Origin of the sequence: Streptomyces sp. NPDC019443 (assembly GCF_044389785.1) — a bacterium.
In the GTDB taxonomy this organism is placed as follows: Bacteria; Actinomycetota; Actinomycetes; order Streptomycetales; family Streptomycetaceae; genus Streptomyces.
Genome location: NZ_JBIRYJ010000001.1, coordinates 512494 through 568835, shown reverse-complemented (window position 1 = coordinate 568835; position 56342 = coordinate 512494). Strand labels below are relative to the sequence as shown.

Below are 56342 nucleotides of genomic sequence, written 5' to 3'. Positions count from 1 at the left end.
CGCGGATGTCGGACGCGGTACGGCCGGGAGTGCGGCACACCGCCGCGTACCGCGAGACGTAGTCCTTCACCGCGACCTTGCGGGCCTGCGGCGCATAGCCGTCGGCGTCCATACAGGTGAGATCGTCACCGGTCACCAGCACCACCGGCACGCCGTACTCCGCGACCACATGGGCGTTGAGCAGGCCCTCGCTCGCCCGCGCGCCGTCGAGCCAGACCCCCGTGATCGAGTTGGCGAGGTAGGTGTGGGCGAGCACCCCCTCCGCGCCGGCACCCGTGTGGTATCCGACGAACGCGATGCCGTCCACGTCGCCGTGCTGCACGCCCTCCACCATCGACAGCGACTTGTGCTTGCCGGTGAGCATCTCCACCCGCTCGTCGAGCCGCTCCAGCAGCACATTGCGCATGGTCCAGTGCGCTTCATTGATGAGCACCTCATCGGCGCCGCCGTCGAAGAAGCCGAGAGCGGCTGCGTTCACATCGGAGGTGAACATGGTCCGGCAGCGCTCCCACTGGGGAGTGCCGGGCAGCACGTCGGCCGGCCAGGTCACACCGGTGGCGCCTTCCATGTCGGCGCTGATGAGGATCTTCATGCCCGGAACGTTACGCGGCGCCTCCCACCCCCACCAGGCCTGTGGATAAGTGGCGGGAGTGCCCGGAACACCGCTCAGGACCGCCCGGCCACGAACCACCGCGCCGGCAGCTCGATCCGGGTGCCGTCCGCCAGATACTCCGTCTGCGCGAGTGCCGTGTCACCGCTCGTGAAGATGTCCAGGCCCGCCTCCGCCAGCAGGGCGGGCACCTCCTCGTCCGAGGCGTCCGCGGGTTTCAGCCCGTGTGCGAAGACCCTGCGCAGTTTGGGGGGCGGCCCGTCGGGTCCCTCGGCCGCCTGGCGCAGTACCTCCCTGGACGCCGAGACCAGCTCGACGACGAAGGCGCGCCCGCGCGTGCCCACGAGTTCGGCGACCGCATCGGCGACCGCCGCCCGGTTCTCCGGTCTGCTCTGGTGGATCACCGCACGCATGTAGATGTGGCAGTCCCCGAGGCGCCGGTGCAGTTCCCTGACCGCCGCCCCATCCACCAGATCGAGCTGCTCGAACTCGGCGACTCCCGCGGCGTCGGCGCGGCGTGCGTGCTCGATCGCCGCATGCGAGAGGTCCACGCCGACCGCCTTCGCGAACCGGCCGGCCAGATGGCGGGTCTGCGTCCCGTTGCCGCAGCCCAGATCCACTATGGGCAGCGCGGTGTCCACGTAGGGCAGCAGCAGTTCGGTGTGCGGCTCGGCGGTCAGCGACGGGTCGGAGTCCCAGATGGCCTCGCCCGGCGCGTCGGTCGTCTCGCGCCAGTAGCTTTCCCACGCGTTCCTGTAGTCCTCCGGCACATTCATGCGTGCGCTCCCCGGGTCCGGCACGGATGACGACGACGTACGGATACGACGGCGGCGTACCGATGTACGCCGGTACATCACGTTAAGATCGTTCTACCGTCCGGAAGTTGACCGTACAAGGGACCGCGCGCGTTCCCTTTCACCCTCGGCGTCCGCCCCGCGGCGGACGCGGGAGCGCCTGCTCGAACCACACGGCCTTGCCGGCCGCCGTGCGGCTGCTTCCCCACTCCGTCGCCAGACTGCTCACCACCCGTAGCCCGCGCCCGAACTCGTCCCCGGGGCTCGCACTGAGCAGTGTCGGCAAGGCGTGATCGTCGTCGGAGACCTCGCACAGCAGGCTGTCGGAACGCACCAGACGCAGCTCCACGTTGCCCTCGTGCGCATGCCGCACCGCGTTCGTCACCAGCTCGCTCACCATGAGCTCGACGTTCCAGGACAGTTCCGCCAGACCCCAGTCGGCGAGCTGTTCGCAAATCAGCCGCCGGGCCCGCCCCACCTCGTGCGGCTCGGGCGACAGCCGCCACTCGGCGACGTCCTCGGCGGCGATGCCGTTGAGCCGCGACATCAGCAGGGCCACGTCGTCCTTGCGCCCGCCCCGGGTGTTCAGCGCCCGGATGATGGTGTCGCAGGCGTCGTCCATGGAGGCGGCGGGGTGAGCGGCGGACTCGCACAGCGTGGCGAGGCCGACTCCGATGTCCTCGCCGCGCACCTCGACCAGTCCGTCGGTGCACATCACGAGGCGGTCGCCGGGCGCCACCTGGACTCGGACCGTCTCGAAGGGGACCCCGCCGACGCCGATGGGCGCGCCGGTGGGCAGCTCGAGCAACTCGCTGCGGCCGTCCTCGGCCCGGACCAGCACGGGCGGGATATGGCCCGCGTTGGCGATCCGAAGCTCGGAACGGATCGGGTCGTAGACGGCGTACAGACAGGTCGCCAGATACTGCTCGCCGAGCCGACGTGCCAGGTCGTCGAGGTTGCGGAGCAGTTGCGCGGGCGGCAGCTCCATGGCGGCCATGGTCTGTACGGCGGTGCGCAACTGACCCATCATCGCGGCCGAGTTGAGGCCGTGACCCATGACGTCGCCGACGACGAGCGCGGTGCGCGAGCCGGACAGTTTGATGGTGTCGAACCAGTCGCCGCCGACCCGGCCGAGCCGGGTGCCCGGCAGATAGCGGGTGGCGGCGTCGCAGCCCGCCATGCGCGGTGCGACCTGCGGCAGCATGCTGTCCTGCAGCGTCTCGGCGACATTCTCCTGGTACGTGTACATGCGGGCGTTGTCGAGTACGAGACCGGCGCGGGCGGCGAGTTCGGCGCCGGTCGTCCGGTCCATCTCGTTGAACGCCTCCCGGCCGGGCCGCCGCATCAGCACCATGAAGCCGAGGACGACATTGCGCGCCTTGAGCGGCACGATCAGCATCGAGCGGTGGTTGATGAGGGGCCGCAGATCCCGCTTCTCGAACTGCCCCGAGATGCGGTTGCCCATCTCCTCGCTGATGAGCGGAATGAGCACCGGCTCTCCGGTGACCATGCACTGGAAGAACGGCGTGTGCTCGGGGAAGGCGATGGCTTCGCCAACCGGAACGGTGTCGTCCCAGCGGTTCGGTTCGTCGTTGTGCTCGACCCACACGCGGTGCCAGATGGTCCTCACGCCCGGCGGACCGTCCGGGAACCCCTCGCCCGCCAGCACGGCCGCACGCAGATGCGTCCCGGCGAAGTCCGCGAAGCGCGGCACGGCGGCGCTGGTGACCTCGCGGATGGTCCGGGCCAGGTCGAGCGACGTACCAATGCGTCCGCTGACCTCGTTGAGGAATTCGAGCCGCTCGCGCACCGCGGCATACTCGAGATCCTGTTCGAGATCGGCGGTGTTCACCGGCTGCCCAGCCGCTGCGACCGCTTCGGCGTCGCGCTGTCGCGCCTCGCGCGCCGTGGCACACCCCAGTCGGGGGTCACAGGCACCCGGTCGTGATGGCTGAACTCCAGCACCGGATAGCCCAGATCGAGGACCTGGGAGACGATCCGCGTCGACTCCTGGACGCTCATGTTGGGCAGGATCTCGGGGAGCTTGCGCGCCAGCTCGTCGAAGCCGGGAAACTCCGTGAATTCAGTGTGCAGGGCGAATCCGGGCGCGATGCGCTCGATGCTCTCGTCCTCGCCCCTGAACTGCACGGCGTCCGCGGCCAGTACGAGCAGGCGCTCGGGGCCGGGTCCGACCATGGGGTACGCCCACCACAGCACGTCGACCTGGTCGCGCCCCGGCTCGGAGAGGCGGGCCCGGCCGGCCGCCGGGTAGGCGGTGAGGCCGTTCAGCGAGGCGTCGAGTCCGGGGCCCAGACCGCCGTAGGCGTCATACCCCTCGTACTCGCCGTCCTTCGCCAGCGCGCCGGAGATGGGGAGTAACTCGATGACGGGCTCTCCCACCGCCTCCTCCCGGGTGGGGCCGAAGAGCCGCCGCGCGCCCGTCGACCAGTGCGACACCAGGCCGTCACCGTCCACGACGACCACGGCAAGCGGAATTCGGCCGACCACGGCGTACTGCTGTGGCGGTGTCGGCGGAACACCACTGTCCATGGGTGTCAGGCTCCTTCCCCGCCGCCAGGATCCGCGGCATTGTCACCACGGTACGGCGCTGTGCACGCCGTGCGCGGGGCAACGGCGGAATAGGCGGAACAGGTCGTGCGCCCGCGCCAACTGACCAGTAATCAGTCCTCGTGCCCCAGCTGGAGGTCGCGTTCGGTGCGCCCGCCCCCGGCGACCTGCAGGACTGTCGCCACCGGCGGGTAGCCGGCCGCGATCACCGTGTATTCCCCCGATGACAGGTCGACGAACCGGAAGGTGCCGTCGGGGCCCGTGGTGAGGGTGTCCATCACATTGCCGGCCGCGTCGAGCAGCGTGACGCGCGCCTCCTCGACCGGGCGGCCGTCGCCGGCCCGCACCGTGCCCCGCAGCACGGCTCCGCCCGCCAGCTCGACGTCCTGCCGGGTCTCGCGGGCCGCCTGCACGCTCACGGGGAGCGCGGCGGGCCTGAAGGCGGGGGCGCTCGCGGCGAGGGTGTACTCCCCCGCCACCAACTCCGTGATCACATAGCCGCCTTCACGGCCGCTGCGGGCGGTGGCGACGACATCGCCGCGTACGTCGGTGAGAGTCACCGCCGCGTCCCGCACGGGCGCGCCGTCCGCCGTCACAACGGTCCCGGCGAGCCGGCCCGCGCCGCCGAGGACCACATCGAGCTCGACCGGCCGCTCTCCGACGGTGACGGTGACTGCCTGTGGCTGGTGCCCGCCGGCCGCCGCGATCATGACGTACGAGCCGGCTCCGGGCACGCTCAGCGCATACCGTCCGTCCTCGCCGCTCGCGCCGCGTCCGATCTGGTGGCCCTGTACGTCGATGAGGGTGAGGGCTGCGCGCGGGACTGTGCTGCCGTCGTGGTGCTGGACGATGCCGCAGACCGGGACGCCCGAGGTGTACGCCGGTGCGCTGCGGGCCTGCGGCACGGATGCGGTCTCGGTGACGGATGCGTTGTAGGACACCAGCGGTTTCTCCTTGAGGAAGAAGGCGATGAAGAGGCCGAGCGCGAGCACCGGCACCAGATGGAGGAAGATCCGCGGCATCGCGTCTGCGTACGCCTGGATGTAGCCGTCGCGCAGGGCGGGCGGCATGGCGTGAACCAGTTGCGGAGTGATGGACTGCGGGTCGGGCAGGCCGGCGCCGGCCGGGAGGCGGTCGGCAAGCGCGTCGGTGAGGCGGTCGGCGAAGAGCGTGCCGAAGACGGCGGCGCCGACGCTGCCGCCGACCTGCCGGAAGTAATTACTGGCGCTGGTGGCGGCACCGAGGTCGGCCTGCGGCACGGCGTTCTGCACGGCGAGGATGAGGACTGGCAGCACCAGTCCGATGCCGACGCCGAGCACGGCCTGCCAGATGCTGTGTTCGAGCCGGGGCGTGTCGGCCTCGAGCCGCGAAAGCAGCCACATACCGGCCACCGAGATCGCGCTGCCGAGTACGGGATAGATCTTGTAGCGGCCGGTACGGCTGATGAGCCGGCCGGAGACGATCGAGGCGACGACGATGCCGCCCATCATCGGGAGCATCAGCAGCCCGGACTCGGTGGCGCTGACGCCGTCGACCATCTGCAGGAAGGTCGGCAGATAGCCGGCCGTGCCGAAGAGCGCGACGCCGACGACCGCGCCGACGAGGCTGGTGATGTTGAAGATCGAGTCGCGGAACAGCCGCAGCGGGATGATCGGTTCGGGCGCGTAGTGCTCAACGACCGTGAAGAGCAGGATGGTTCCTGCCGCGCCGGCCGCCAGCCCCAGGATGACGCGCGAGCCCCAGGCGTACTCCGTACCGCCCCAACTGGTCAGCAGCACCAGACAGGTGGAGGCGGCGGCGAGGAACAGCGCGCCGAGAACGTCGAGCCGGGCGCGCGCGGCGGGCTTGGGGAGCTTCAGCACCACGGTGACGACGAGCAGGGTCACCACGCCGAAGGGGACATTGAAGTAGAAGCACCAGCGCCAGGAGACATGGTCGGTGAAGAAGCCGCCGAGCAGCGGGCCCGCGACGGACGCGAGTCCGAAGGCCGCACCGATGAGTCCCATGAACCGGCCGCGCTCCCGGGCCGGGACGATGTCCGCGATGATCGCCTGCACACCGATCAGCAGACCGCCGGCGCCAATGCCCTGGATGGCGCGGAACGCGATGAGTTCGTCCATGCTTCGTGACCAGCCCGCAAGAGCGGAGCCGATGACGAAGACGACGATCGCGAACTGGAAGACGCCCTTGCGGCCGAAGAGGTCGCCGAGTTTGCCGTAGATCGGCAGGCCGATGGTGGCGGTGAGGAGATAGGCGGTGATCGTCCAGGGCATCCGGTCCAGGCCCTGGAGCTCGCCGACGATCTTCGGGAGGGCGGTGGCGACGATCATCTGCTCGAGCGCGGCCAGCAGCAGCGCGAGCATCAGGCCGAAGAAGACGAGGCGTACGCGGCGCGGGCTGAGCGCGGTGACCTCTGCCGGATCGGTATACGGAGGCGGTGCGGCCGCGGCCGGAGCCGCCCGCTCGTCCTTCACCAGAGTGATCCCGCCCACGTCCCTGCTCCCCTCGTCGCGCCTGCGCGGGCCCATTTCTCGCATTACGCGACAACTGCGGGCAAGCGCGACGAGCTGCTGCGGGAGACAAGAGTGAGCGGCTTATGCGCCGGTCGGAGCCCCTACGGCGTACAACAAGCCCCGCACGGAAAACCACTCGAAACGGTGAGCGGGAGAATAATCCCGACGGGCTACTTCTCGACCTCGGCGGCCAGCTTGGCGAGCACCTCGTCGTAGATCCGCCCAAGCCCCTTGGGGGCGAAGGTCTTCTCGAAGAATCCGCCGATGCCGCCGGCGCCGTTCCAGACGGTGCTGACGACGGCTTTGGACTTCCCCTCGCCGGCCGGGGTGACGGTCCAGGTGGTGACCATCGAGGAGTTGCGGTCCTTCTCGACCAGCCGGCCTTCGGTCGGCTCGGCCACTTCGAGCAGGCAGTCGCGGATGCGCTTGCTGGTGGCCTGGAGCTTCCAGTGGACGAGGGTGCCCTCGCCGTCGCCGCCCTCCCGGACCTCGTACTCGCTGAAGTGCTCGGACAGGAGCTTCGCGCGGGTGTTCTCGTAGTCGGCCAGCGCGTCGAACACCTTCTCCGCGTCCGCCGAGATGATCCGTTCCGTGGTGGCCTCGACCTGCGCCATTCCTGTTCCTCCAGCACTCGGTTCTTCGGGGGGTGCGGCTAGCCAACCACCTCGGGTGCGGCCGACAGAAATTGGGGTTGCAGCGATCAAGGGAACAGGTGTTCTATTCTGGGGCCACTGCTACCCAGGAGGCGCCATGCGCTGGGACAATCTGGTCGAAAACCCCACCACGGCCGGGGACACCGCGCTTTTCGGTACGTCAGCGGTGACGACCCGGACCTTCGACACGCCCGAATTCCGCGGCATCACCTTCCACGAGGTCCGCGCCCGCTCGATCCTGAACCGGGTACCGGGCGCCTCACGGATGCCGTTCGAGTGGACCGTCAACCCCTACCGGGGCTGTACGCACGCGTGTGTGTACTGCTTCGCCCGCAAGACACACAGCTATCTGGACCTCGATACCGGGCTCGGTTTCGACTCCCAGATCGTCGTGAAGATCAACGCGCCGGAGCTGCTACGCCGGCAGCTGGCGTCGCGGCAGTGGCAGGGCGCGCATATCGCGATGGGGACGAACGTCGACTGCTATCAGCGGGCGGAGGGACGCTACCGACTGATGCCGGGCATCATCTCGGCCCTGCGCGACCACGCGAATCCGTTCTCGATCCTCACCAAGGGCACGTTGATCCTGCGCGATCTGGATCTGCTGCGGCAGGCGGCACAGGTGACGGAAGTCGGGATCTCGGTCTCGGTCGGCTTCACGGACCCCGAGTTGTGGCGCACGGTCGAGCCTGGCACGCCGTCGCCCGAGCGCCGTCTCGATGTCGTACGCACTCTCACCGATCACGGCATCGGCTGCGGGGTGCTGATGGCGCCGGTCATCCCCTTCCTCGGCGACCATCCTGACCAGCTGCGCGCGACCGTACGCGCGATCGCCGCGTCCGGGGCGACGTCGGTGACCCCATTGGTGCTGCATCTGCGGCCCGGCGCGCGTGAGTGGTTCATGGCATGGGTGGCGGAGCACCATCCGCATCTGGTGCGGCGGTACGAGCGGCTGTACGCGGAGGGGGCGTACGCGCCGAAGTGGTACCAGCGCCGGATCACGCGCCATGTCCACGAACTGGCCGCGGAGTTCGGAATAGGCCCGGCGGACCGGGGTGTGCCGCGGCGTATCCCGATGCCGCCGGAGCCGGATCCGGTTGGGGCGGAACCGACCCAGCTCACCCTGCTCTGAGCCCGGCGGTCTGAGCCTGGCGGTCTGAGCCCGGCGGTCTGAGCCCGGCGGTCTGAGCCCGGCGGCCGGATTGTCAGTGGCGTGCGCAAGGATGGCCGCATGACTGTTCAGCTCACCCATGTGAGGGCCCCCGAAGGCGTCGCCCCCGGCACCGGCTACAGCCATGTCGTCTGGGGGACCGGGCGGTTCGTCGCGATATCGGGGCAGTGCGCCTTCGACGAGGACGGCAAGGTGGTGGGCGAGGGCGACCCGGCGGCGCAGGCGCGGCAGGTCTTCGAGAACCTCCGCCGCTGTCTGGCGGCGGCAGGCGCGACCTTTGACGACGTGGTCAAGCTGACGTACTTCGTCACCGATGTGGCACACCTCCCGGCGATCCGGGCAGCGCGCGACGAGGTGATCGACGCCGGACGGCTCCCGGCGAGCTCGGCGGTCCAGGTCGCCGCGCTGTTCCGGCCCGAACTGCTCGTCGAGATCGAGGCGTTCGCGCTGCTCGGGGAGGAGGGCTAGTGGGTCACCGAGAGGCGAGCCAGCGGGTCGTCTAGAGGCGGGCCAGCGACGCCTCCGCCGCTGCCGTCAGTCTGGGGTGTGCGCTTGCCAGTCTCAGCACGTCCCCCGCTCGCTTGTCGCCCAGGGCGCCGAGACCCTCGACGCAGGCCAGGGCCAGGCGCCAGTGGGGGTCGCCCGGGGTCAGGCGGCGGCGGAGGACCGTGATCAGCGCTGGGACCGACTCCGGGGCCCGCAGGCGGGTGAGCAGCCGGACCGGGACCAGGGCGTAGGCGACGCGCAGCTCATTCGTGGCAAGCGCCGCCGCCGCGCGGGGGGTGCGGGGGTCCGCCAGGCGGGACAGGGCGTGGGCCGCCGAGACACAGCGTTCCGGGTCTCGGTGGTTCAGGAGCAGCACCAGCGCTTCGAAGGCCCGCCGGTCCCCCGCGCAACCCAGCCGGAAGGCGGCGATCTCCCGTGCCCACAGGGGCCGTTCATGTTCGGTGAGGACTCCCGCGAGCTCCTCCCGGTCCTCCGTGGCCAACAGCCGTTCGTACGCAACCGAGCCGCCCGATTCGCCCCGCAGCCGCCGCGCCACCGACCGTAACTCCTCATCCATGGTGGCCAGCGTATCGGCGACGCCGCGGCGATCCAGATCACACCGCCCAGGTCTGGCGCGCTCGTTACTCGCGGGTTAACCTCAATTGAGCGGGTAACCCCCGCACAGCTCACGGTGGCCTGGTGACGCAGCCGCCGCGAGCGCGCCGCGAGTGTTTGTCGGTTCGGTAGTTCTGCACACGCGTGGGTACGACGCGACTCCGGGACAGAGTCGGTCGGCCCCGCACCACGACACGCCATTGGCGTGCGCCTCGGCGTTCTCGCCCGCGCCCCTCATCAGTCGTCACTCATCCCTGGAGTCCCCCGATGGACACCCCTCTGCACACCATTGCCGTCGTCGGCCTTGGCACCATGGGCACCGGCATCGCCGAAGTGCTCGCCCGCGCCGGCCGTGAGGTCATCGGCATCGACATCAGCGACGCCGCCGCCCACCAGGCCGTCACCGCGCTCGAAGCCTCCACCGCCCGCGCCGTGGAGCGCGAGCGGATCACCGAGGAGGAGCGGCGCAACACCCTCGCCCGCTTCCGCACCTTCTCCGATCTGCAGGCCGCCGCCGACGCCGATCTCGTGATCGAGGTCGTGTCCGAGTCGTACGAGGCCAAGCAGCAGGTCTTTCGCGCCCTGGACTCCATCGTGCGCCCCGGCACCATCGTCGCCACCGGCACCAACGCCCTGTCGGTGACCCGGCTGGCCGCGGACTCCGCCCACCCCGAGCGCGTGCTCGGCCTGCACTTCTTCAACCCGGCACCGGCGATGAAGCTGGTCGAGGTCGTCTCCTCGGTGCTGACCTCGCCGAACGCCGTCGAGGCCGTCACCGCGCTCGCCCGCGAGCTCGGCAAGGAGCCGGTCGCGGTCGGCGACCGGCCCGGTTTCGTCGCGGACGGGCTGCTGTTCGGCTATCTCAACCAGGCCGCCGCGATGTACGAGGCGAAGTACGCCTCCCGCGAGGACATCGACGCGGCGATGAAACTGGGCTGCGGGCTGCCGATGGGCCCGCTCGCGCTGCTCGACCTGATCGGCATCGACACCGCGCGTACCGTCCTGGAAGCGATGTACGCGGAGTCCCGCGACCGGCTGCACGCCCCTGCCCCCATCCTCAAGCAGCTCAGCGAGGCGGGCCTGACCGGCCGCAAGTCGGGCCGCGGCTTCTACACCTACGCCGCCCCCGGCACCTCGGACCAGGTCCCGGACGCCCTCACCCCGCAGCCGGCTGCCGAGGCGGCGGCCGGCCTCGAGGTCAGCTCGGTCGGCGTCGCCGGCTCCGGCACGATGGCGAGCGGCATCGCGGAGGTCTTCGCCAAGGCCGGTTACGAGGTGGTGCTCGCCGCACGCGGCCTGGAGAAGGCTGAGACGGCGAAGTCCCGTATCGCCAAGTCCCTCTCCCGCTCGGTCGACAAGGGCCGGATGACGGCCGAGGCCCGCGATGCGACGCTGGCCCGCATCTCCCCGGCCGGCTCGCTCGACGCGTTCGCCGAGGTCGACCTCGCGGTGGAGGCGGTGGCCGAGGATCTGGAGGTCAAGCAGCAGCTCTTCGCCACCCTCGACAAGGTCTGCAAGCCGGGCGCGGTGCTCGCCACCACTACCTCCTCGCTGCCCGTCGTCGCCTGCGCCCGCGCCACCTCGCGCCCGCAGGACGTCATCGGCATGCACTTCTTCAACCCTGCGCCGGCGATGAAGCTGGTCGAGGTGGTCCGTACGGTCCTGACCTCCGACGAGGTCCACGCCACCGTCCGCGCGGTGACCACGAAGATCAAGAAGCACCCGGTGGACTGCGGCGACCGGGCCGGTTTCATCGTGAACGCCCTGCTCTTCCCGTACCTCAACAACGCGATCAAGATGGTCCAGGAGCACTACGCCACGCTGGACGACATCGACGCCGCGATGAAGCTGGGCGGCGGCTATCCGATGGGCCCCTTCGAGCTCCTCGACGTGGTCGGGCTCGACGTCTCGCTCGCCATCGAGAAGGTTCTGCACCGCGAGTTCCGCGACCCGGGCCTGGCTCCCGCGCCGCTGCTCGAGCACCTGGTGGCCGCGGGCTGCCTCGGCCGGAAGACGGGGCGTGGCTTCCGCGAATATGCCCGGCGCTGATCACACCGCGGGCTGGGGCGGGCTGCTCGATCCTTCGGACGGCCCGCCCCCCGCCCCGGGCGGGGACGTCCCCAGCCCGCAGGCGCGCTCGGCTGCACGAATGCAGTACGTTCAGCTCATGCCCCAGCCCGCCAAGCCCACCCGTGCCAAAGCCACGTCAGACGCTCCGGAAAGTGCCGCAGGCAGTCGCGCCGCCGCGCAGCGCCTCAAGATGCGGCGCGAGCTGGCGGCCGCGGCGATGGAACTGTTCGCGACGAAGGGGTACGAGGCGACGACCGTCGACGAGATCGCCGCCGCGGCCGGGGTCGCCCGCCGGACCTTCTTCCGCCACTTCCGCTCCAAGGAAGAGGCGATCTTCCCGGACCACGACGACACGCTCGTACGCGCCGAGGCGGTGCTGAACGCGGCACCGGCCCACGAGCACCCGCTGGACACCGTATGCCGGGGCATCAAGGAGGTCATGCGGATGTACGCGGCCTCCCCGGCGGTCTCCGTGGAGCGCTACCGCCTCACCCGTGAGGTGCCCACCCTGCGGGAGCGGGAGATCGCCTCGGTGGCCCGCTACGAGCGGCTGTTCACGCGCTATCTGCTGGGCCATTTCGACGAGCGGGACCACCACGACGGCAACGACGACCCGCTGCTGGCGGAGGTGGCGGCGTCCGCGGTCGTCACCGCGCACAACCATGTGCTGCGCCGCTGGCTGCGGGCGGGCGGGCAGGGGGATGTGGAGTCGCAGCTGGACCATGCGTTCGCGATCGTCCGCGACACGTTCGGCACGGGCATCGGCGCGGGCCGCGCCCCGCAGAGCGAGCGGACCGAGCGGACCGGTCCGGCGGCGGTGTCGACGCGGACCAGCGGCGACGTGCTGGTCACGGTGGCGCGTACCGACGCACCGCTCGACGAGGTCATGCGCACCATCGAGCGGGCGCTGGGCGACAGCAGGGGCTGACCCCGGGGGCTCCGCCCCGGACCCCCGCGCCCAACCTCCCCCGGACTTCGCCCGGGGGACCCCCACGGGGCTTGATCAGCCCGGGCGGCCTTCGAGTTCCGGACGGGCGGAAAATCAAGCCCGTCCGGCGATTGAGGACACGGCCGAAGGCCGTACCGGGGCGGAGCGGCTCGGGGTGCACCGCAACACGCCGATGTACCGGCTGGACAAGATCGATCAGCTGTCGGGGCAGCGGGTGCGCGAGCCCGGCGATCGCGCTCTGTCTGGCGTGCCTGGGGGATCTGCTGGACATCCGGCCCGAGAAAATCTGAGCGCGCACAAACAGCACACGGAACGTAACAGTCACCCCTCCAGAGACGGCCATTGTTGCTCATACGTGCCCGCCAGATGACAGCTGAGAGAAATTCCTGGCACCCAGTGTCTTGCGAGCTGGCACAGCGTGCCATACGTTGAAGGGGTCCGGGCGGCCGGCGTGCAGAGACCACTCGTACGCCGGCTGTCCCCGCAAACCATCGTGTATGCGCGCCCGGACGCCTGCGTCACAGGCAACCTCCCGCGCCCACCAGCGCTGCCACAGCACCACCCGCCGAACCGACGGCACACCTCCACAGCAGCAGCACCCCGACGTTCCCCTCAAGCGTTCCCGCAACGCGCTTCGCCGGAGGCACCCCGTGAAGGAAATCCTGGACGCGATCCAGTCGACGGACAGCACGCCCGCCGACTTCGCCGCATTGCCCATCCCCGACTCGTACCGCGCGGTGACCGTGCACAAGGACGAGGTCGAGATGTTCGCCGGCCTCGAATCCCGCGAGAAGGACCCCCGCAAGTCCCTCCATGTGGAGGACGTGCCGGTGCCCGAGCTCGGCCCGGGCGAGGCCCTGGTGGCAGTCATGGCCAGTTCGGTGAACTACAACTCCGTCTGGACGTCGATCTTCGAGCCGATGTCCACCTTCGGCTTCCTGGAGCGGTACGGAAGGCTCTCCGAGCTCACCAAGCGGCACGATCTGCCGTACCACGTCATAGGCTCCGACCTCTCGGGCGTCGTACTGCGCACCGGCCCTGGCGTGAACGCCTGGAAGCCCGGCGACGAGGTTGTCGCGCACTGTCTCTCCGTCGAGCTCGAGTCGTCCGACGGCCACAACGACACGATGCTCGACCCCGAGCAGCGCATCTGGGGCTTCGAGACGAACTTCGGCGGTCTGGCCGAGGTCGCGCTCGTCAAGTCCAACCAGCTGATGCCCAAGCCCCAGCACCTGAGCTGGGAGGAGGCCGCGGCTCCGGGCCTGGTCAACTCCACCGCGTACCGCCAGCTCGTCTCGCGCAACGGCGCGGGCATGAAGCAGGGCGACAACGTCCTGATCTGGGGCGCAAGCGGCGGCCTCGGCTCGTACGCCACCCAGTTCGCACTGGCGGGCGGCGCCAACCCGATCTGTGTGGTCTCCAGCCCGCAGAAGGCGGACATCTGCCGCGCGATGGGCGCCGAGGCGATCATCGACCGCAACGCAGAGGACTACAAGTTCTGGAAGGACGAGCACAACCAGGACCCGCGCGAGTGGAAGCGCTTCGGCAAGCGCATCCGTGAACTCACCGGCGGCGAGGACGTGGACATCGTCTTCGAGCACCCGGGCCGCGAGACCTTCGGCGCCAGCGTGTACGTGACCCGCAAGGGCGGCACGATCGTCACCTGCGCCTCCACCTCCGGCTACAACCACGAGTACGACAACCGCTATCTGTGGATGTCGCTGAAGAAGATCGTGGGCTCGCACTTCGCGAACTACCGCGAGGCGTGGGAGGCCAACCGGCTGGTCGCCAAGGGCAAGATCCACCCGACGCTGTCGAAGGTCTACTCGCTCGACGACACCGGCCAGGCGGCCTACGACGTGCACCGCAACCTCCACCAGGGCAAGGTCGGCGTGCTCGCCCTCGCTCCGCGCGAGGGTCTGGGCGTGCGCGACGAGGAGCTCCGCGAGAAGCACATCGACGCCATCAACCGCTTCAGGAATGTCTGAGGTTTCATAGATGACTGAGCGTCAGAAGGACCGGCCCTGGCTCATGCGGACGTACGCCGGTCACTCGACCGCCGAGGCGTCCAATGAGCTCTACCGGCGCAACCTCGCCAAGGGGCAGACAGGCCTGTCCGTCGCATTCGACCTGCCGACACAGACGGGCTACGACCCCGACCACATCCTCGCCCGCGGCGAGGTCGGCCGGGTCGGGGTCCCCGTCTCGCACCTCGGCGACATGCGGCGGCTGTTCCAGGACATCCCGCTGGAGCAGATGAACACCTCGATGACGATCAACGCCACCGCGATGTGGCTGCTGGCGCTCTACCAGGTGGTCGCCGAGGAGCAGGGCGTCGACATCACCAAGCTCCAGGGGACGACGCAGAACGACATCGTCAAGGAGTATCTGTCGCGCGGGACGCATGTCTTCCCGCCCGGTCCTTCGCTGCGCCTGACCACCGACATGATCACGTACACGGTGGCCAACATCCCCAAGTGGAACCCGATCAATATCTGCAGCTACCACCTGCAGGAGGCGGGAGCCACTCCGGTCCAGGAGATCTCGTACGCGATGTCCACCGCGATCGCCGTGCTGGACGCGGTCCGGGACTCCGGCCAGGTGCCCGCCGAGAAGTTCGGCGATGTGGTCGCGCGTATCTCCTTCTTCGTGAACGCGGGCGTCCGCTTCGTCGAGGAGATGTGCAAGATGCGCGCCTTCGGCCGCATCTGGGACCAGGTCACCCGCGAGCGGTACGGCATCGAGAACGAAAAGCAGCGCCGCTTCCGCTACGGCGTCCAGGTCAACTCCCTCGGTCTGACCGAGGCCCAGCCGGAGAACAACGTCCAGCGCATCGTCCTCGAGATGCTGGCCGTCACCCTCTCCAAGGACGCGCGCGCCCGGGCCGTACAACTCCCTGCCTGGAACGAGGCGTTGGGGCTCCCGCGCCCCTGGGACCAGCAGTGGTCGCTCCGTATCCAGCAGGTGCTGGCGCACGAGAGCGACCTGCTGGAGTACGAGGACATCTTCGCGGGCTCGCACGTCATCGAGGCCAAGGTGGAGTCCCTGGTCACCGAGTGCCTCGCCGAGATCGGCCGGATCCAGGAGATGGGCGGCGCGATGGCGGCCGTCGAGTCCGGCTATCTCAAGTCGCAGCTGGTCTCGTCGCACGCCGAGCGCCGCGCCCGGATCGAGGCCGGCGACGAGAAGATCGTCGGCGTCAATATCTTCGAGACGACCGAGGAGAACCCGCTCACCGCGGATCTCGACACGGCGATCATGACGGTCGACCCGGCGAACGAGGCGCGCGTCGTCACGAAGCTCCACGAGTGGCGCGACAACCGTGACGAGGCCAGGGCGACGGATGCCCTGGTCGTGCTGAAGAAGGCCGCCGCGGGGTCCGAGAATCTCATGGCCGCGACCGTGGAGTGCGCCCGTGCGGGTGTCACGACCGGCGAGTGGGCATGGGCGCTGCGGGATGTCTTCGGCGAGTTCCGCGCGCCGACGGGCGTCTCCAGCGCACCCGTCGCGGTGACCGCCGAGGCGGGCACGCCGCTCGCTGTCGTACGGGAGAAGGTGTCCCGTACGGCCGATGAGCTCGGCTCCGGAAGGCTGCGGCTGCTGGTCGGCAAGCCCGGCCTCGACGGGCACTCCAACGGTGCCGAGCAGATAGCCGTACGCGCCCGCGACGCGGGCTTCGAGGTGGTCTACCAGGGCATCCGGCTGACACCCGAGCAGATCGTCAACGCCGCCCTCGCGGAGGACGTGCACTGCGTGGGCCTCTCCATCCTGTCCGGTTCGCACGCCGAGCTGGTGCCGGATGTGCTGGACCGGCTGCGCGAGGCCGGCGCGGCAGACATTCCGGTGATCGTCGGCGGGATCATTCCGAACGCCGACGCCGCCGATCTGAAGGCGGCGGGTGTCGCCGCCGTCTTCACCCCGAAGGACTTCGGCATCACCGAGATCATCGGCCGTATCGTCGACGAGATCCGGAAAGCGAACAAGCTCGACCCTCTGGAGGTCCCCGCATGACCAGCCCCGTGAACCGTCTGCGCCCGCGCCGCTCGTGCCTCGCGGTCCCCGGTTCGAACCCGCGCTTCCTGGAGAAGGCCCAGGGCCTCCCGGCCGACCAGGTCTTCCTCGACCTGGAGGACGCCTGTGCGCCGCTGGCCAAGCCGGAGGCCCGGCACACCATCGTGAAGTTCCTCAACGAGGGTGACTGGACGGGCAAGACCAGGGTCGTACGGGTGAACGACTGGACCACCGAGTGGACCTACCGCGACGTCGTCACGGTCGTCGAGGGCGCCGGGCAGAACCTCGACTGCATCATGCTGCCGAAGGTCCAGGACGCCCAGCAGGTCGTCGCGCTCGACCTCCTCCTCACCCAGATCGAGAAGACGATGGGCTTCGAGGTCGGGAAGATCGGCATCGAGGCGCAGATCGAGAACGCCAAGGGCCTGGTCAACGTCGACGAGATCGCGGCCGCCTCGCCGCGTGTCGAGACCATCATCTTCGGCCCGGCCGACTTCATGGCCTCCATCAACATGAAGTCTCTGGTCGTGGGCGAGCAGCCGCCCGGCTACCCGGCGGACGCGTACCACTACATCCTGATGCGCATCCTGATGGCCGCCCGTACGCACAACCTCCAGGCGATCGACGGTCCCTACCTGCAGATCCGCAACCCGGAGGGCTACCGCGCGGTCGCGCAGCGCGCCGCCGCCCTCGGCTTCGACGGCAAGTGGGTGCTGCACCCGGACCAGGTCGCCGCGGCCAACGAGATCTTCTCGCCCTCCCAGGAAGACTTCGACCACGCCGAGCTGATCCTGGACGCGTACGAGTACTACACGTCCGAGGCGGGCGGCAAGAAGGGTTCGGCGATGCTCGGCGACGAGATGATCGACGAGGCCAGCCGCAAGATGGCGCTCGTCATCTCGGGCAAGGGACGGGCCGCCGGCATGCAGCGCACGTCCAAGTTCGAAGCTCCGGAGGCGTAAGCATCATGCAGTTCGGCCGCACCTACGAAGAGTTCACCGTCGGCGACGTCTACAAGCACTGGCCCGGGAAGACGGTCACGGAGTACGACGACCACCTGTTCTGTCTGCTCACCATGAACCACCACCCCCTCCACATGGACACCAACTATGCGGAGAAGACGACGGACTTCGGCAAGAACGTCGTCGTGGGCAACTACATCTACTCGCTGCTCCTCGGCATGTCGGTCCCGGACGTCTCGGGCAAGGCCATCGCCAACCTGGAGATCGAGTCGCTCAAGCACGTCGCGCCGACCTTCCACGGCGACACGATCTACGGCGAGACGACGGTCCTCGACAAGACGCCGTCCCGCTCGAAGAGTGACCGGGGAATCGTCTACGTCGAGACCAAGGGCTACAAGCAGGACGGCACCCTCGTCTGCGTCTTCCGGCGCAAGGTGATGGTCCCGACCGAGACGTACATCAAGGAGCGCGGCGGCGAGCAGCCCGGCCGCCCGGAGCTGCTGGACACTCCGAAGAAGACGCAGGAGAAGTAACCATGAGCCGACTTGCCCAGACTCACGGCCTGACCGACGTCCAGCAGGAAATCCTGGCCACCGTGCGGGACTTCGTCGACAAGGAGATCCTCCCGGTCGCGACCGAGCTGGAGCACCGCGACGAGTACCCGACGCAGATCGTCGAAGGCCTCAAGGAACTCGGCCTGTTCGGGCTGATGATTCCGGAGGAGTACGGCGGTCTGGGCGAGTCGCTGCTCACGTACGCGCTGTGCGTCGAGGAGATCGCCCGCGGCTGGATGTCCGTCTCGGGCATCATCAACACGCACTTCATCGTGGCGTACATGCTCAAGCAGCACGGCACGCAGGAGCAGAAGGACACCTTCCTGCCGCGGATGGCGCTGGGCGAGGTGCGTGGCGCGTTCTCGATGTCCGAGCCGGCTCTGGGCTCCGACGTGTCGGCCATCACGTCCAAGGGCGTCAAGGACGGCGACGAGTACGTCCTCACCGGCCAGAAGATGTGGCTCACGAACGGCGGAACGTCCAATCTGGTCGCCGTTCTGTGCCGGAGTGACGAAGGACACCCGGAGGGCACTGCCCCCCACAAGTCGATGACGACCTTCCTCGTCGAGAAGGAGCCCGGCTTCGGAGAGGTCCGCCCCGGCCTCACGATCCCGGGGAAGATCGACAAGATGGGTTACAAGGGCGTCGACACGACCGAGCTCATCATGGACGGACTGCGCATTCCGGCTGATCGGGTACTCGGCGGCGCCACCGGCCGAGGGTTTTACCAAATGATGGACGGCGTCGAAGTCGGCCGCGTCAATGTCGCGGCCCGTGGCTGTGGCGTCGCCCAGCGTGCCTTCGAGCTGGGCGTGTCATACGCCCAGCAACGTCACACTTTCGGCAAGGCGATCGCTCAGCACCAGGCGATCCAGTTCAAGCTGGCCGAGATGGCTACCAAGGTCGAGGCCGCCCATGCGATGATGGTGAACGCGGCACGCAAAAAGGACTCCGGGGAGCGAAACGACCTGGAGGCAGGGATGGCGAAGTACCTCGCCTCCGAATACTGCAAGGAAGTCGTCGAGGACGCCTTCCGTATCCACGGCGGTTACGGCTTCTCCAAGGAGTACGAGATCGAGCGCCTCTACCGCGAGGCGCCGATGCTGCTGATCGGTGAAGGTACCGCCGAGATCCAGAAAATGATCATTGGTCGTCGGCTGCTCGAGGAGTACCGATTCCAGGGTTGATTGTCGCACTTGAGTCGGTACGGCCGCGAAGAGGATCACACCCTGTCATCGTCTTCCGGCCGCCGACTCGGCCGTCGGCTTTCCCAGTTGTGGCTCACAACCGATAGCATCCCCGGAAAGCCGCCGTCCCCCCGTTGCCAGCGCGGCATCATCCGCTACGAAGGTCATCCATGCCCCACAGCCAAACCTCTGCACCACGCGGCCGCGTCCGCCTTGCGCGCGGAGCATCGCCGTGGCTTCTGCCGACCGTCGCCACCGCTGCACTCAGCCTGGCCCGCTCGCGCCGCTCGAGGCGTGCCGCGGCCATCGCCGTGCCCACCACCGCGCTTGCGGCGGGCATGCTGTGGTTCTTCCGCGACCCCGAGCGCGAGATCGCCCAGGGCCGCGTCATCTCCCCCGCCGACGGTGTGGTGCAGAGCATCATGCCGTGGAAGGACGGACGCACTCGCGTCGCGATCTTCATGAGCCCGCTGAACGTCCACGTCAACCGCGCTCCCCTCGCGGGCACAGTGACGTCCGTCGAGCACGTCCCCGGCGGTTTTGTACCGGCGTTCAACAAGGAGAGCGAGAACAACGAGCGCGTTGTCTGGCACTTCGACACCGAGCTCGGCGACATCGAGATGGTGCAGATCGCGGGTGCTGTCGCCCGCCGCATCGTCCCGTACATCCCGCAGGGGACCAAGGTCGAGCAGGGCGAGCGCATTGGTCTGATCCGCTTCGGATCGCGCGTTGACATCTACCTTCCGGAAGGTGTCGACGTCGCTGTCGAGGTCGGTCAGACCACGACCGCGGGGGTGACTCGAATTGACCGTGATTGATCCTGACACACAGGCCGGCTGGGTCGCCGAGGCAGCGGACGAGGAAGACGCGGAGGACATGCCGCTCTCGCTGCGGCTGTCGATAGCGGACACCCTCACACTCGGTAACGCCACGTGCGGCTTCATGGCGGTGTACTTCACCACCACAGGGATCCTCATCCCGCACCTCACCGGCAGCAACGAGAGCGGTATGGCGCGCAACAGCGCCGCCACCGCCGTGATCCTGATGCTGCTGGCGGCGATCTTCGATCTCTGTGACGGGCTCGTGGCGCGCAAGCTGCGCAGTTCGCCGATGGGTGCGGAGCTGGACAACCTCTCCGACCTGATCAGCTTCGGGCTGGCCCCCGCGTACTTCGTACTCGTGTACGGAATGGTCGCGGACGACGCCCAGCAGAAGGTCTCGGCGGTGGCCGCGATCGTCGTGCTGCTGGCGGTGGTGCTGCGGCTTGCGAGATTCTCGTGTGTGACCATGAAGGACGGCATGTTCCAGGGCATGCCGAGCCCCTTCGGCGCGCTCACGGTCGTCTCGATCATCCTGCTCGAGCTGCCGTTCATCCCGACGCTGCTGGCGATCATCGGTACGGCATGGCTGATGGTGAGCCGGGTCGAGTACCCCAAGCCGCGAGGTGTCCTCGCGGTGGCGATGCTCGGCTGGATCGTCTCCGCGATGGGGATGCTGGCGGCGTGGGCGTTCGACGCTCCGGGCGGACAGGTGCTGCTCCAGACCGGCTGCGCACTGCAGATCGTGATGGCGGCGACGATCCCGCTCTTCGCGACGGCGCGCCGTGTGAACACGTTCCGCGACAACCGCCGCGAGAGCCGCGAGGCAAGGGCGGCTCAGCTCCCCTAGAGCAGGGCAGCCAGAACAGTGCATAAGCCCCCTATGCCTTAGCGGGCATGGTGGGACCCCCGCACGAGGGCCCGGGTGCGATCCGCACCCGGGCCCTCGTCATGCCCCGCGTCTTCTGGAATGATCGACCGTCATGTCAGGGGGAACGCTTCACCAGTTGTTCGATGACCGGGTGCGGATCGAGCCGGACCGTACCGCCGTGATCACCGACCGCGCCCGGCTGAGCTACCGGCAGCTGGACGCAAGGGCCAACCGGCTGGCCCGGCATCTCGTCGAGACTCTGAGGCTGCCGGCCGGTGGCCTCGTCGCCATACGCACCTTGCGGGCGCCCGATGTGCTGGTCGCCGTCCTGGGCGTGCTCAAAGCGGGCGGTGCGTACGCCGTGATCGGGCCCGATCAGCCGGAGCCGCCGTTCCTGGCCGATGCCAGGGCGGTCATCACGCATCAGGCGCATCTGGCCCGCATCGACGACGGCAGGGGACGGCGGTTCATCACTCTGGACGGCGACGCCGCGGCCATCGGGGCCCACTCGGGCGAACCGTTCGACGAACCCGCCGTCACCGGCCGGAGAGCCGTCGTGCTGTTCACCGCCGGGACCACGGGTGTGCGCCGCCCCGTCACCACCTCGCACGAGCAGCTGCGGGCGGCGTACGACGCCTGGACCGAGGTCTACCGGCTCACCCCGGAGGACCGGGTGCTGGTGACGGCGGCGCCGGACACCACCGAGTTCACCGGCGGCTGGATACGGACCCTCGGCTCGGGCGCCACACTGGTGCTCTCCCGGCGCGAAGCGATCACCGTCGCCGACACCGATCCCGTCACCGCGGCCTCCCTGCTCCACGGCCGCAAGGAACAGCCGGACCTGCGGCTGGTCGCGGTGGGCGGGGAACGGCTGCGGCTCGACGAACAGGTGCGCCTCCAGCAGCGGCTCGCGCCGGGTGCGCGGCTGATCAGTGTGTACGGGCCGACCGAGGCCGTCGGATGCGGCACCTGGTTCGAGACCGGCCAGCTGCCGGGCCCGGTCGAGGATCCCGAGCGGCACGCCTATCTCGGGCAGCCGTTCCCCGGCTGCGAGGCGCGGATCCGCAAGGGGCAGATCTGGCTGACGCCACCCGGCGGCGGTGACGCCGTGCCCACCGGGGATCTGGGGCGGCGGGACGGCGAGGGCCCTCTGGAGTTCCGGGGCCGGATGGCGCACCGGGTCAAGGTCGATGGGCGGACCGTCGACACCTACCGCGTGGAGGCCGCGCTGGCCGGGCATCCCACGATCCACGAGTCTGTCGTGGACGCGGGCGGCGGGCAGCTGATCGCCTATGTGGTGCCGGCCCCCAGAAGTGCGTCGCCGGGGCCGGAGACCGTACGGAGCCATCTCACCGGCGCCGTACCAACGGCGGACATCCCGCGCACCGTGGTGCCGATCAAGTCCCTGCCGCGCAACAGCGCAGGAAAGGTCGACCGCAAGGCGCTGGTGAAGCCGCCGGTGCGGTCCGCGGCGAGCAACAAGAGCGGGAGCAAGGGCGGCGGCCCGCTCACGTCCGAGGACCGGGCGGCCACCGGGCTGGCCGTGGCGCTCCCGGTCGCGATCATGTCGTTCTTCTTCACCGACGTCATCTGGCCCGGCTCCACCGATCTCTCCCTGGTGCCCGACCCTTGGGCGTGGTTCTTCCGCGGTCTGTATCTCGCCGAGAGCCTGGCCCTCGCGGCCGGTGTGGGGTTCCTGATCGGCGGACGGCGGCTGATGTCGAGCCGCGGCAGGCCGCGCGGGCTGACGACGGCGGCCCATCTGGCCATCGTCTGGCTGCTCGCCTCCTGGTGGCCGCAGGACAATCTGTACCGGCTGGCGGCCAAGCAGGACTGGCCGCGGCAGGCAGCGCTCGTCTACACGTTCAATGTCCCGCTGATGATCGCGGCGGGTGTGGTGGCGGCCTGGGCGGTGTGGGGCGGGCTGAAGTCCGACGCCGAGGAGTGAGGGCCGAGGCTGAGGAGCGAGGGCCGGGGCTGAGGAGCGAGGGCCGAGGCTGAGGAGCGAGCAGTCAGCCGAACAGCCGGGCCAGATCCGCGCTCGCGGCGCGCACCAGCGCTTCGGCGGCGTCCAGCCGGCCGGCCGTACGGGTCGCGATGAGCACGCCCACGTACGGATCCGGCTCGTAGCCCGCCGTGGGGATCGACGGGATGAGGACCGCGTCGATCCCAGCGCAGCGCTCGGTCATCTCCCGTAGGAACGCGATCAGTTCGGGCTCGGGCAGGCGTGCGCCGAGCGGGACGCGGTCGAGGGAGCGTACGAGGTGGTCGCCGCCGCGGGTCTCGTCGAGGCGCAGTTTCGCCATGAAGGCCGCGGAAGGCCCGGTGAGACGGAGGTTGATCTCGGTCGGGGCGAGCCTGCCCCCGGGGCCGGTCACGAAGTCGACGTCGTACCAGCCGCGGTAGCCGGTGGCGGCGAGCGCCCGGCCGACCGCGTGCCCGAACCGCAGGGCGTGCGCGGCGAGTTCATCCGGTACGACACCGGGGCCCACCGTGGCCCCCTGGTAGGCCGTGTCCGCGACGTCCATGGCCGCGACGCCCACGTCGTGCGCCTGGCCCTCGCCGTCAACCAGGCCGTCGTACGTCGGGTCGCTCGGCGTTCCGTCGCCCGCCACGTACTCCTCGAGCAGCAGCGGACCGCGCGGCAGTGAGCGTGCGCGGGCGCGGCGCGCCAGCACGCGGGTGCCCGAACCTCCCGCGCCGTGCTCGGACTTGACGACGGTGGCCGCTCCGGAGCGGGCCCGGGCGGCGATCAGCCGGGCTGCCTCGCGGCGGGTGGCGGGCGTCCACTGCTCGGGCACGGCGATGCCGGGATGGTCCGGGGCCAGATGCCGGAAGAGGGTGTGGGAGGCCCTTTTGGACTCGTACCGCAGCGCCTCCGAAGGGAGCCCGCATCCGGACAGCTCGCCGGACGCCGCGGTGTGGCCCCAGGGCACGAAGGGCAGACCGAGCCCGCGCAGATGCCGGACCAGGGCGGGGCGGGTCAGCACATCAGGTCCTGCGAGGTCCTCGTACACCTGGACCTGGCCCCAGCCGAGCTGCCGCGCCACCAGAGCGATCCACTCGCCGGGTACGGGCCTGGGCAGGACGAGCGCCGCCGGATGCGGGCTCGCGAAGGCGGCCAGGCAGGCGTAGTGCCCGGCGGCCCGGCGCGCCTGGTCCGTCACCTCGCCGAACTGGCCCTGGAACTCCGCGACATTGCCCAGGTGCACCGCCCGCCGCCCGCCCGTCCAGGCCTGCGCCCAGTCGGCGCGCGGCGTCAGCGTCACCTCCAGGCGCGGCAGCGGCCCTTCGCCGGCCGGGGCCGGTCGTGCGCCAAGCGCCCGGTAGAAAGGCTCGGCGTGCGGGTCGGAGTCGATGGTCAGCCGCTTGAATCCCAGCTCGCGGGCGGTGTCGAGGACATGCGCGTAGAGGGTTCTGCCGATGCCGCCGCCGATCGCCGACGGTTCGACGAAGAGCAGCCCGAGCATGCCGTCCGGCGGCTCGCCCTCCAGTGACGTGACGCCGAGGACCGCGGTGTCGTCCTCGGCGACGACGATCCGGCGTGCCGTCAACTCCCCTGGTGTGATGGTGAGTTCGTCACGGCAGGCCGCCAGGAACGCCGCATCGTAGCCCCAGTGCGCCTTGGAGCGCAGCACCAGGGCCGTCAGCTCCGCCGCCTCGTCCGGGCGACCGTCACGTATCCACATCCCCACACCGCGACATTAGCCGCCAGTCCTGTACGACGCCGCCGCCTTCGCCGGGGGCCTGCGGGGTGCGGTCCGGGCGTCCGGGGGTGCCCCGGTCCCGGGGCCGGGAAAGGACCCGCCCGCACCCAGGCCCTCCTACCTCAGGAAATCCCTCGCAATGTTCTCCGCCACGCGCTCCAGCAGCGGTCCCGCCTCCGCCATGCTCCGCGCCGGGTCCGGCTCCAGTTCCGTCAAGGCGTACGCCCGCCGGATGCCCGCGCGGCCCAACGCCTCTGGCGGCAGGGTCAGGCGGCCGCAGACCGCCACCACCTCGATGTTCTGGGCGCGGGCCGCCGCCGCCACGCCCGCCGGTGCCTTGCCGTGGAGGGTCTGTTCGTCGAGGGAACCCTCGCCCGTGATCACCAGCGTCGCCCGCGACAGCGCCGGGGCGAAGCCGAGCACGTCGAGCATGACCTCGATACCCGCCCGGAAGCTCGCGCCGAGGCCGACCAGCGCGCCGTAGCCGATCCCGCCCGCCGCGCCCGCGCCGGGCGAGAGCGCGTACTCGGCGGCCTTGGGGCCGACGGACGACTCCAGTACGGACGCGTAATGGGCGAGTGCCGCGTCCAGCGTGGCGACGTCCTCGGGGCTCGCGCCCTTCTGGGGGCCGTACACCGCCGGTGCCCCCTTCGGCCCCGTCAGCGGGTTGTCCACGTCGCTCGCGAGGACCAGCTCCACGTCCTTGAAGCGTGGGTCGAGACCGGACAGGTCCGCCGACGCCAGGTCGCGCAGACCGCCGCCGCCCGGGCCGACCGGCTCGCCAACCGCGTCCAGGAAGCGCGCGCCGAGCGCCGCCAGCATGCCCGCGCCGCCGTCCGTCGTCGCGCTGCCGCCGACGCCGAAGACGATTGTCCGCGCCCCCGCGTCGAGCGCGGCGCGCAGCAGCTCGCCGGAGCCGTACGTCGTCGAGGTGAGCGGCGCGAACACACCCGCCGGGAGGTGCTGGAGGCCCGACGCCTCCGCCATCTCCACCACCGCGGTGCCCTCCCGCAGGGCGTACGCCGCCGTCAGGGGCTCCCCGAGCGGTCCGGTCACCCGGACCTCGCGGCGTTCGAACCCCGCCGCCACCGCCGCCGCGACCGTGCCGTCGCCGCCGTCCGCGACGGGCAAGGTCTCGACCGCCAGACCGGGCACCACCCGCTGGAGGCCCGCCGTCACCCGCTCCGCGACCTGTACGGCCGTGAGCGAGCCCTTGAACTTGTCAGCCGCGACGAGCACGTGCGCGGGCCGAATAACTGCTCCGTTCGTCACCTTGCTATCCCTTGCTTTCGAACAGGCAGTCGCGCCGCCCCGACCCTATCCGCCCGGTCAGCGGGCGTGCCACCCCACGCGCCCTGGTCCGTCGCCCGAACCCACCACCGCGCAGATCCGGCGGCATTTCGGTAAACCGGACCTATGGGCCTACCTCACTCGGAGCTCGCCGACCGGATCCACGGCGGCTGGCTGGGCAGAGTGGCCGGCAACATGCTCGGCAAGCCCGTCGAGCGCGGCGACTACTGGACCCGCGAGCGCATCGACCGCTATCTGCGCCACACCGACGCCCTCCCGCTCACCGACTACCTTCCCGAGCCCCCGCCGGACGCGGACGCCGACGCCTTCGAGCTGCGTCCCGAATGGCGCCAGTGCGTGAGGGGACGGATCCACGGCAGCTGCCGCGACGACGACGTGGACTACACGATCCTCGGCCTTCATCTTCTCGAGACCCACGGCTTCGGCTTCACCACCGAGCAGGTGGGCGACGCGTGGCTGCTGCACCTCCCGGTCCTGCAGACGTTCACCGCCGAGCGCGTCGCCTACCGCAACCTCGCGAACGGACTCAAACCCCCGCTCACCGCCTCCCACGACAATCCCTACCAGGAGTGGATCGGGGCCCTCATCCGCGCCGACATCTTCGGCTGGACCTGCCCAGGCTCCCCGCACCGCGCCGCCGGGCTCGCCCGCCGCGACGCGGTCCTCTCGCACACCGGCAACGGCGTGTACGGCGCGATGTGGGCGGCCGCCCTGATCTCCGCGGCCTTCACCGCGAACAGCCCGCGCGAGGCCATCGAGACGGCGCTGGAACGTATCCCCGCGAGCTGTCGCCTCGCCCGCGCGGTACGCCACACCACCGCTCTGCACGCCTCCGGAGCACCCTGGTCCGACACGCTCACCGAGATGGCCGCGGAGACGGGCCACCTGGGCTGGATCCACACCGTTCCGAACGCGGCCGTCATCACGGCCGGACTGCTGTACGGCGCCGGTGACTTCACCTCCACCATCAGCCTCACGGTCCGCGGCGGACTGGACACCGACTCCAACGGAGCGACGGCGGGCTCGGTGGCAGGTGTGCTGTGCGGCGCCGCCGCCATCCCCGCCCACTGGACAGAACCCCTGGAGGACCGTGTGCGAAGCGCGGTGTTCGGGTTCGACGGCGTCAGGATCAGCGAACTGGCCGAGCGTACGGTGCGGTTGGCGGCGGCTTCCGCGGGTTGACGCGAGCCCGCTGCCGTGGTGCGGCCCCTATTACGCTTCCCCGAGTGACTACTTCTGACTACGCCACGTACATCGCATCCCTCCCCCGCATCCTCGCCGGTGCCGCCGTGCTCCTCCGTGACGGCCAGGGGCGTGTGCTGCTCGTCGAGCCCAACTACCGCGAGGGCTGGGCGCTGCCCGGCGGGACCGTCGAGTCGGACTTGGGCGAGACTCCGCGGCGGGCGGCGTGGCGGGAGACGCTCGAAGAGATCGGGCTCGATGTGGAGCTCGGCGCGCTGCTGGCGGTCGACTGGGTGCCGGGCGTGGCGCGGCCCCCGATCGCCGCGTATGTGTACGACGGCGGGGTGCTGACCGAGGAGCGGATCGAGGCGATCCGGCTGCAGGAGGAGGAGCTGGTCTCCTGGCGGCTGGTGCCCCGTGACGAGATCCGCAAGTATCTGCTGGGATCGCTGGGCCACCGGGTGCTGGCCGCTCTCGACTCGGTGGAGGCGGGCACCGGGACGGTGGAGCTGGAGAACGGCCTGCCGCCCGCCTGACCTGCCGTCCCGCCGGCACTGCCGCCCGCCGGGCAGTGCGGGCTCGCCTCGCTCGACGAGGGCACCGGGCCAAATCGGCTCGTTGCCGCGGGAGCACGCTGCGTACGCTCGGGGCTTGACTCTCGTCGCGATCCTCAGCGGCGCCGGCATCGCCACGGAGCAGGGGCTTCCCTGTCCTCGTCAGGATGGGGCGCCACCAAGCCACATGAGGCTCCCGTCCACCGTCGTCAACGGTTCGAGATCGACGACACGGGCTGTCAGGGAACCCTCGTTCGCCGGCCACAGTGACACGGCCACCGCCTGAGCGGTGCCGGCCCACAACGGTGCCGCTCCGACCTGAGGCCCTGGCGGGTTGTAAGGGACACCAGGAGACTCCTTCCGGCAGGCAGTTGGCGATGACCGCGCCCCGATATCCGGTCGCCCAGTGGGGACGGGCGTCTTACCCTCGGCCCATGAACAAGCCCCTTGTCGCCATCCTCAGTGGCGCAGGTATCTCCACCGATTCCGGGATCCCTGACTATCGCGGCCCCAACGGGCTGTGGCGGCGGGATCCGGAGGCCGGGAAACTCGTGACGTACGAGTACTACATGGGTGATCCGGAGATCCGCCGGCGGTCCTGGCAGATGCGGCGCAAGAACCGCACCTTGCATGCGCAGCCGAACGCGGCGCACCAGGCCGTGGCCGAGCTGGAGCGGTCCGGGGTGCCGGTCCGGGTGATCACGCAGAACGTGGACGGGCTGCACCAGCTCGCCGGGATGCCCGCCCGCAAGGTGCTTGAGCTGCACGGGACCGCGCGGAGTGTGGTGTGCACGGAGTGCCATGCGCGCGGGCCGATGGAGGACGCGCTGGCCCGGGTGGAGGCCGGTGAGGAGGATCCGCCGTGTCTGGAGTGCGGCGGGATCCTGAAGTCGGCGACGGTGATGTTCGGCGAGCGGCTCGACCCAGTGGTCCTCGGTGAGGCGGTCGCCATCACCAAGGCGTGTCAGGTGTTCGTCGCGGTCGGGACCAGTCTGCAAGTGCAGCCGGCCGCCGGGCTCGCCGGTGTCGCCGCCGACCGCGGAGCGCGGCTGATCATCGTCAACGCCGAGCCGACGCCGTACGACGACCTCGCCGACGAGGTGGTGCGCGAGCCGATCGGCACCGCGTTGCCCGCGCTGCTGAAGCGGCTGCATACAAGCCCCGACGGCGATTGAGGAGGGGGCTCCGGCGCGGAGCCCCGGCTAGAACAGCGCGTCGTCCGGCGTGCCGCTCTCGAACGCCAGCAGCCGCTGCTTGCGGTCGAGTCCACCGCCGTAGCCGGTGAGGCTGCCCGTCGAGCCGATGACCCGGTGGCACGGGACGATGATCCCGATCGGGTTCTTGCCGTTGGCCAGGCCCACCGCGCGGGAGGCTCCGACATTGCCGAGCGCCTCGGCCAGTTGCCCGTACGTACGCGTCTCGCCGTACGGGATCTGCCGCAGCTGGTTCCAGACGCCCCGCTGGAAAGGCGTTCCTTCGAGCCGCATCGGCAGGTCGAACTCCTTGAGCTCCCGGGCGAAGTACGCGTCGAGCTGGCGGATCGTCTCGCCGAAGGGAGCGGGGTCCGGCTCGCCGAAGGTCTCCTCGTCGGGGCGGTGGCGCTGCGCGGTCATGTAGAGGCCGCTCAGCACGCCGTCGGTGGCGACGAGGGTGAGCGGGCCGTACGGGCTGTCCGTGACGGTGTGCTGTTTCACCGGACTTCCTTACACGGGGAGGTGGTTGATGGGATGGCCGTCGGTGGCCCAGAGGTACTGGACGGCGTACGCCCGCCAGGGCCGCCAGGCGGCGGCGCGCTCGGTGAGAGCGGCGGGCGTGGAGGGCAGCCCGAGATCGGCCGCCGCGCGCCGCATCCCTAGGTCGCCCGGCAGGAACGCGTCGGGGTCGCCCAGTGCCCGCATCGCGATCACCTCGACCGTCCAGGGGCCGAAGCCGGGCAGCGCGATCAGCTGGGCGCGGGCCTTCTCCCAGTCGCTGTCGAGGCCGAGCTGCAGCGATCCTTCGGCCAGCGCGCCGACGAGCGTCGTCAGAGTGGTGCGGCGGCTGCGGGGCAGCGCCAGCGTCTCCGGGTCCAGCGCCGCCAGCGCCGCGGAGGACGGGAAGAGGTGGGTGAGGCCGCCCTCGGGGTCGTCGATCGCCCGGCCGTGCGCGGTGACCAGCCGGGCGGCGTGGGTGCGGGCCGCGGCGGTCGAGACCTGCTGGCCGAGCACCGCCCGTACCGCGAACTCCGCCGCGTCGACGGTGCGCGGGACCCGTCGGCCGGGTGCCTTGTCGACCAGCGGGGCGAGCAGCGGATCCGTACGCAGCTGGTCGTCGACGGCGACCGGATCGGCGTCCAGGTCGAGCATCCAGCGGCAGCGGCTGATCGCGATGGTGAGATCGCGCGGGTCGGTGAGGGAGAGCCGGCAGGCGATGTGGTCGGGGTGCGGGGTCAGGGCGACGATGCCGTGTCCGTACGGGAGGCGCAGGGTGCGGCGGTACGCGCCGTCACGCCACTCCTCGACGCCGGGGACACCCGTCGCGGCGAGGTGTCCGAAGAGGTTGCTCGGGTTGAGCGGTGCGCGGTAGGGCAGCCGTAGTGCGATGACGCCGGGGGTCTGCGGGGGTGTGGACCTGCTGCGGGCGGCGCGGGTGCGCAGTTCGCCCGGGGCGAGCGCGAAGACTTCGCGCACGGTGTCGTTGAAGGTACGGATGGAGGAGAATCCGGCCGCGAAAGCGACCTCGGCCATGGGGATGCCGGTGGTTTCGATGAGCAGGCGCGCGGTCTGGGCGCGCTGTGCGCGGGCCAGGGCGAGCGGGCCCGCGCCCAGCTCGGCGAGGAGCTGGCGCTCGATCTGGCGGGTGGAATAGCCGAGGCGCGCGGCCAGGCCGGGCACGCCCTCGCGGTCGACGACGCCGTCCCGGATGAGGCGCATGGCGCGGGCGACGGCGTCGGCGCGGGCGTTCCACTCCGGGGAGCCGGGACTGGTGTCGGGGCGGCAGCGCTTGCAGGCCCGGAATCCGGCCTGCTGGCAGGCGGCGGCACTCGGGTAGAAGGTCATGTTCTCGACCTTCGGCGGCACGACGGGGCAGCTGGGGCGGCAGTAGATCCGCGTGGTCAGCACGGCCGTGAAGAACCAGCCGTCGAAGCGGGCGTCCTTCGACTGGACGGCGCGTACACAGCGCTCGGTGTCGGTGTGCATGGCTCAAGCATCAGGCACGAGGGGGGCCGGGGCTGGCGAGAAAACGACATCAACCTTGCTCGGCCAGGGCCGTCTCGAAGGCCTTGTACGCCTGGTCGTCGAAGAGCACGAACCGTACCTCGGTGACGGGCGCCGCGGCCGCCTCGCGCACTGTACGGATCGCGATGCGCGCGCCGTCGTCCATCGGCCAGCCGTAGATGCCGGTCGAGATGGCGGGGAAGGCGACGGTCTCGGCTCCCAACTCCTGTGCCACGCACAGCGATTCGCGGTAGCAGGAGGCGAGGAGGGCGGACCGGTCCTCCTCCCTGGACCAGACGGGGCCGACGGTGTGGATCACGTGTCCGGCGTCGAGGCGGCCCGCCGTGGTGGCGACGGCCTGGCCGGTGGGCAGGCCTTTGCCGTAGTGCGAGGCGCGCAGGGCGCGGCACTCGGCCAGGATCTCGGGGCCGCCGCGGCGGTGGACGGCGCCGTCGACTCCGCCGCCGCCGAGGAGTGAGGAGTTGGCGGCGTTGACGATGGCGTCGACATGCTGCTGGGTGATGTCTCCCCGTACGAGGACGATGGCGGGCGACTGCTCTTTCATACCGCCATCATCTCTCCAACGGGCGTCACCCGGCCGCCCTCAGACGCCGCCACACCGCCTTCGCCGCGTGATGGCCCGACATGCCGTGCACGCCGGGGCCCGGCGGGGTCGCGGACGAGCAGATGAAGACCGAGGGGTGCGCGGTGGCGTACGGGACTCGGGCGAGCCTGGGACGGATCAGCGTCTGGAGCCCTGCGAACGCCCCGCAGGCGATGTCCCCGCCGACGTAATTCGCGTTGCGCTGGGCGAGCTGGGGCGGTCCCGCGACGGCGCGGGCCAGCACGAGGTCACGGAAACCGGGCGCGAAGCGTTCCAGCTGCCGCTCGATGGCCTCGGTGGCGTCGCCCTCCCAGCCGGCCGGCACATGCCCGTACGCCCACAGGACGTGCTTGCCCGCCGGGGCCCTGGACGGGTCGATCACACTCGGCTGGGAGGTGATCAGGAAGGGCACCCGGGGGGCGGCACCCGCGACGGCCGCGCCGAGGGCCGTCTCGATCTCACAGGCAGTGGAGCCGAGGTGCACGGTCCCCGCCACACGGGCCTCCTTCGCCGTCCACGGCATCGGACCCGACAGGGCGTAGTCGATCTTGAACGCGGAGGCGCCGTAACGATAGTGCTGATATGCCTGGCCGAGATCCGCGATCCTGGCGAGCGCGGTCGGCGAGGTGTCGAAGATGTACGCCCGGGCCGGCGGCAGCTCGTCCAGCCGCTTCACCTCCGTGCCCGTGTGGATCGCACCGCCCTGTTCGCGCAGATACGAGGCGAGGGCGTCGGAGATCGCCTGCGAACCGCCGCGCGGCACCGGCCAGCCCTTCTCGTGGGCGGCGAGGGCGAACATGAGGGCGATCCCGCCGGTGGCCAGCCCGCTGGTGGGGGCGATGGCATGGGCGGCGAGCCCCGCGAACAGGCCACGTGCCCGCTCGCCCTGGAATCGGCGGGAGAGCCAGGTGGAGGGCTGGATCGCGTTCAGTCCGAAGCGGGCGAAGCGGTACGGGTCGCGGGGCAGCCCGTCCCAGGGGGTGCGCAGGAAGTCGGCGGCGAGGGTGTCCCAGTGACCGATGTAGGGGGCGACGAGCCGGCGGTACGCCCCGGCGTCAGCGGCTCCCAGCGACATCGCGCTCTCGCCGACCGAGCGGCTCAGCACGGCGGCGGTGCCGTCCGCGAAGGGGTGGGCTAGCGGCAGTTCGGGGTGCAGCCATTCCAGGCCGTGCCGCGCGAGAGGCATGGCGGCGAAGGCGGGCGAGCCGATGCCGAGGGGGTGGACCGCGGAGCACGGGTCGTGGCGGAAGCCGGGGAGGGTGAGCTCCTCGGTCCTCGCTCCGCCGCCGATCGTGTCCGAGGCTTCGTACACCGCCACGGAGAAGCCGCGGCGGGCCAGTTCGACGGCGGCGGTCAGTCCGTTGGGTCCCGCCCCCACGACGACGGCATCGAGCATCGACGGCACCTTCGGACTCCTTTGTCAGCCGATGGCCAAGGTCCCCAGGATATTCCGGGGCGCCGACAGCGGGGGCCCGGGTAGTGTCCGGCACGATGAATTCCAAGATCGAAGCGATGGCGCAGCAGCTCACGGCGGTGCGCGGGGTGCGTGCGGTGGCCCTGGGCGGCAGCCGCGCTCGCGGATCGCACCGCCCGGACTCCGACTGGGACCTGGGCGTCTACTACCGGGGTTCAGTGGATGCCGGAGCTCTGGCGTCCCTCGCCGCGGAGATTACCGGCGAGCCGGTGGAGGTCGCCGGGCCCGGGGGCTGGGGCCCGTGGGTCAACGGCGGCGCGTGGCTGTCCGTGGACGGCACGCCGGTGGACTGGATCCTGCGCGACCTGGACCGGGTGGAGCGGGTCTGGGCGGACTGCCGGGCCGGCCGCTACGAGACGGGCGTACAGCCGGGGCACCCGCTGGGCTTCTGGTCGCCCGCGTACGCGGGCGAGGTGGCCCTGTGCCGCGTACTGGCCGACACCCAGGGCGAGTTGGCGGCGCTGCGGGCGGAGACGCAGGAGTACCCGGAGTCCTTGCGCCGGGCGCTGATCGACGCCGTGTGGGAGGCGGACTTCTCGGTTGCGGCGGCACGGAAGTCGGCGCGCTCGGGCGATGTGCTGCATGTGTCGCTGTGCCTGTCCCGGGCATTCGGCGTCCTGGTGCAGTCCCTGCACGCGCACGCCAGGGTGTGGTGCCTGAACGAAAAGGGCGCGCTGACGACGGCGACGGCGCTGCGGGCCGCGCCGGAGGGGTTCGCGGGGCGGGTCGCGGCGGCGCTGAGGGGGCTCGACGTGGGGGCGGTCGAGGCGGCGGGGGAACTGGTCCGCGAGGCGCGGGTGGCGTTGAGCTGACCCGCGAGGTGCGGGCAGGTGCGCATCCGCCGGGACCCGCGGCCGCACGGGGTCGTTCCTGTCACCCCGCCAGCAGGCTACGTACCCGCTCCGCCGTCTCCGCGTCCCTCGCCGCCGTGAACGGGAGCGCGTTCCCGCCCGCGATACGGAACGGCTCGCCGGCCACCGTCATGTGCGCCCCGCCCGCCTCCATCACCAGGAGCAGGCCCGCCGCGTGGTCCCACGCGTTCTCCCAGGAGAAGGCAACCGCGTCCAACTCGCCCCGTGCCACGCGGAGATACTCCAGGCCCGCCGAGCCGCAGGGCCGCGCGTGCACTCCCTCCACGTTCAGGCCGAGCAGCGCCTGCTTCTGTTCCGGGGTCGTGTAGTCCGGGTGGGACATGGCCACCTCCAGCGCCACCCCCGGCGCCGGTGAACCCGCCCGTAGCGGCGTGCCGTTGAGGTGGGCGCCGCCGCCCCGTATCGCTGTCGCCATTTCGTCGAGCACCGGTGCGTACGTCCAGGAGGCGAGCACCTCGCCGCGCTGGGCGAGGGCGACCAGCGTGCAGAACCCCGGATCCCCGTGGGCGAAGTGCCAGGTTCCGTCGACCGGGTCGACGATCCACACGGGGGCGTCGCGGCGCAGCGCCTCGTACACGGACGGGTCCGCGTGCACAGCCTCCTCGCCGACCACCACGGAACCGGGGAGCAGGGCCGTCAGGGAAGCGGTGAGGTGCTCCTCGGCGAGACGGTCGGCGGTCGTCACCAGATCGTGCGGCCCGCTCTTCTCGACGATCTCGTGCGCGGCGAGCTGGCGGTAACGCGGCATGATCTCGGTGGCGGCAGCCTTGCGGACCGCCTCCTCGACGTCGGACAGATCACCGTTCAAAAAGTCATCGATCATTCCCCCAGCTAAGCACGGCCCGCTGACATGGGGCTGTCCGCTCAGCGCCCCACCGCGTAACCCTGCATTCCCCCAGGGTTCGCCGCGGCGGACAGCACACCCGTGCTCGGGTCCCTGGGGACCGCGCACAGCCTGCCCTCCGACCAGGCGTCGCCGACGGTGACGTCATGGCCACGCAGCCGCAGACCGGCGATGACGCCCGGGTCCATGCGGGACTCGACTCGACGGTGACGCTGCCCGGCCGCATGCCGCGCGGGTAGAAGAAGCCAGGGAAGCTGTCGCTGTGCCAGTTCGGCGCGTCGAGGCTCCTTCACTGGTGCTCGTCCACTGGTACTCGCCGAATCAACCGGTACTCGTCGAACGGCCCGCGCGGCACCGCGAATTCATCGGGCACGGAGAAAATGTTCGGCGTCCGTGCAGGCTGGCCGCCTACGATCCCCGGCCATGAGCCAGTCCCCCGCCCCATCCTCTTCCGTGCTCGCCGCCTTCGGGGCCGCCGGAACACCGGTCCCCCTCCCCGGCGGCCAGGGCTCCGCCTGGCGCTCCGGCGCCCTGGTGCTCAAGCCCGCAGCGATGGAGCCGGAGACCGCGTGGCGCGCGGGCGTCCTGCACCATCTGCCCGAGGCCCCCGGCTTCCGGGTCGCCCGCCCGGTCCCGACGACGGACGGATCCTGGGCGACGCACGGCTGGGAGGCGTGGCGGCTGGTCGGCGGATCCACCGATCCGCACCGCGCCGACGAGATCATCCGGGCGGGCGAAGCCTTCCACGCGGCACTGGCGGACCTGCCCAGGCCGCGTTTCCTCCGCGTACGCGACACCCCCTGGTCCCGCGCGGACCGGCTGGCCTGGCAGGAGACCGAGCAGGCCCCGGACTTCCCCCTGCTGAAGCCCCTCCTCGCCGAGCGCGGCACCGTCGACGCCCCCGCCCAGATCATCCACGGCGATCTGCTGGGCAATGTCCTCTTCGAGCCGGGCCGGCCTCCCGCGATCACCGACTGGCCGCCTTACTGGCGTCCCGCGGCCTACGCCTCCGCGGTGGTCGCCGTCGACGCGCTGTGCTGGTACGAGGCCGATCCCGCGCTGCTCGAGCGGTGGTCGCATCTGCCCGACTGGCGCCAAATCCTCATCCGCGCCCTGATCTTCCGTATCGCCACCCACGCGACGCTGGGCGGCGAGCGGGAGAGCGCTTACCGCCCGGTCGTCGACCTCGTCCTCGACGCCGGCTGACCGGGTCGGAGCGGTTCGTCGCTGCGTACCGGCGCCCCGCAGTGGATCGCCGACCGGTCCCATTCCGCAGCTCCGCTCACCCGTGTGGCGTGCGTGGGACTGTCCTCAGCCCGCCACCGCGCTCCACTGGAGGTGGCAGCGCACGTTCCAGGGAACGTGCAGCCGCCACCCGCACACCGGCGCATGGAGTGAGATGGCAATGGTCGATATTTCGGTCGTCGTGCCGTGTTTCAACGAGAGCGAAGTGATCGACGCCTTTCATGGCGCTCTGATCACCGCTCTCGAACCGACCGGGGCGACCTTCGAGATCTGCTACGTCGACGACGGCAGCAGCGACCGGACCATGGAGCGTCTGAGAAGCCTCGCGGGAGCTGCTCCGCGGGTGCGCTACACCTCCTTCAGCCGGAACTTCGGCAAGGAATCCGCCATCCTCGCCGGAATGCGCATGTCCCGCGGTGCTGTGGTCGTCCTCATGGACGCCGATCTGCAGCATCCCCCCGAGCTCCTTTCCCGCATGCTGGAGCTGCACCACCACGGCTACGACCAGGTCGTGGCCCAGCGCGACCGTACGGGCGAAGGTGTCCTGCGGACCGCCCTCAGCAGGGCCTACTACCGCCTTGTACGTCACTTCATGGACGTCGAGATCGCCGACGGGGCGGGCGATTTCCGGCTCTTGTCGCGTCGTGCGGTCGACTGCGTCCTGTCGCTCCCGGAGAGCAACCGATTCTCCAAGGGACTCTTCTCCTGGATCGGCTTCGACACGGTCAGCTTCACGTACCAGAACGTCCAGCGAGCTGCCGGGCAGTCCAAGTGGGGCGGCCGGCGTCTGCTCGACTACGGCATCGACGGGCTGCTCTCCTTCAACAGCCGTCCGCTGCGGCTGGCCGTCCACACCGGTCTCTGGCTCTTTGTGTCCGCGCTCGCCTACGCCCTGTGGATCGTCGCGAATGTCGTCCTGAACGGTGTCGAGACCCCCGGTTACGCGACACTCATCACCGCCATCGTCGCGCTCAGTGGAATCCAGCTGGCCACTCTCGGCGTCATCGGGGAGTACGTGGGCCGGATCTACCACGAGTCGAAGCGTCGGCCGCACTATGTGGTCCGCGAAACGGACGACTCCGCCGCAGTCCGTAACTCCGGCAACTCTGGCCTCTCGCTGGAAGCTGCCGGACACGTACGGCCGGAGTCATGAAAGCTCCGCCCGCCTTCCGGCAGTTCACCGTCTTCGCCGCGATCGGCCTCGCCAACACGGCCGTCTACTACGCCGTATACGCCGCGCTGAACATCTGGATGCCCTATCTGGCGGCCCATGTCGTGGGCTACGCGGTGAGCATCACCGGATCGTTCCTGCTCAACTCGTATGTCACCGTCCGTACGCGGCCGACCTGGCGTGCCTTCGCCCGGTATCCGCTGTCGGGCGCGGCCAACGTCGTGGGCGGCGGAATCCTTCTCCATCTCGCCGTGAGCAGGCTGGGCATGGACGAGAACCTCTCCGCCATCGTCGCGGGTGTCCTTGTCACACCGCTCTCGTTCCTGCTCGCCCGATGGGCCCTCACCCCCGGCGCGGCTGCCAACCCACGTTCCGGGCCGCAGCCCCCGCAATCCCCGCAGCGTTCGCCGGAGCAGGTCAGGGGAGCTGCACCGAATGAGTGACCCGGTCCAGGTGGTAGTAGTCGGCGACGCACCGGGCCGGCCAGATCCTGCGCCCTTCCGAGCCGAACGGCTCCAGCATCCCGCTGACTGAGAGCGGCTTGTACGGAAGAACCTTCGCGCCGCGCGCCGCCTGGTCGCGCAGCCAGTGGTCCTGACGGTCCCACTGGCGAGCCCGTACCTGCATTTCCTGGCCCAGGTGGTGGAGCGGGGCGAGCAGGCCCCCTACGGCCGCCGCGCACACCGTCGCGGCCGCTGCCGTCGCCACGCCCATCAGCCGCCCACGCAGACGCAGCGCGCGTCCCAGGAAGGCGCCGACGCCCACGAGCAGCAGGACGTACAGCAGGAGGTAGTCGTTCCACGTCCGCTCCGCGGCCACCACCCGTGCGCCGAAGACCGGGTAGGTGATGACGGTGCAGAGGTAGCCGGAAAGGAGGAAGGCCAGTGCGCCGAAGGATGTGAGCAGCAGCGGTCGGCACGGCAGCAGGACCGCCCGATTCCATCCCCTCTCGCCCGGGCCCCGCGCCAACAGGCCCAGCAGTACTCCGGCCGCGAACGCTCCCGCGTACTGCCAGGTCGTGAGGATCGTCTCCAGGATGTGCACGTACCCGCGCAGCGAGGCGATCAGCGATTCGGGGGCGAGCACGGAGTCGGTCTCGGCGCCGAATCGCGCACGCCGGTTGCGCGACCCCGGGGACGTCACCAGCACGAGCGCTCCGATGCCGATCCCGGCCATGCCGGCCAGGGACCAGTCACGGGCGAAGGCCCGGACCCGCTCGGTGAAGAGCCGACGGCTGAGCAGTACCACCCCCGAAAGCACCACCAGGGCGACGACCGATGTCTCCTCGGAGAGCGTCCCCATGAAGACACCCGCCACCAGCACGACGGCCAGAGCAGCGATCCGGCCCCGCCGACTGCGCGCCCGCAGCAACGGGATGGCCGCCGCGCAGGCCAGCACCGGAGGCACGGTGTGCGAGACCGAGGCGGCGGGCCAGTAGAACGTCTTGTACGTATTGGGGGTGGCGAAGAGGAAGACCGCCGTGATCATGGACGCCACGAGCAGCACGGCTCCGCGTGGCACCCTCTGGCCGGCCATGCGCAGCAGTTGCACGGTCAGGGCCCACAGCAGGACCAGCATGAGAACACCGCTGATCAGAGCGAACCACTGATGGCCGGCGACCGGGAATTTCGTGTACAGCCCGATGAGCAAGCCATTGCCGATCCTCCCGTTGTCGGTGACGTAGAACTTCGCGATCAGCCCCGGGACGCCGTGGTCACGCACGGTGGGCAGGAAGCACCACTCATCCGCACTGGGGCGGACCTGGCGGCCCAGCCACGAGGCCATGGCGAGCAGCCCGAGAGGCAGCAGGGAGAGGCCCACCGTCCAGGCGGTCGTCCACGAGCGGAGGAGACGTCGACGGCCCTTCCACAGCCGCGGGCCGGGGCCGTCACCCGGTTCCCGCGGGATGGTGACGCTCGATGCGCCGACGGCCACTTTCACCACTGCCTCTCGGGAACCCCCGGTCCGACACCGTAGAGGTGAATTTTCGCGGTGCAGTCCCACGGTCCGCACGGCAGGACCGGCGAATGGGTCAGCCGCCCGAGAAGCCGGCCCGCCCGGCGTCGTGGCCGACCGCTCCCCGCGCGAGCAGCAGCAGCGCGTCGACCAGGTCGTCGGCCGGGTCGCCCGTCGCCAGTCTGCGCAGTTGAAGGCCCATCACCAGCGCGACTGTGGTGGCGGCGAGGCGTTCGGCGTCCGGGACACCGAGGCCGGTGAGGATCTGCGCCGCGAGCCGGTCGTACGCGGCGAAGGCCTCGGCGGCCGCTTCCCGCAGCCGCTCGTCGCGCCCGGCCTGGACGTACAGCTCGAAGGGCGCGATGTGCTCGCTGTCGAAGGCGGTGCCGCCCGCCACCTGGCCCGCCAGGGCGGCGGCGCCGTCGATGTCGACGCCGTCGCTCTGGCACTGGTCTGCCAGTTCGGTGAAGCGGCGGGTCTCCTCGCGCACGAAGTGCAGCAGGCTCTCGCGCAGCAGCTCGTGCTGGGTCTCGAAGTGGTACGTGACCGAGCCGAGCGAGACCCCGGCCTCCTTGGCGATCCGCCGGTTGGTGACCGCCGCGACCCCGTCCTTGCCGATGATCTGCAGGACGGCGGTGATGATGCGCTGCCGGGTCGGGGCGGAGCGGGCCGGATTGGACATGACGGTCATTGTTCCACCGGCACGCTCCCGGGGATCACCGGGGCGGGCGGCCGCTTCTCGTACCACCGCTGGTCCGCCTCCAGTTGGGCGGCGAGCGAGATCAGCCGTTCCTCGCTGCCCTCAGGGCCGAGCAATTGGGCGCCGACGGGCAGTCCGTCGGCCGTGAGTCCGGCGGGGACGTTGACGCCGGGCCAGCCGAGGACGTTCCAGGGCCATGCGTAGGGGCACGCGGCCGCCATCGTCGCGTCGGTGCGCCAGGCGCTGAGTCCGTCGAAGGCGCCGATGCGCGGGGGCGGAGCCGCGGTGGTCGGCGTGAGGACGACGTCGTACGAGTCGAAGATCGCGCCGATCCTTGCGTGCTGGCGGGCCTCGCGGGCGCGGGCGGCGCGCACGACGCGGCCGCCGAGCCGGCGGCCGTTGCGCATGGCATGGCGGGTGCGCGGGTCGAGCAGGGCGGGGTCGGGGTGCAGGGCGGCGACCTCCGCGATGCCCGCGGTGGCGCGCGGCACGAACGCGAGGCCGATCAGGCCGTAGCGCGGCCGGGCCTCCTCCACGTGGTGGCCGAGGCGGGCGAGCGCCTCGGCGAGCGCGGTGACGGCGCGGCGCACCTCTGGGTGGGGCACGGTGCGGGTGAGGGTGAGCGGGGGCCGCCAGGCCAGGGCGATGCGCAGCCGTCCCGGGTCGCGGCGGGCGGCGGCGGAGGCGTTGATGGCGTCCGGGCGGTGCAGGTCCTCGGGGTGCGGGCCCTGCACCACGTCGAGCAGCAGAGCGGCGTCGGCGACGGTGCGGGCGAGCGGGCCGTTGACGGCGAGACCCTGGAAGGCGTCGGCGTAGGGGTGCAGGGAGACGCGTCCGCGCTGCGGTTTGATGCCCACGAGGTGGGTCCAGGCAGACGGGATGCGGACCGATCCCGCGCCGTCGGAGCCGAGCGCGGCGGGTACGAGCCCGGCGGCGACGGCGGCCGCTGAGCCGCCGGACGAGCCGCCCGGGGTGTGGTCGGTGGACCAGGGGTTACGGGTGGCGCCGAAGGCGGGTCCCTCGGTGAACGGCCACTGGCCGAGTTCACAGGAGTTGGTCTTGCCGACGATCACGGCTCCGGCCGCGCGGAGGCGGCGTACCGCTTCGCCGTCCGTCACGGCCGGAGCGAGCTCGCCGCAGCAGCCGAAGAGGGTGGGCAGCCCTGCCACATCGGTGTCGTCCTTGACGGCGAGGGGCACGCCGAGGAGCGGCAGCCGCTCCCCCGCCGTGAGGCGCCGGTCCGCGTCCCTGGCCTCCGCGAGCGCCGCATCGCCGCGTACCCAGCGGAAGGCGTTGATGGTGGACTGGCTGGCCTCGATGCGCTCGATCGCGCTCTTCACCAGCGCTTCGGACGTCGTCCGACCGTCCGTCAACTCACGTGTGTGCTCCGCCAGTCCGCCGGAATCTTCTGTGGACACGACCGCCCCGCCTCCTATTGTTCGTTCGAACGAACAGAACTGGAGGGTAACCAGATGCGCATCACCGGAGCAACCGTTCTGCTCACCGGGGTCACCGGCGGCATCGGCGGCGCGCTCGCCGCCGAACTGGCCGCCACGGGAACGAAGTTGATACTGAGCGGCCGCCGCCGCGAGGCACTGGAACCGCTCGCCGGCCGCTATGGCGCGCGCACGGTCGTCGCCGATCTCGCCGACCCGGACGACGTGGAACGGCTCGCTCGCGAGGCCGCCGGCACGGACATCCTGATCGCCAACGCCGCCCTGCCCTCGAGCGGTGAACTGCTGGACTACACCCCCGACCAGATCGACCGCGCCCTCGCGGTCAACCTCCGCGCCCCGGCCATGCTCGCCCGGCTGCTCGCCCCGGCGATGGTCGAGGCGCGGCGGGGCCATCTGGCATTCGTCGGCTCGATGTCCGGCAAGACGGCGACGAAGTACTCCGCGCTGTACGACGCCACCAAGTTCGGCCTGCGCGGCTTCGCGCTCTCGCTGCGCCAGGATCTGCATGACCACGGGGTCGGCGTGTCCATCGTCCAGCCCGGGTTCGTACGGGACGCGGGCATGTTCGCGGCGACCGGAGCGGATGCCCCGGCTGGGCTGCGCACGGTCTCACCCCGGCAGGTCGTCGCGGGCGTCGTCCGCGCCATCGAGCAGGACCGGGCCGAAGTGAACGTCGCCCCCGTCGAGATGAAGGTGCTCACCGCGATCGGCGGCCAGTTCCCCGGCTTCTCCGAACGCGTCCAGCGGCGCGCGAGCGGCGCGGACCGCACGGTCCGCCACATCGTGGAGGCACAACGCGAGAGCCGCTGACCCCTGGCCGCCGTGCGCTCCGTTCCGGGGCCTCAATGCCAGGGCTTCGGTGCCGGGCCCTCAACGCCGGGCCCTGAATGCCCCGAGCTTCAGTGCCGGGCGGCGCGGGCAACCGGCAGCATCAGCACGACATAGAGCACCAGCGCCGCGGCGAGGCCCACCGCCCAGCCGTAGTTCGCGAGGGGCTTGAGGAGGGGGATCAGTCCCTCCTCGGGGAACGGCCCCTTCCCCTCGGCCGAGTGCGAGCCGCCCACCGCCAGCACTCCGCCGACGGCGAAAGCGGCGACAGCGCGCAGATTCCAGCCGGAGGTGTACCAGTAGCGGCCGCCAGGGGCGTAGAGACCGGCCAGGTCGAGGACGGTGCGGCGGATGACCCAGTAGTCGGCGATCAGAATGCCCGCGACCGTGCCGAGCAGACCGCCGACCAGGCCGAGCCAGGTGAAGATGTAGAGCTCGGGTGTCTCGGTCAGCTTCCACGGCATGATCAGCACGCCGACGACACCCGTGATCAGCGCTCCCCTACGGAAGTTGATCAGCTTCGGCGCCAGGTTCGCCAGGTCGTACGCGGGTGAGACGACGTTGGCCGCGATGTTCACCGAGATCGTCGCGATCAGCACGGTCACCAGGGCGAAGAGAAGGCCGAAGACATTGTCGGTCTTGGCGGCGAGCGCGACCGGGTCCCAGACCGCCGCCCCGTACACCGCCTGGGAGCCGGAAGTGACGAAGACCGACAGCAGTGCGAAGAGGGTCATTGTCGTCGGCAGACCGAGCGACTGGCCCCAGATCTGGGCCCGTTGGCCCGCGCCGAAGCGGGTGAAGTCCGGAATGTTAAGGGACAGCGTCGACCAGAAGGCGATCATCCCCATCAGCGAAGGGAAGAAGACCGGCCAGAAGTCGGCGCCCCAGCCGAGCTTCGAAGGCTGGTCGAGGAGCGGTCCGAGGCCGCCCGCCTTGGCGGTTATCCACACCAGCAGCACCAGCGCGCCGACGATGACGAACGGCGCGGCCCAGTTCTCGAACCGTCGCAGCGTCTCCATCCCCCGGTAGATGATGGCCAGTTCGAGCACCCAGAAGAGCACGAAGCACACCCACAGCGTCCACGGCTGCCCGCCGACCTCGGCCGCCTTCGCCCAGCCGCCGAAGATCTTGCCGAGCAGGATGAAGATGCCCTGCCCGCCGATCCACGTCTGGATGCCGAACCACGCACAGGCCACCCCGGCCCGGACCAGCGCCGGCAGATTCGCTCCGCGCAGCCCGAAGGAGGCGCGCGCGAGCACGGGGAAGGGAATGCCGTACTTCGGTCCCGCGTGCCCGGTCAGCAGCATCGGTGCGAGCACGATCAGATTGGCGAGGGCGATGGTGAACACCGCCTGCTTCCAGTCCATGCCGAGGGCGACGAGGCCGGAAGCGAGCAGCCAGGACGGGATGTTGTGGGCCATGCCGACCCACAGCGCGGCGAAGTTGTACGTCGTCCAGCGGCGTTGCGCGACGGGAACGGGCAGCAGATCGTCATTGACGAAGCGGCTGTCGGTAGGAGCCGCGCCGGGCGCGAGCTCGACGCGGCCCGCAGAGTCGTTTATCCAGCCGCTGGACGGCGCGGGTTGAACGGTCTCGGTCATGTGCGTTGGCTCCTTCAGCGGTTGAGTGCCGGGATGATCTCGGAGCCGTACGCGTCGATGGTCGCTTCCTTCGCGTCGTGCATGTTGTAGACGGCGAACTGGTCGACGCCCAGCTCGCGCAGCGCCTTCAGCTTCTCGATGTGCGCCTCGGCCGGGCCGAGCAGACAGAAGCGGTCGACGATCTCGTCCGGGACGAAGTCCGTGGACGGGTTCCCGGCGCGGCCGTGGTGGCTGTAGTCGTAGCCCTCGCGTGCCTTGATGTACGAGGTGAGGGCTTCGGGCACCAGGTCGGAGTGCTCGCCGTAGCGGGACACGAGGTCGGCGACGTGGTTGCCGACCATCCCGCCGAACCAGCGGCACTGCTCGCGGGCGTGCTCGATGTCGTCGCCCACGTATGCGGGCGCGGCGACGCAGATGGTGATGGAGTCCGGGTCGCGCCCGGCGTCCGACGCGGCGGCGCGGACCGCCTTGACCATTGACTCGGTCAGATACAGGTCGGCGAGCTGGAGGATGAACCCGTCGGCTTTCTGGCCTGCGAGCGCCAGCGCCTTGGGCCCGTACGCCGCCATCCACACCGGCAGCTTTCCGTCCCGCACCCATGGCAACTGGACGGGCTGCCCGTCGACCACGGCCTCCCGGCCCTCGGCGAGGTCGCGGATGACGCCGATCGCCTCGCCGAGCCTGGCCAGGGTGTTGGGTTTGCGGCCTGCGACGCGCATCGCGGAGTCGCCGCGCCCGATGCCGCACACCGTGCGGTTGCCGTACATGTCGTTCAGCGTCGCGAAGGTGGAGGCGGTCACCTCCCAGGTTCTGGTCCCGGGGTTGGTCACCATGGGCCCGACGTGGAGCTTCTGGGTGTGTTCGAGAATCTGGCTGTAGATGACGAAGGGCTCCTGCCAGAGCACCGCCGAGTCGAAGGTCCAGCCGTAGCGGAAGCCGTTGCGTTCCGCACGCCGCATCAGTGAGACGACGGCCGAGGCCGGCGGGTCGGTCTGCAGGACGAGTCCGAAGTCCATGACGTGGAGCTCCTAGTTCAGATACTGACAAGTGCCTCGGGGGGTGTACTGGCCGTGTCCCGCCCGGCCGGTGAACTTGCGACGGTCGATGACCACATCGCCGCGCGAGAGCACGGTCTGAACCTGGCCGGTGATCCGCTTGCCCTCGTATGCGGAGTAGTCGACGTTCATGTGGTGGGTCTCGACCGACAGGGTCTGCTCGGCGTGCGGGTCGTAGATGACGACGTCGGCGTCCGCGCCCGGCGCGATGGTGCCCTTCTTCGGGTAGAGGCCGAACATCCGGGCCGGGGTCGCGCAGGCGACCTCGATCCAGCGGCGGCGGGTGAGGTGTCCGTCGACGACCGCCTGGTGAAGGAGGTCCATCCGGTTCTCCACGCCCGGCAGCCCGTTGGGAATCTTGGAGAAGTCGCCACGGCCCAGTTCCTTCTGGCCGACGAAGCAGAAGGGACAGTGGTCGGTGGAGACGACCTGGAGGTCGTTGGTCCGCAGTCCGCGCCAGAGCGCGGCTTGATGTTCCTTGGGGCGCAAGGGAGTTGAGCACACATACTTCGCGCCCCCGAAGTCCGGCTCGGCGAGGTTGTCGGTGGAGAGGAAGAGATACTGCGGACAGGTCTCGCCGAAGACGTTGAGCCCCTTGTCGCGGGCGGCGGCGAGCTCGGCGACGGCTTCCTCGGCCGACACATGGACGACGTAGAGGGGAGCGCCTGCGACCCGGGCGAGCTGGATGGCGCGGTGGGTTGCCTCCGCCTCGAGCAGGGCCTTGCGCACCTCGCCGTGGTAGCGCGGGTCGGTGTGGCCCGCGGCGAGCGCCTGTTCCACCAGGACGTCGATGGCGATGCCGTTCTCCGCATGCATCATGATCAGCCCGCCGTTGGTGGCGGAGCGCTGCATGGCGCGCAGGATCTGCCCGTCGTCGCTGTAGAAGACGCCGGGGTAGGCCATGAAGAGCTTGAAGGAGGTGATGCCCTCCTCCACCAGCAGATCCATCTCCTTCAGCGACGACTCGTTGACGTCGGAGAGGATCATGTGGAAGGCGTAGTCGATGGCGCATTTGCCGTCGGCCTTGGCGTACCAGGCGTCCAGTCCTTCACGCAGGGCGTGCCCGACCGACTGCACGGCGAAGTCGACGATGGTGGTGGTGCCGCCCCAGGCGGCGGCCCGGGTGCCGGTCTCGAAGGAGTCGGAGGCGAAGGTCCCGCCGAACGGCAGCTCCATATGGGTGTGCGCGTCGACGCCGCCCGGGATCACGTACTTGTTGGCCGCGTCGATGGTGTGGTCCGCGGTCCAGGCATCGGCGGCGGCTGAGCCGTGCGCGGCGAGCGCGGCGATCCGGCCGTCCTCGATCAGTACGTCGGCATGGACCTCGTCCGCGGCCGTGATGACCAGGCCGCCGCGGATCAGGGTGCGGGTGCTGCTCATGCTGGTGCGCTCCCTCTTGTGCAGTCGATCTAGACGCTGTGCAGGGCCTGTTCGAGGATGGCGGCGCCCTCTTCCGCCTCGGCGACGGTCAGTGAGAGCGGCGGGGCGATGCGCAGGGCGCTGGTGTTGTGGCCGCCTCCCTTGCCGATCAGCAGCCCGCCCTCGCGGGCGGCCTCCATGACGGCCGATGCCGCTTCGGGGTTCGCCTCGTCGGTGCCTGGCTTGACCAGCTCGATGGCGATCATCAGTCCCCGGCCGCGTACTTCTCGTACGGCGGGCACACCCGCGCCGACGGCCCGCAGCCGCTCGATCAGCAGGCCGCCGACGCGGCGGGCGTTGCCCTGGAGGTCGTGCTCCAGCAGATACGAGAGGTTGGCGGCGCCCGCCGCCATGGTGACCGGGGAGCCGCCGAAGGTCGAAATGGAGTTGGCGTCCAGGGAGTTCATGATCTCTGCGGGGGCGACGACGCCGCCGATGGACATGCCGTTGCCGATGCCCTTGGCGAAAGTGAGGATGTCCGGCGGACCGTTCTCGGCGTGCGCCTGCCAGCCCCAGAAGTGCTCGCCTGTGCGGCCCCAGCCGGTCTGCACCTCGTCGGAGATCCACAGGATGCCCTGCCGGCTGAGGACTTCGCGGAACGCGGCGTACAGACCGTCGGGCGGGGATGTGAAGCCGCCGACGCCCTGGATGGGTTCGGCGATCAGCGCGGCGACTCCGCCACGGGTCTGGCCGAGGACGTCCTCCAGGTCCGCCACGCACGCCTCGATGAACTGCGCGTCGGACAGCTGGGCGTAGGGGCCGCGGGTGCGGACGCCGCCGTGCACGTACAGCGTCTGCAGCGGGGAGAGGCTGGTGGGCGACCAGCTCCGGTTTCCGGTGATGGAGACCGCCGAGAAGGACCGGCCGTGGTAGCTGTTGCGCATCGCCAGGATCTGGTTGGAGCGGCGGTGGCCGGTCGCCAGCAGCAGGGCGGTGTCATTGGCCTCGGTGCCGGAGGTGGTGAAGAAGACCCGTGCGTCGGGGATGCCGGAGAGGGTGGCAATCCGCTCGGCGAGCTCGACCATCGGGCGGTTGAGATAGAGCGTCGAGGAGTGGATGATCCGCCCGGCCTGCTCGCTCACCGCCTTGGTGACCTCGGGGAGGGCGTGGGCGGTCATCGTGGTGAGGATGCCGCCGAAGAAGTCGAGGTAGCGGTTGCCGTCCGCGTCCCAGACATGGCGGCCCTCGCCGTGGGTGATCTCGATGGGCTGCTTGTAGTAGAGCGCGACCCAGTCGGGGATGACGGCCTTGTGACGGTCGTACAGATGGGTCATGGCTGCACCAGCCCGTCGTACGCGTCGGGGCGCCGGTCCCGGTAGAAGGCCCACTGCTGTCGTACGACGTCGATCAGGTCGAAGTCGAGGTCCCGTACGAGCAGTTCCTCCTCCTTGTCGCTGGCGACGTCGCCGACGAACTGGCCTCGCGGGTCGACGAAGTAGCTGGTGCCGTAGAAGTCGTTGTCGCCGTATTCCTCCTGGCCGACGCGGTTGATGGCGGCGATGAAGTACTCGTTGGCGACGGCGGACGCGGGCTGCTCCAGCTGCCAGAGATACCCGGAGAGGCCGCGCGAGGTGGCGGACGGGTTGTAGACCAACTGGGCGCCGTTCAGGCCGAGTTGACGCCAGCCCTCCGGGAAGTGCCGGTCGTAGCAGATGTACACCCCGACCTTGCCGACGGCGGTGTCGAAGACGGGCCAGCCCAGATTCCCCGGCTTGAAGTAGTACTTCTCCCAGAAGCCCTTGACCTGGGGGATGTGGTGCTTGCGGTATTTGCCGAGGTAGGAGCCGTCGGCGTCGATCACGGCGGCGGTGTTGTAGTAGAAGCCGGCGCCCTCGATCTCGAAGACCGGGACCACGATCACCATGCCGGTCTCGCGGGCGAGCTCCTGCATCCGGCGGACGGTGGGGCCGTCCGGGACGGGCTCGGCCCAGCGGTAGTGCTCGGGCTCCTGGACCTGGCAGAAGTAGGGAGCGTTGAAGACCTCTTGGAAACCAATGATCTTGGCACCCCGGCGGGCGGCCTCGCGGGCGTGTTCCTCATGTTTGGCAATCATGGATTCGGTGTCGCCGGTCCAGGTCGCCTGGACGAGCGCGGCGCGTACGACGTTAGCCATGAGCTGCTCCTTCGGCGGGGCGTCAGAGAGCCTCTACGCACGTAGATGCTCGTGCGTAGGAGGAGAACGTAAGCCCCGTCACACACTGGGGCAAGACCATCGTCGTTAACCCGCAGAGTCGATCATGTTTCACACCCGAGCGGTCCACACCGAACGGCTTCAGGCACCGAGATGACCTGCTACGCGCAGTGCGTGGACGAGATCCCGCTCGTGATCGGCGGAGATCGCACGGGCGACGTCGAGCAGCCGCGGCACGAGGCGGCGCGGGTCGAGGTCGGCAATCCGGGCGGTGTCCTCGGCGGCGTGGATCTGTACGTAGGCGGCCAGTAAAGCCCGGGCTTCCGGCTCCCGGCCCTCGTCCTCGAGGGCGAGTACGGCGTCGGCGATGTCGTCGGCGGGGCGGGTGACGCCCTGGCGCAGCAGCTGCCTGCTGTCCTCGGTACGGCCGGCCGCGGCGAGTGCGCCGGCGGCGGCGGCCAGCCTCAAGGCGGGCTGTGACGCGGTCTCCCAGAGCAGGGTGGCCCAGTCGGCGTCGAGGCCGGCGCGGTGCAGCTCGGCGGCGAGGAGGGGCAGCCAGGGCGCGGGCCGGGCGGCAGCCTCGACGAGCACGGCATGCGCCTCACCGCTGCGGCCCTCGGCTCTCAGTCGCCCGAGCTCGGCGACGGTCTCGCGGGCGGCCCGTCCCGCTCCGGCGGGCGCGACGGGCGGTGCGGGCGCCTGCGGCTCGGGGTCCGCCCCGCCGTACCGCGCCCCGCGCGGCACATCACCGGCGACGGGCAGCATGGGCACGGCTGCGATCTCCTCGCCGTCGTCCTCGACCCCGGCGAACCGGGCGCCACGGGGACGCCGCTTCTTGGCGGCGGGTGCGGGGGGTGCGGGGGGTGCGGTGGGTGCGGGGGGCGTCGCGGGTCTCTCGGCAAGGGCGCCCGCGGCGCCCGGCCCCGGGGTGGCTTCCGACTCGGGCCGGAACCAGCCGTCGGGGAGGTCGGGCTCGCTCGCGGCGTCCGGGACCGGGGCGGCCTCCGGCTCCGGCCGGAACCAGCCGTCGGGGAGGTCGGGCTCGCCGGGGCGCTCGTAGGCCTCGTACGACCCGTCCGGCCCGGGCGTATCCCGTACGTCTGTCCCGGCGTCCGGCGCGGCGGACGCGTCCCCGCCTCCGGGCCACCTGGCGTCCGGCTCGTACCAGTCGTCCACCGGTGCGGCCTGCGCGGGAACGTACCCCACGGGCGTACCGCTCCCGCCGGGCCCCGGCCCGTACCCGGCGTCCGCGACGCCCGGCGCCCGGCGTTGGCCGCGCGTCGACGCGTCCAGCGCGCCGAGCCTCGAACGCAACTCCGCGACGCGCGACGTCGCTCGCGCGTAGTCGTCGCGGGTCCACTCCAGTTCGTGGGCCAGCTGCTCCGCCAAGGGCGTCCCCTCCGGCTCGCCCGCCAGGCGGCGCAGCAGCTCCTCCGCCCGGCCCGTCGCGTACACCTCTTCCCGGAGCATCAGCTCCAGCCGCTCCCCCAGCGCCTCGCGGCCGCCCGGCCGCCGGTCGTGGGCCGCCGCCGACGCCGCGTGGAGGTGTCTCGCGCGGACGGACTCCTGTTCCGCGACGCCCGCCCCGCGCCGTGCCGCGAGGTCGTGGAGCAGCGCCTCCACCACGTCCCAGGGCGGGATCTCGACGCCGTCCAGACAGGCGTGCATCCCGTCGGGGTCACGCTGCCAGAAGATGCCGTACCAGCCGCTGCTCCGGTCGAGGAGCGCGGTCAGACCCTTCAGGTACCGCGCGAACACTCCGGCCTCTACCGGAAGTTGATGCACCACCATCGCCGCCCCTGCCCAACCGCCGCTTGGAACCTTTCAGTCCGCATGCATTCGACCCCAGGCGTGTTACGGCTGTGCTACGCGCTGTTTTCAGATCGTCACCGCGATGCCGGTCTGCGGCCGCTTGCCCCGCCGCACGACCGTGGCCGGCCAGTCGACCAGCCAGAACTGCCAGGTGTACTTGCGGGCGAGCAGTTTGCGAATCGCGCCCGTCCCGGCGGCGTCCAGCAGTCGCGCCGTGCCCTCCGCGCTCGCTGCACCGTCCGCGATCCGGCCGCGCGCGTCGCAGACGGTGACGACAACGCGGCTGTCGTTGCGCAGCCGCTTGACCTTCCAGGAGTCGGAGTTGGTCCACACGAGCAGTTCACCGCCGTCCACCGCGAACCAGACGGGCGTGGCGACGCCCGTCCCGTCTTTGCGGAAAGTGGTCAGGCTGATGTACCTGGCGTCTGCGAAGTCCTCAGGAGTCACGCGGCGAGACTATGCCGTACCGGAGTTCGAGTCGCGCGTCAGGGTCGGCGCTCGTACGCCTCTCGCGCCTCGGCCAGCTCCGGCAGATGCGTACTGGCCCACTGGCACGCCGCGTCCATCGGCCCGAGTGCCGAGCGGCCGAGCGCGGTGAGTTCGTACTCGACACGCGGCGGGTTCTCATCGTGCAGGGTCCTGGTCAGGAAGCCGTTGCGTTCCATCGCGCGCAGCGTCTCGGTGAGCACCTTGGGGGTGATCCAATGCAGCGGAACCCTGAGCTCGGAGAATCGGCGCGGACCGTCCTGCAGGCAGCGCAGCACCATTCCGGACCACTTGTCGCCGAAGCGGAACGGCTGCAACCGGCCCGCGCAGTCCGGATCGCCGAACATGTCGGCCCGCAGCGGCTCTCTCGTCGTCATCGTCGTCCTCCTGAAGGCGGCTCAGTACCTTTGCAGTAACCGGGAGGCTCCGTTCTACCGTCCCGGACATGAGCGACATCATTGTTTTCGGAGCAGGCGGACGGGTGGGCCGGGCGGCCGTGGCGGAGGCGGTGGCCAGGGGCCATGCGGTGACGGCGGTGGTGCGCGACCCCGCGAAGTACCCCGATCTGGCGGCGGACGGCGTCACGGTGGCGCGGGGCGACGCCACGGACGCCGGGTCGGTTGCCGAACTCGCCGCGGGCCACGACGCCGCCATCAACGCATCCGCACGGCTGGACGTACCGTCCGAGGAGTTCTTCGTCCCAGCGGCGAAGGCACTGGTCGCGGGTCTGACGAAGGCGGGCGTGCGCCGCTTCCTGACGCTGGGCGTCGCCTCCACCCTTCAGACATCGCCGGGTGTACGGATCATGGACGCGCCGGACTTCCCCGAGCCGTACCGGGTCTTCAGTCAGGGGCATGCCGCGGAGTTCGAGACGCTGCGGGAGACGGCCGCGGGTCTTGACTGGCTGATGGTGGTGCCGCCGCTGGAACTGGACGCGGAGGGCCCGCGTACCGGCCGCTACCGCACGGCCGACGGCGTGGTCATCGACGGGCCTGGTCATATCGCGCACGCGGATCTGGCCATCGCGCTGCTGGACGAGATCGAGCACCCGCGCCACCACCGCATCCAGCTGGCGGTGGCCGACTAGCTACGCCGCGGGCACCAGGGCGCAGCGCACCACCAGCTCGTCCATGGACAGGCCGAGCACAGCGGCGAGCGCGGCGACGGTGAAGAAGGCGGGGGTCGGGGCGCGGCCCGTCTCGATCTTGCGCAGAGTCTCGGGGGACAGTCCGGCGGCCGCGGCCACCTCCACCATGCTGCGGTCGCCGCGCGCCCGGCGCAGCAACCGACCGAGCCGCTCGCCGCGTTCGCGCTCTTGGGGGGTGAGGGGGGTGCGCACCATGCCGTTATTCTAATGCCGGTATTCAAATACCGGAAGGACCGGTATAGTAATTGGCATGGTGGAGATCAAGACCGATACATCGATCGAGGCGATGCGCGAGGCGGGCCGGATCGTCGCCCAGGCGCTCACGGCGGTCCGCGAGGCCGCGGCCACCGGCGTCTCCCTGCGTGACCTGGACCGGGCCGCCCGCGCGGTCCTCGACGAGGCCGGGGCCGACTCACCCTTCCTCGACTACCGCCCCCAGTGGGCGCCGATCCCCTTCCCCGCCGTCATCTGCACCTCCGTCAACGACGCGATCGTGCACGGCATCCCCGACGACTACCGGCTGCGCGACGGCGACCTGGTGAGCATCGACTGCGGCGCGATCCGGGGCGGCTGGGTCGGCGACGCGGCCGTCAGCTTCACCGTCGGCCGCGCCCGCCCCGAGGACGTACAACTGATCGCCACCGCCGAAGCGGCCCTGGAGGCGGGCATCGCGGCGGCCGTCGTCGGCAATCGCATCGGCGACATCGCACACGCCATCGGCCGCGTGTGCCGCTCGGCGGGGTACGGCATCCCGGACGGCTTCGGCGGCCACGGCGTTGGCCGCCACATGCACGAGGACCCCGGCGTGCCCAACGAGGGACGCCCTGGCCGCGGCATGCCGCTGCGCCACGGCATGGTGCTGGCGATCGAGCCGATGGTGATCAGCAGCGGCACGGACGGCCACTACACGGCGCGCGACGGCTGGACGGTCCGTACGGCGGACGGCAGCCGAGCCTCCCACGCGGAGCACACGGTGGCGATCACGGACGACGGCCCCCGCATCCTCACTGCCCTGTAGCCCCGGATCTAGTTGTTCTGCAGGAAGTCCCTGGCCAGGGCCTCACCGAGAGCCACGGCACCTTCGTGGCTCTCGATCGGCGACACCAGGGAGTTCTCGAACAGGATGTACGTGACCCCCGACTCGACGCCGCCGCTCATGGGGTCGGGGCTGATGCCGAGGGCTTCGGCGGTGGCGTACGAGGCCTCGCCGATAATCCCTGTGGGTCCCGTGTCGCCCACGACCGCGTACTGGACCCGGCCCCCATAGATGACGGCGGCGACAGTTCCGCCCATGATCCTTGACGAGCCGTAGTCCCAGATCCCGCTCTCGCCGGGCACGACGATGAACGGCAGTGTCTCGGCGTTCAACTGCGCACCGTCGGACTGCTGGAAGGTGGTCGCGTCCTGGAACCACGGGTCGGTCGCGGCATTGCATCGGCCGGTCGGCTGGCCGTCGCAGTCGATGTCCATGTCGGCCTGCCAGAACACGGCCCCGTTCTTGGCGCAGACCGGTATGTTCGCGGGCGCTTCCTCGTCCGTCCGGTATCCGCCGTTCGATATCTGCTGGCAGTCATTGACCTTGGCGAGCAGGTCGGACGCGCTGACTGGGCCCTCGTAGCTCGCGAAGTCGTTGCTGGCGGCACCCCACGGGTTGGGGTCGGCGAGGGCATCGGCCGGCAGCGCAGCGGCCGCGAGCAGGGCGGAACCGGCGGCCGCTGCGAAAGCGGCATGTCGTATGCACACAAGGAGCCTTTCGTTCGAAAGTGTACGAAAGGCTCCCTACCCGTTCGCGGGCCCGGCGCGTCCGATCAGCCGCCGGACGGGTTACGCAGGCCTGCCGGTGCAGCACCGCTCGGGTGGACGACCATCGCGGATCCGCCACCCCTGCGCTCCTTCTCGGCGGCCGCGAGCCACCGCCCGTCGGGCAGTCGCTGGACGCCCGTCGCCGCGCCGATCTCGGGGTTCTGCCGGAAGGCGTGGCCGATGGCCTCCAGCTCGGCGCGCAGCGGGCTGTTCCACAGCGCCGGTTCGAGCTCCGTCGTCGCCTGGTTGCGCTGGCTGGCACGCGGCGCCGCGATCGCCTCGACCAGCGGCAGGCTCCGGTCCAGATGGCCCGTCAGCGTCTGCAGCACCGTCGTGATGATGGTCGCGCCGCCCGGGGAGCCGACGGCGAGCACCGGACGGCCGTGGTCGAGCACGATCGTCGGGGACATGGACGAGCGCGGACGCTTGCCGGGGCCGGGCAGATTCGGGTCGTGGACCGCGGGGTTCGCCGGAGCGAAGGAGAAGTCGGTCAGCTCGTTGTTGAGCAGGAAGCCGCGTCCCGGCACGGTGATGCCGCTGCCGCCGGTCGACTCGATGGTCAGGGTGTACGCGACGACGTTGCCCCACTTGTCGGCGACCGTCAGATGGGTGGTGTTCTCGCCCTCGTACGTGGTGGGCGCGGCCGCACCCGAAGTCCCGCACGCCGCGGGCTTGCGCGGGTCGCCCGGAGCCAGCGGGCTGGTGAGCACCGCGTCGTCCTTGATCAGGCAGCCGCGCGAGTCCGCGAACCGCTGGGACAGCAGCTCCTTGACCGGTACGTCCTCGAAGGCCGGGTCACCGACCCAGCGCCCCCGGTCAGCGAACGCGATCCGGCTCGCCTCGATGAAGCGGTGCAGATACTGCGCCTGCGTGGCCTTCGAAAGGTCGGTCCGCTCCAGAATGTTGAGCGCCTCGCCGACGCTCGTACCGCCCGATGAGGACGGCGCCATGCCGTACACGTCGAGCCCGCGGTAGGAGAGCTTGGTGGGCGCGCGCCGTTCCGTCTCGTACGACCGCAGGTCCCGCACCGTCAGATCGCCGGGGCGCACGATCCGCGTCGCGCCGTCCCCCACCGGAGGCTTGCGTACCGTGTCGACGATGTCCTCGGCCAGCTCGCCGCGGTACAGCGTGCCGGCCCCCTTGCGTCCCAACTCCTTGTACGTGCGCGCCAGGTCGGGGTTCTTGAAGACCGAGCCGACCACCGGCAGCTGACCGCCCGGCAGAAAGAGCTCCGCCGTGGCGGGGAAGTCCGCGAAGCGCGCCTGGTTGGCCTGGGTCTGCGAACGGAAGGTGGCGTCGACGGTGAAGCCGTCCTTCGCCAGCCGCTCGGCCGGCTGCAGCAGCTGCCGCAGCGGCCTGCTGCCCCAGGCATCCAGTGCCGTGTCCCAGGTCGCGGGGGTGCCCGGGGTGCCGACGCCCAGGCCGCTCGTCATGCCCTCCTCGAAGGGTATGGGCTTGCCGTTCTCGAGGAAGAGGGAGGAGTCGGCGGAGCGGGGCGCGGTCTCACGGCCGTCAATGGTCTGGACCGTACGGGACTTCGCGTCGTAGTAGACGAAGAAGCCGCCACCGCCGATGCCCGCCGAATACGGCTCGGTGACGCCGAGTGCCGCCGCGGTCGCCACCGCCGCGTCCACGGCGTTGCCGCCGCGCCGCAGCACCTCGATCCCGGCGGCCGACGCGTCCGCGTCGACGCTTGCCACCGCGCCGCCGTACCCGGCCGCCACCGGCGTCTTCACGGGAGTCCTGACCGGCGGGGAATCCGCCGGCGGCGCGGCCGCGCCGATCGAGACGACGGCCGCCGAAACGACAAGAACCGACACATACCGTGCGGCTGAGCGACGCATCCGTACCTCCAGTCAACGTACGTCCGCGCAGCGTAACTTCACCACCACGGACACGTCAGGACCACCTCGAACATTGTTCCAGCAACCCCGCTAACATGCGCGCCCATGACTGACGACGTACGCAACATCGTGCTCGGCGTGCTGGCCGCCGGCATCAGCGCCACGCTCGGCTGGCTCGCCCGCACATACCTGTGGAAGCGCAGACTCCGCCGCAAGCAGGCCTTCTTCGGGCTGCCGGGAAACTCCGAATCTCTGCTTGTCGTCAACCGCGAGGCCGGGCGGGACGGCTCCGTGCACCGCTTCGACGTCTTCGCGCTGATCGAGCTCTCCGCGCTGATCAAGGACTGCGGGGCGAACGCCCAGATCGTCTGGCACGACATAGCCCAGCAGGGCTTCGGCGAACGTACGGAATTCTGTGTGGGCGGTCCGTTCTCCAATCGCCGGATGGCCGCGCATCTGCACTCGCTGCTCCCCGGCGTGAAGGTCAACACGGACCCCGAGCCGGGCCCCGACCAGGGCGCCTTCCAGATCGGCTCGGAGCGCTACCGCATGGAGCCGGGCCTCGCCGAGTACGTCATGCTGGCCCGGCTCACGGCGGGGCAGGACGCCCGGCCCGTCTTCCTCTTCTGTGGCCAGCGCGCCATCACCAATCAGGCGGCCACCCGCTATCTGGCCCGCAACCACGAGAAGCTCGCCCGCAAGCACGGCGCCAACTCCTTCTGCCTGCTGCTCAAGGTCGTCAACTCCACGGCCTACGGCCCCGATGTGGTCGAGCTTGTCGCCGATGTGACCCGGACGGCGCAGGCCCCGGCCCCCGCCGCGCGCAATTCCCACCGCGCCGCGACCTGACCCGCCCGGCCGGTCAGGCCGCCGTCAGCGGCAGCGACTTGATGCCGTTGATGAAGTTGGACACCAGCCGCCTGGGCGAGCCGGCGGTCACCAGTGGCGGCAGCGCATCCAGCGCCTGCTCGTGCAGTACGCGCAGCTGGAGCCTGGCAAAGTGGGCGCCGAGGCAGACATGCGGCCCGTCCCCGAAGGAAACATGCGGATTCGGGGAACGGCCGAGGTCGAGCCCGTACGGCGCATCGAAGACCCGCTCGTCGTAGTTGG

51 protein-coding genes and 2 pseudogenes (2 of these 53 only partly in view) are annotated in these 56342 nt (G+C 70.5%); 24 read left to right on the top strand and 29 right to left on the bottom strand.

Going from position 1 to position 56342, the window contains the following annotated elements:
• The 5 genes and pseudogenes from ACH492_RS02600 to ACH492_RS02580 all read right to left on the bottom strand — a co-directional run.
• Positions 1-592, bottom strand: partial view of a M55 family metallopeptidase gene (locus tag ACH492_RS02600; protein ID WP_398981979.1) — the 5' portion only. The gene continues 242 nt to the left of window position 1, outside the view; the window shows 592 of its 834 coding nt (coding positions 1-592); the start codon lies at positions 590-592; its stop codon lies off the left edge, out of view.
• Positions 593-666: 74 nt separating this feature from the next.
• On the bottom strand, positions 667-1386 hold the full coding sequence (locus tag ACH492_RS02595) for a class I SAM-dependent methyltransferase (RefSeq protein ID WP_398981977.1): 720 nt from the start codon (positions 1384-1386) through the stop codon (positions 667-669).
• Between the two features lie 139 nt (positions 1387-1525).
• A pseudogene (locus tag ACH492_RS02590) lies at positions 1526-3954 on the bottom strand (SpoIIE family protein phosphatase).
• A gap of 131 nt (positions 3955-4085) precedes the next feature.
• A complete protein-coding gene (locus tag ACH492_RS02585; protein ID WP_398981976.1) occupies positions 4086-6464 on the bottom strand; it encodes an MFS transporter in 2379 nt (792 codons plus the stop codon).
• Between the two features lie 191 nt (positions 6465-6655).
• On the bottom strand, positions 6656-7099 hold the full coding sequence (locus ACH492_RS02580) for an SRPBCC family protein (protein WP_398981974.1): 444 nt from the start codon (positions 7097-7099) through the stop codon (positions 6656-6658).
• A gap of 136 nt (positions 7100-7235) precedes the next feature.
• Between ACH492_RS02580 and ACH492_RS02575 the strand changes: the two genes are divergently transcribed.
• A complete protein-coding gene (locus tag ACH492_RS02575; RefSeq protein ID WP_398981972.1) occupies positions 7236-8270 on the top strand; it encodes an Rv2578c family radical SAM protein in 1035 nt (344 codons plus the stop codon).
• Between the two features lie 99 nt (positions 8271-8369).
• Entirely contained in the window at positions 8370-8777 is a 408-nt protein-coding gene (locus ACH492_RS02570) for a RidA family protein (protein WP_398981970.1), read from the top strand.
• A gap of 31 nt (positions 8778-8808) precedes the next feature.
• Here ACH492_RS02570 and ACH492_RS02565 read toward each other — a convergent pair whose 3' ends face one another.
• Positions 8809-9372 carry an adenylosuccinate lyase gene (locus tag ACH492_RS02565; protein ID WP_398981968.1) on the bottom strand — a complete coding sequence of 188 codons (564 nt, stop codon included), beginning with the start codon at positions 9370-9372 and terminating at the stop codon, positions 8809-8811.
• A 305-nt stretch (positions 9373-9677) separates the two neighbouring features.
• Here ACH492_RS02565 and ACH492_RS02560 point away from each other — a divergent pair, with 305 nt between their 5' ends.
• The 11 genes from ACH492_RS02560 to ACH492_RS02510 all read left to right on the top strand — a co-directional run bounded on the left by ACH492_RS02560 (position 9678) and on the right by ACH492_RS02510 (position 22780).
• Positions 9678-11459, top strand: coding sequence for a 3-hydroxyacyl-CoA dehydrogenase family protein (locus ACH492_RS02560; RefSeq protein WP_398981966.1), 1782 nt, complete (start codon positions 9678-9680; stop codon positions 11457-11459).
• A gap of 118 nt (positions 11460-11577) precedes the next feature.
• The gene (locus ACH492_RS02555) at positions 11578-12408 is read left to right on the top strand and encodes a TetR family transcriptional regulator (RefSeq protein ID WP_398981964.1); all 831 of its coding nucleotides are present in this window, start codon (positions 11578-11580) and stop codon (positions 12406-12408) included.
• A gap of 193 nt (positions 12409-12601) precedes the next feature.
• On the top strand, positions 12602-12799 hold the full coding sequence (locus ACH492_RS02550) for a hypothetical protein (RefSeq protein ID WP_398983261.1): 198 nt from the start codon (positions 12602-12604) through the stop codon (positions 12797-12799).
• Between the two features lie 280 nt (positions 12800-13079).
• Complete coding sequence (gene ccrA / locus ACH492_RS02545) at positions 13080-14417, top strand: crotonyl-CoA carboxylase/reductase (RefSeq protein ID WP_398981962.1); 1338 nt, start codon at positions 13080-13082, stop codon at positions 14415-14417.
• A 10-nt stretch (positions 14418-14427) separates the two neighbouring features.
• Positions 14428-16440, top strand: coding sequence for a protein meaA (locus tag ACH492_RS02540; protein WP_398981960.1), 2013 nt, complete (start codon positions 14428-14430; stop codon positions 16438-16440).
• Positions 16437-17402, top strand: coding sequence for an HpcH/HpaI aldolase/citrate lyase family protein (locus ACH492_RS02535; RefSeq protein WP_398981958.1), 966 nt, complete (start codon positions 16437-16439; stop codon positions 17400-17402). The genes ACH492_RS02540 and ACH492_RS02535 overlap by 4 nt, the downstream gene beginning before the upstream one ends.
• 5 nt (positions 17403-17407) lie before the next feature.
• A complete protein-coding gene (locus ACH492_RS02530; protein ID WP_356220361.1) occupies positions 17408-17935 on the top strand; it encodes a MaoC family dehydratase in 528 nt (175 codons plus the stop codon).
• A gap of 2 nt (positions 17936-17937) precedes the next feature.
• Positions 17938-19143 carry an acyl-CoA dehydrogenase family protein gene (locus ACH492_RS02525; RefSeq protein WP_398981956.1) on the top strand — a complete coding sequence of 402 codons (1206 nt, stop codon included), beginning with the start codon at positions 17938-17940 and terminating at the stop codon, positions 19141-19143.
• Between the two features lie 170 nt (positions 19144-19313).
• On the top strand, positions 19314-19961 hold the full coding sequence (locus ACH492_RS02520; RefSeq protein ID WP_307660262.1) for a phosphatidylserine decarboxylase: 648 nt from the start codon (positions 19314-19316) through the stop codon (positions 19959-19961).
• Positions 19954-20811 carry a CDP-diacylglycerol--serine O-phosphatidyltransferase gene (gene pssA / locus ACH492_RS02515; RefSeq protein ID WP_398981954.1) on the top strand — a complete coding sequence of 286 codons (858 nt, stop codon included), beginning with the start codon at positions 19954-19956 and terminating at the stop codon, positions 20809-20811. The genes ACH492_RS02520 and pssA overlap by 8 nt, the downstream gene beginning before the upstream one ends.
• 133 nt (positions 20812-20944) lie before the next feature.
• Positions 20945-22780, top strand: coding sequence for an AMP-binding protein (locus tag ACH492_RS02510; RefSeq protein ID WP_398981952.1), 1836 nt, complete (start codon positions 20945-20947; stop codon positions 22778-22780).
• Positions 22781-22844: 64 nt separating this feature from the next.
• Here the strand turns inward: ACH492_RS02510 and ACH492_RS02505 are convergent, their stop codons facing one another.
• Positions 22845-24521 carry a GNAT family N-acetyltransferase gene (locus ACH492_RS02505; protein WP_398981950.1) on the bottom strand — a complete coding sequence of 559 codons (1677 nt, stop codon included), beginning with the start codon at positions 24519-24521 and terminating at the stop codon, positions 22845-22847.
• Positions 24522-24656: 135 nt separating this feature from the next.
• A complete protein-coding gene (locus tag ACH492_RS02500) occupies positions 24657-25811 on the bottom strand; it encodes a glycerate kinase (protein WP_398981948.1) in 1155 nt (384 codons plus the stop codon).
• A gap of 144 nt (positions 25812-25955) precedes the next feature.
• On the opposite strand from ACH492_RS02500, the gene ACH492_RS02495 reads away from it, so the two are divergent.
• The 3 genes from ACH492_RS02495 to ACH492_RS02485 all read left to right on the top strand — a co-directional run bounded on the left by ACH492_RS02495 (position 25956) and on the right by ACH492_RS02485 (position 28761).
• Positions 25956-27032 carry an ADP-ribosylglycohydrolase family protein gene (locus ACH492_RS02495; RefSeq protein WP_398981946.1) on the top strand — a complete coding sequence of 359 codons (1077 nt, stop codon included), beginning with the start codon at positions 25956-25958 and terminating at the stop codon, positions 27030-27032.
• 44 nt (positions 27033-27076) lie between these two features.
• On the top strand, positions 27077-27568 hold the full coding sequence (locus tag ACH492_RS02490; protein WP_398981944.1) for an NUDIX domain-containing protein: 492 nt from the start codon (positions 27077-27079) through the stop codon (positions 27566-27568).
• Between the two features lie 452 nt (positions 27569-28020).
• Positions 28021-28761: an SIR2 family NAD-dependent protein deacylase gene (locus tag ACH492_RS02485; RefSeq protein ID WP_398981942.1), complete on the top strand. Its 741-nt coding sequence runs from the start codon at positions 28021-28023 to the stop codon at positions 28759-28761.
• Positions 28762-28788: 27 nt separating this feature from the next.
• On the opposite strand, the gene ACH492_RS02480 is transcribed toward ACH492_RS02485, so the two are convergent.
• Genes ACH492_RS02480 through ACH492_RS02465 form a run of 4 tightly spaced genes read right to left on the bottom strand, consistent with a single transcriptional unit; the run spans position 28789 to position 32792 of the window.
• The gene (locus ACH492_RS02480; protein WP_398981940.1) at positions 28789-29280 is read right to left on the bottom strand and encodes a methylated-DNA--[protein]-cysteine S-methyltransferase; all 492 of its coding nucleotides are present in this window, start codon (positions 29278-29280) and stop codon (positions 28789-28791) included.
• A gap of 9 nt (positions 29281-29289) precedes the next feature.
• On the bottom strand, positions 29290-30765 hold the full coding sequence (locus ACH492_RS02475) for an AlkA N-terminal domain-containing protein (protein ID WP_398981938.1): 1476 nt from the start codon (positions 30763-30765) through the stop codon (positions 29290-29292).
• Between the two features lie 49 nt (positions 30766-30814).
• Entirely contained in the window at positions 30815-31348 is a 534-nt protein-coding gene (locus ACH492_RS02470) for an O-acetyl-ADP-ribose deacetylase (RefSeq protein WP_398981936.1), read from the bottom strand.
• Between the two features lie 25 nt (positions 31349-31373).
• Entirely contained in the window at positions 31374-32792 is a 1419-nt protein-coding gene (locus tag ACH492_RS02465; protein WP_398981934.1) for a phytoene desaturase family protein, read from the bottom strand.
• Between the two features lie 86 nt (positions 32793-32878).
• Here ACH492_RS02465 and ACH492_RS02460 point away from each other — a divergent pair, with 86 nt between their 5' ends.
• On the top strand, positions 32879-33673 hold the full coding sequence (locus tag ACH492_RS02460) for a nucleotidyltransferase domain-containing protein (RefSeq protein WP_398981932.1): 795 nt from the start codon (positions 32879-32881) through the stop codon (positions 33671-33673).
• Between the two features lie 61 nt (positions 33674-33734).
• On the opposite strand, the gene ACH492_RS02455 is transcribed toward ACH492_RS02460, so the two are convergent.
• Positions 33735-34556, bottom strand: a complete 822-nt coding sequence (locus ACH492_RS02455) for an inositol monophosphatase family protein (protein ID WP_398981930.1) — start codon at positions 34554-34556, stop codon at positions 33735-33737.
• Between the two features lie 41 nt (positions 34557-34597).
• Positions 34598-34863 (bottom strand): annotated as a pseudogene (locus tag ACH492_RS02450) (gamma-glutamyltransferase family protein); the annotation flags it as partial.
• Positions 34864-35000: 137 nt separating this feature from the next.
• Here ACH492_RS02450 and ACH492_RS02445 point away from each other — a divergent pair.
• The 3 genes from ACH492_RS02445 (at position 35001) to ACH492_RS02435 (ending at position 37436) form a co-directional block, all read left to right on the top strand.
• Positions 35001-35783 (top strand): TIGR02569 family protein, encoded by a 783-nt coding sequence (locus ACH492_RS02445; protein WP_398981928.1) that lies wholly within the window; start codon positions 35001-35003, stop codon positions 35781-35783.
• A gap of 199 nt (positions 35784-35982) precedes the next feature.
• Complete coding sequence (locus ACH492_RS02440; protein ID WP_398983259.1) at positions 35983-36975, top strand: glycosyltransferase family 2 protein; 993 nt, start codon at positions 35983-35985, stop codon at positions 36973-36975.
• Positions 36972-37436, top strand: a complete 465-nt coding sequence (locus ACH492_RS02435; protein WP_398981926.1) for a GtrA family protein — start codon at positions 36972-36974, stop codon at positions 37434-37436. The genes ACH492_RS02440 and ACH492_RS02435 overlap by 4 nt, the downstream gene beginning before the upstream one ends.
• Here the strand turns inward: ACH492_RS02435 and ACH492_RS02430 are convergent.
• The 3 genes from ACH492_RS02430 to ACH492_RS02420 form a co-directional block, all read right to left on the bottom strand.
• The gene (locus tag ACH492_RS02430; protein WP_398983257.1) at positions 37411-38928 is read right to left on the bottom strand and encodes a DUF6056 family protein; all 1518 of its coding nucleotides are present in this window, start codon (positions 38926-38928) and stop codon (positions 37411-37413) included. The genes ACH492_RS02435 and ACH492_RS02430 overlap by 26 nt on opposite strands.
• Positions 38929-39025: 97 nt before the next feature.
• Positions 39026-39631 carry a TetR/AcrR family transcriptional regulator gene (locus ACH492_RS02425; protein ID WP_398981924.1) on the bottom strand — a complete coding sequence of 202 codons (606 nt, stop codon included), beginning with the start codon at positions 39629-39631 and terminating at the stop codon, positions 39026-39028.
• 5 nt (positions 39632-39636) lie between these two features.
• A complete protein-coding gene (locus tag ACH492_RS02420) occupies positions 39637-41067 on the bottom strand; it encodes an amidase (RefSeq protein WP_398981923.1) in 1431 nt (476 codons plus the stop codon).
• A 54-nt stretch (positions 41068-41121) separates the two neighbouring features.
• Here ACH492_RS02420 and ACH492_RS02415 point away from each other — a divergent pair, with 54 nt between their 5' ends.
• Positions 41122-41916: an SDR family NAD(P)-dependent oxidoreductase gene (locus ACH492_RS02415; RefSeq protein ID WP_398981921.1), complete on the top strand. Its 795-nt coding sequence runs from the start codon at positions 41122-41124 to the stop codon at positions 41914-41916.
• Positions 41917-42005: 89 nt separating this feature from the next.
• Here ACH492_RS02415 and ACH492_RS02410 read toward each other — a convergent pair whose 3' ends face one another.
• The 8 genes from ACH492_RS02410 to ACH492_RS02375 all read right to left on the bottom strand — a co-directional run bounded on the left by ACH492_RS02410 (position 42006) and on the right by ACH492_RS02375 (position 50815).
• Positions 42006-43535: an NCS1 family nucleobase:cation symporter-1 gene (locus ACH492_RS02410; RefSeq protein WP_398981919.1), complete on the bottom strand. Its 1530-nt coding sequence runs from the start codon at positions 43533-43535 to the stop codon at positions 42006-42008.
• Between the two features lie 14 nt (positions 43536-43549).
• Entirely contained in the window at positions 43550-44551 is a 1002-nt protein-coding gene (locus ACH492_RS02405) for a TIGR03842 family LLM class F420-dependent oxidoreductase (protein WP_398981917.1), read from the bottom strand.
• Between the two features lie 12 nt (positions 44552-44563).
• Positions 44564-45970 carry a dihydropyrimidinase gene (gene hydA, locus ACH492_RS02400; RefSeq protein WP_398981915.1) on the bottom strand — a complete coding sequence of 469 codons (1407 nt, stop codon included), beginning with the start codon at positions 45968-45970 and terminating at the stop codon, positions 44564-44566.
• A gap of 29 nt (positions 45971-45999) precedes the next feature.
• Positions 46000-47283 (bottom strand): aspartate aminotransferase family protein, encoded by a 1284-nt coding sequence (locus ACH492_RS02395; protein WP_398981913.1) that lies wholly within the window; start codon positions 47281-47283, stop codon positions 46000-46002.
• A complete protein-coding gene (locus ACH492_RS02390) occupies positions 47280-48122 on the bottom strand; it encodes a nitrilase-related carbon-nitrogen hydrolase (protein ID WP_398981911.1) in 843 nt (280 codons plus the stop codon). The genes ACH492_RS02395 and ACH492_RS02390 overlap by 4 nt, the downstream gene beginning before the upstream one ends.
• Positions 48123-48281: 159 nt before the next feature.
• A complete protein-coding gene (locus ACH492_RS02385; protein WP_398981909.1) occupies positions 48282-49931 on the bottom strand; it encodes a hypothetical protein in 1650 nt (549 codons plus the stop codon).
• Positions 49932-50018: 87 nt separating this feature from the next.
• Positions 50019-50399, bottom strand: coding sequence for a PPOX class F420-dependent oxidoreductase (locus tag ACH492_RS02380; RefSeq protein ID WP_398981907.1), 381 nt, complete (start codon positions 50397-50399; stop codon positions 50019-50021).
• A gap of 38 nt (positions 50400-50437) precedes the next feature.
• Entirely contained in the window at positions 50438-50815 is a 378-nt protein-coding gene (locus ACH492_RS02375) for a winged helix-turn-helix transcriptional regulator (protein ID WP_398981905.1), read from the bottom strand.
• Between the two features lie 68 nt (positions 50816-50883).
• On the opposite strand from ACH492_RS02375, the gene ACH492_RS02370 reads away from it, so the two are divergent.
• Positions 50884-51525 (top strand): NAD(P)-dependent oxidoreductase, encoded by a 642-nt coding sequence (locus ACH492_RS02370; RefSeq protein ID WP_398981903.1) that lies wholly within the window; start codon positions 50884-50886, stop codon positions 51523-51525.
• Here ACH492_RS02370 and ACH492_RS02365 read toward each other — a convergent pair whose 3' ends face one another.
• Positions 51526-51780 (bottom strand): helix-turn-helix domain-containing protein, encoded by a 255-nt coding sequence (locus tag ACH492_RS02365; RefSeq protein WP_398981901.1) that lies wholly within the window; start codon positions 51778-51780, stop codon positions 51526-51528.
• A gap of 55 nt (positions 51781-51835) precedes the next feature.
• On the opposite strand from ACH492_RS02365, the gene map reads away from it, so the two are divergent.
• Positions 51836-52603 (top strand): type I methionyl aminopeptidase, encoded by a 768-nt coding sequence (map, locus tag ACH492_RS02360; RefSeq protein WP_398981899.1) that lies wholly within the window; start codon positions 51836-51838, stop codon positions 52601-52603.
• A gap of 8 nt (positions 52604-52611) precedes the next feature.
• Here the strand turns inward: map and ACH492_RS02355 are convergent, their stop codons facing one another.
• The gene (locus tag ACH492_RS02355) at positions 52612-53328 is read right to left on the bottom strand and encodes a glycoside hydrolase family 75 protein (protein ID WP_398981897.1); all 717 of its coding nucleotides are present in this window, start codon (positions 53326-53328) and stop codon (positions 52612-52614) included.
• 65 nt (positions 53329-53393) lie between these two features.
• On the bottom strand, positions 53394-55232 hold the full coding sequence (gene ggt / locus ACH492_RS02350) for a gamma-glutamyltransferase (RefSeq protein ID WP_398981895.1): 1839 nt from the start codon (positions 55230-55232) through the stop codon (positions 53394-53396).
• A gap of 105 nt (positions 55233-55337) precedes the next feature.
• On the opposite strand from ggt, the gene ACH492_RS02345 reads away from it, so the two are divergent.
• Positions 55338-56081 (top strand): hypothetical protein, encoded by a 744-nt coding sequence (locus tag ACH492_RS02345; RefSeq protein WP_398981893.1) that lies wholly within the window; start codon positions 55338-55340, stop codon positions 56079-56081.
• Between the two features lie 13 nt (positions 56082-56094).
• Here the strand turns inward: ACH492_RS02345 and ACH492_RS02340 are convergent, their stop codons facing one another.
• Positions 56095-56342 carry the 3' end of a cytochrome P450 gene (locus ACH492_RS02340; RefSeq protein ID WP_398981891.1) on the bottom strand. 991 nt of this gene lie beyond the right edge of the window, so the window shows 248 of its 1239 coding nt (coding positions 992-1239); its start codon lies beyond the right edge, outside the window; its stop codon occupies positions 56095-56097.

Coding starts and splice junctions, on each gene's coding strand:
- ACH492_RS02470 (WP_398981936.1), bottom strand. CDS start 31,348: ATGAAAGAGCAGTCGCCCGCCATCGTCCTCGTACGGGGAGACATCACC.
- ggt (WP_398981895.1), bottom strand. CDS start 55,232: ATGCGTCGCTCAGCCGCACGGTATGTGTCGGTTCTTGTCGTTTCGGCG.
- ACH492_RS02410 (WP_398981919.1), bottom strand. CDS start 43,535: ATGACCGAGACCGTTCAACCCGCGCCGTCCAGCGGCTGGATAAACGAC.
- ACH492_RS02570 (WP_398981970.1), top strand. CDS start 8,370: ATGACTGTTCAGCTCACCCATGTGAGGGCCCCCGAAGGCGTCGCCCCC.
- ACH492_RS02390 (WP_398981911.1), bottom strand. CDS start 48,122: ATGGCTAACGTCGTACGCGCCGCGCTCGTCCAGGCGACCTGGACCGGC.
- ACH492_RS02475 (WP_398981938.1), bottom strand. CDS start 30,765: ATGCACACCGACACCGAGCGCTGTGTACGCGCCGTCCAGTCGAAGGAC.
- ACH492_RS02425 (WP_398981924.1), bottom strand. CDS start 39,631: ATGTCCAATCCGGCCCGCTCCGCCCCGACCCGGCAGCGCATCATCACC.
- ACH492_RS02460 (WP_398981932.1), top strand. CDS start 32,879: ATGAATTCCAAGATCGAAGCGATGGCGCAGCAGCTCACGGCGGTGCGC.
- ACH492_RS02440 (WP_398983259.1), top strand. CDS start 35,983: ATGGTCGATATTTCGGTCGTCGTGCCGTGTTTCAACGAGAGCGAAGTG.
- ACH492_RS02495 (WP_398981946.1), top strand. CDS start 25,956: ATGGGCCTACCTCACTCGGAGCTCGCCGACCGGATCCACGGCGGCTGG.
- ACH492_RS02415 (WP_398981921.1), top strand. CDS start 41,122: ATGCGCATCACCGGAGCAACCGTTCTGCTCACCGGGGTCACCGGCGGC.
- ACH492_RS02385 (WP_398981909.1), bottom strand. CDS start 49,931: ATGGTGGTGCATCAACTTCCGGTAGAGGCCGGAGTGTTCGCGCGGTAC.
- ACH492_RS02345 (WP_398981893.1), top strand. CDS start 55,338: ATGACTGACGACGTACGCAACATCGTGCTCGGCGTGCTGGCCGCCGGC.
- ACH492_RS02520 (WP_307660262.1), top strand. CDS start 19,314: ATGCCCCACAGCCAAACCTCTGCACCACGCGGCCGCGTCCGCCTTGCG.
- ACH492_RS02405 (WP_398981917.1), bottom strand. CDS start 44,551: ATGGACTTCGGACTCGTCCTGCAGACCGACCCGCCGGCCTCGGCCGTC.
- ACH492_RS02550 (WP_398983261.1), top strand. CDS start 12,602: ATGTACCGGCTGGACAAGATCGATCAGCTGTCGGGGCAGCGGGTGCGC.
- ACH492_RS02575 (WP_398981972.1), top strand. CDS start 7,236: ATGCGCTGGGACAATCTGGTCGAAAACCCCACCACGGCCGGGGACACC.
- ACH492_RS02370 (WP_398981903.1), top strand. CDS start 50,884: ATGAGCGACATCATTGTTTTCGGAGCAGGCGGACGGGTGGGCCGGGCG.
- ACH492_RS02580 (WP_398981974.1), bottom strand. CDS start 7,099: ATGGCGCAGGTCGAGGCCACCACGGAACGGATCATCTCGGCGGACGCG.
- hydA (WP_398981915.1), bottom strand. CDS start 45,970: ATGAGCAGCACCCGCACCCTGATCCGCGGCGGCCTGGTCATCACGGCC.
- ACH492_RS02535 (WP_398981958.1), top strand. CDS start 16,437: ATGACCAGCCCCGTGAACCGTCTGCGCCCGCGCCGCTCGTGCCTCGCG.
- ACH492_RS02565 (WP_398981968.1), bottom strand. CDS start 9,372: ATGGATGAGGAGTTACGGTCGGTGGCGCGGCGGCTGCGGGGCGAATCG.
- ACH492_RS02445 (WP_398981928.1), top strand. CDS start 35,001: ATGAGCCAGTCCCCCGCCCCATCCTCTTCCGTGCTCGCCGCCTTCGGG.
- map (WP_398981899.1), top strand. CDS start 51,836: ATGGTGGAGATCAAGACCGATACATCGATCGAGGCGATGCGCGAGGCG.
- ACH492_RS02510 (WP_398981952.1), top strand. CDS start 20,945: ATGTCAGGGGGAACGCTTCACCAGTTGTTCGATGACCGGGTGCGGATC.
- ACH492_RS02555 (WP_398981964.1), top strand. CDS start 11,578: ATGCCCCAGCCCGCCAAGCCCACCCGTGCCAAAGCCACGTCAGACGCT.
- ACH492_RS02530 (WP_356220361.1), top strand. CDS start 17,408: ATGCAGTTCGGCCGCACCTACGAAGAGTTCACCGTCGGCGACGTCTAC.
- ACH492_RS02560 (WP_398981966.1), top strand. CDS start 9,678: ATGGACACCCCTCTGCACACCATTGCCGTCGTCGGCCTTGGCACCATG.
- ACH492_RS02395 (WP_398981913.1), bottom strand. CDS start 47,283: ATGACCCATCTGTACGACCGTCACAAGGCCGTCATCCCCGACTGGGTC.
- ACH492_RS02485 (WP_398981942.1), top strand. CDS start 28,021: ATGAACAAGCCCCTTGTCGCCATCCTCAGTGGCGCAGGTATCTCCACC.
- ACH492_RS02540 (WP_398981960.1), top strand. CDS start 14,428: ATGACTGAGCGTCAGAAGGACCGGCCCTGGCTCATGCGGACGTACGCC.
- ACH492_RS02435 (WP_398981926.1), top strand. CDS start 36,972: ATGAAAGCTCCGCCCGCCTTCCGGCAGTTCACCGTCTTCGCCGCGATC.
- ACH492_RS02595 (WP_398981977.1), bottom strand. CDS start 1,386: ATGAATGTGCCGGAGGACTACAGGAACGCGTGGGAAAGCTACTGGCGC.
- ACH492_RS02455 (WP_398981930.1), bottom strand. CDS start 34,556: ATGATCGATGACTTTTTGAACGGTGATCTGTCCGACGTCGAGGAGGCG.
- ACH492_RS02365 (WP_398981901.1), bottom strand. CDS start 51,780: ATGGTGCGCACCCCCCTCACCCCCCAAGAGCGCGAACGCGGCGAGCGG.
- ACH492_RS02375 (WP_398981905.1), bottom strand. CDS start 50,815: ATGACGACGAGAGAGCCGCTGCGGGCCGACATGTTCGGCGATCCGGAC.
- ACH492_RS02505 (WP_398981950.1), bottom strand. CDS start 24,521: ATGTGGATACGTGACGGTCGCCCGGACGAGGCGGCGGAGCTGACGGCC.
- ACH492_RS02525 (WP_398981956.1), top strand. CDS start 17,938: ATGAGCCGACTTGCCCAGACTCACGGCCTGACCGACGTCCAGCAGGAA.